Annotated in this window: 48 protein-coding genes; 30 read left to right on the top strand and 18 right to left on the bottom strand. The window is 72.5% G+C overall.

The window, feature by feature from the left end; translation table 11 throughout:
• Window positions 1–881 (bottom strand): sigma-70 family RNA polymerase sigma factor (locus BLA60_RS39930; RefSeq protein ID WP_154814943.1); only part of this gene is annotated, 881 nt, incomplete at its 3' end.
• 232 nt (window positions 882–1113) lie between these two features.
• On the opposite strand from BLA60_RS39930, the gene BLA60_RS39925 reads away from it, so the two are divergent.
• Genes BLA60_RS39925 through BLA60_RS39905 form a run of 5 tightly spaced genes read left to right on the top strand, consistent with a single transcriptional unit; the run spans window position 1114 to window position 6191 of the window.
• On the top strand, window positions 1114–1950 hold the full coding sequence (locus BLA60_RS39925; RefSeq protein WP_075138296.1) for a hypothetical protein: 837 nt from the start codon (window positions 1114–1116) through the stop codon (window positions 1948–1950).
• Window positions 1951–1982: 32 nt separating this feature from the next.
• Window positions 1983–3278: a glycosyltransferase 87 family protein gene (locus BLA60_RS39920; RefSeq protein ID WP_084736088.1), complete on the top strand. Its 1296-nt coding sequence runs from the start codon at window positions 1983–1985 to the stop codon at window positions 3276–3278.
• 9 nt (window positions 3279–3287) lie between these two features.
• Complete coding sequence (locus tag BLA60_RS39915; RefSeq protein ID WP_075138295.1) at window positions 3288–4487, top strand: 5-(carboxyamino)imidazole ribonucleotide synthase; 1200 nt, start codon at window positions 3288–3290, stop codon at window positions 4485–4487.
• Window positions 4484–4999 (top strand): 5-(carboxyamino)imidazole ribonucleotide mutase, encoded by a 516-nt coding sequence (gene purE, locus BLA60_RS39910; protein WP_075138294.1) that lies wholly within the window; start codon window positions 4484–4486, stop codon window positions 4997–4999. The genes BLA60_RS39915 and purE overlap by 4 nt, the downstream gene beginning before the upstream one ends.
• A gap of 46 nt (window positions 5000–5045) precedes the next feature.
• Window positions 5046–6191 carry an acyl-CoA dehydrogenase family protein gene (locus BLA60_RS39905; RefSeq protein ID WP_075138303.1) on the top strand — a complete coding sequence of 382 codons (1146 nt, stop codon included), beginning with the start codon at window positions 5046–5048 and terminating at the stop codon, window positions 6189–6191.
• A 591-nt stretch (window positions 6192–6782) separates the two neighbouring features.
• Here the strand turns inward: BLA60_RS39905 and BLA60_RS39895 are convergent.
• The 3 genes from BLA60_RS39895 to BLA60_RS39885 all read right to left on the bottom strand — a co-directional run bounded on the left by BLA60_RS39895 (window position 6783) and on the right by BLA60_RS39885 (window position 10431).
• Window positions 6783–7481: a TIGR03089 family protein gene (locus BLA60_RS39895; protein WP_075138292.1), complete on the bottom strand. Its 699-nt coding sequence runs from the start codon at window positions 7479–7481 to the stop codon at window positions 6783–6785.
• A 13-nt stretch (window positions 7482–7494) separates the two neighbouring features.
• Window positions 7495–8856: an LCP family protein gene (locus BLA60_RS39890; protein WP_154814941.1), complete on the bottom strand. Its 1362-nt coding sequence runs from the start codon at window positions 8854–8856 to the stop codon at window positions 7495–7497.
• A 78-nt stretch (window positions 8857–8934) separates the two neighbouring features.
• Window positions 8935–10431 carry an LCP family protein gene (locus BLA60_RS39885; protein WP_154814940.1) on the bottom strand — a complete coding sequence of 499 codons (1497 nt, stop codon included), beginning with the start codon at window positions 10429–10431 and terminating at the stop codon, window positions 8935–8937.
• A 238-nt stretch (window positions 10432–10669) separates the two neighbouring features.
• Between BLA60_RS39885 and rfbD the strand changes: the two genes are divergently transcribed.
• A complete protein-coding gene (rfbD, locus tag BLA60_RS39880) occupies window positions 10670–11560 on the top strand; it encodes a dTDP-4-dehydrorhamnose reductase (protein WP_211289016.1) in 891 nt (296 codons plus the stop codon).
• Entirely contained in the window at window positions 11557–11883 is a 327-nt protein-coding gene (locus tag BLA60_RS39875; protein WP_075138290.1) for a DUF1801 domain-containing protein, read from the top strand. Before rfbD ends, BLA60_RS39875 begins: the two co-directional genes overlap by 4 nt.
• Before the next feature lie 4 nt (window positions 11884–11887).
• On the opposite strand, the gene BLA60_RS39870 is transcribed toward BLA60_RS39875, so the two are convergent.
• The 3 genes from BLA60_RS39870 to BLA60_RS39860 are packed head-to-tail and all read right to left on the bottom strand — an operon-like array spanning window position 11888 to window position 16512.
• Complete coding sequence (locus BLA60_RS39870; RefSeq protein ID WP_075138289.1) at window positions 11888–12976, bottom strand: glycosyltransferase family 4 protein; 1089 nt, start codon at window positions 12974–12976, stop codon at window positions 11888–11890.
• Window positions 12969–15497 carry a glycosyltransferase gene (locus BLA60_RS39865; protein WP_075138288.1) on the bottom strand — a complete coding sequence of 843 codons (2529 nt, stop codon included), beginning with the start codon at window positions 15495–15497 and terminating at the stop codon, window positions 12969–12971. The genes BLA60_RS39870 and BLA60_RS39865 overlap by 8 nt, the downstream gene beginning before the upstream one ends.
• A gap of 55 nt (window positions 15498–15552) precedes the next feature.
• Entirely contained in the window at window positions 15553–16512 is a 960-nt protein-coding gene (locus tag BLA60_RS39860; protein WP_075138287.1) for a glycosyltransferase, read from the bottom strand.
• Between the two features lie 24 nt (window positions 16513–16536).
• Between BLA60_RS39860 and BLA60_RS39855 the strand changes: the two genes are divergently transcribed.
• The 3 genes from BLA60_RS39855 to BLA60_RS39845 all read left to right on the top strand — a co-directional run bounded on the left by BLA60_RS39855 (window position 16537) and on the right by BLA60_RS39845 (window position 19754).
• Window positions 16537–17667, top strand: coding sequence for a glycosyltransferase family 4 protein (locus BLA60_RS39855; RefSeq protein WP_075138286.1), 1131 nt, complete (start codon window positions 16537–16539; stop codon window positions 17665–17667).
• An 82-nt stretch (window positions 17668–17749) separates the two neighbouring features.
• Window positions 17750–18883 (top strand): glycosyltransferase family 4 protein, encoded by a 1134-nt coding sequence (locus tag BLA60_RS39850; RefSeq protein WP_075138300.1) that lies wholly within the window; start codon window positions 17750–17752, stop codon window positions 18881–18883.
• 13 nt (window positions 18884–18896) lie between these two features.
• Window positions 18897–19754, top strand: a complete 858-nt coding sequence (locus BLA60_RS39845; RefSeq protein WP_075138285.1) for a glycosyltransferase family 2 protein — start codon at window positions 18897–18899, stop codon at window positions 19752–19754.
• A gap of 19 nt (window positions 19755–19773) precedes the next feature.
• Here BLA60_RS39845 and BLA60_RS39840 read toward each other — a convergent pair whose 3' ends face one another.
• Window positions 19774–20307 carry a hypothetical protein gene (locus tag BLA60_RS39840; RefSeq protein ID WP_162293084.1) on the bottom strand — a complete coding sequence of 178 codons (534 nt, stop codon included), beginning with the start codon at window positions 20305–20307 and terminating at the stop codon, window positions 19774–19776.
• A 180-nt stretch (window positions 20308–20487) separates the two neighbouring features.
• On the bottom strand, window positions 20488–21594 hold the full coding sequence (locus BLA60_RS39835; protein WP_075138283.1) for a mannose-1-phosphate guanylyltransferase: 1107 nt from the start codon (window positions 21592–21594) through the stop codon (window positions 20488–20490).
• 34 nt (window positions 21595–21628) lie between these two features.
• Between BLA60_RS39835 and BLA60_RS39830 the strand changes: the two genes are divergently transcribed.
• On the top strand, window positions 21629–22543 hold the full coding sequence (locus tag BLA60_RS39830; protein WP_075138282.1) for a DNA-3-methyladenine glycosylase family protein: 915 nt from the start codon (window positions 21629–21631) through the stop codon (window positions 22541–22543).
• On the opposite strand, the gene BLA60_RS39825 is transcribed toward BLA60_RS39830, so the two are convergent.
• From BLA60_RS39825 to BLA60_RS39810, 4 genes are read right to left on the bottom strand one after another with little or no spacing between them, the layout of a single operon-like run.
• Window positions 22528–23064 carry an NUDIX hydrolase gene (locus BLA60_RS39825; RefSeq protein WP_075138281.1) on the bottom strand — a complete coding sequence of 179 codons (537 nt, stop codon included), beginning with the start codon at window positions 23062–23064 and terminating at the stop codon, window positions 22528–22530. The two genes, BLA60_RS39830 and BLA60_RS39825, sit on opposite strands and share 16 nt — an antisense overlap.
• Window positions 23061–24428 carry a coenzyme F420-0:L-glutamate ligase gene (locus BLA60_RS39820; RefSeq protein ID WP_245812487.1) on the bottom strand — a complete coding sequence of 456 codons (1368 nt, stop codon included), beginning with the start codon at window positions 24426–24428 and terminating at the stop codon, window positions 23061–23063. The genes BLA60_RS39825 and BLA60_RS39820 overlap by 4 nt, the downstream gene beginning before the upstream one ends.
• Complete coding sequence (gene cofD / locus BLA60_RS39815; protein WP_075138280.1) at window positions 24425–25393, bottom strand: 2-phospho-L-lactate transferase; 969 nt, start codon at window positions 25391–25393, stop codon at window positions 24425–24427. Before cofD ends, BLA60_RS39820 begins: the two co-directional genes overlap by 4 nt.
• Before the next feature lie 22 nt (window positions 25394–25415).
• Complete coding sequence (locus BLA60_RS39810) at window positions 25416–26192, bottom strand: site-2 protease family protein (protein WP_075138279.1); 777 nt, start codon at window positions 26190–26192, stop codon at window positions 25416–25418.
• Window positions 26193–26428: 236 nt separating this feature from the next.
• Between BLA60_RS39810 and BLA60_RS39805 the strand changes: the two genes are divergently transcribed.
• Entirely contained in the window at window positions 26429–26746 is a 318-nt protein-coding gene (locus BLA60_RS39805; protein ID WP_075138278.1) for a WhiB family transcriptional regulator, read from the top strand.
• A gap of 48 nt (window positions 26747–26794) precedes the next feature.
• On the top strand, window positions 26795–30766 hold the full coding sequence (locus tag BLA60_RS45170) for a glycosyltransferase (RefSeq protein ID WP_211289014.1): 3972 nt from the start codon (window positions 26795–26797) through the stop codon (window positions 30764–30766).
• Here the strand turns inward: BLA60_RS45170 and BLA60_RS39795 are convergent.
• A complete protein-coding gene (locus BLA60_RS39795; RefSeq protein WP_075138298.1) occupies window positions 30747–31199 on the bottom strand; it encodes a metallopeptidase family protein in 453 nt (150 codons plus the stop codon). The two genes, BLA60_RS45170 and BLA60_RS39795, sit on opposite strands and share 20 nt — an antisense overlap.
• Before the next feature lie 83 nt (window positions 31200–31282).
• Here BLA60_RS39795 and BLA60_RS39790 point away from each other — a divergent pair, with 83 nt between their 5' ends.
• The 8 genes from BLA60_RS39790 to BLA60_RS39755 all read left to right on the top strand — a co-directional run bounded on the left by BLA60_RS39790 (window position 31283) and on the right by BLA60_RS39755 (window position 39564).
• The gene (locus BLA60_RS39790) at window positions 31283–31642 is read left to right on the top strand and encodes a DUF3499 domain-containing protein (protein ID WP_075138276.1); all 360 of its coding nucleotides are present in this window, start codon (window positions 31283–31285) and stop codon (window positions 31640–31642) included.
• 76 nt (window positions 31643–31718) lie between these two features.
• Window positions 31719–33077, top strand: coding sequence for a phosphomannomutase/phosphoglucomutase (locus BLA60_RS39785; protein ID WP_075138275.1), 1359 nt, complete (start codon window positions 31719–31721; stop codon window positions 33075–33077).
• 19 nt (window positions 33078–33096) lie between these two features.
• A complete protein-coding gene (locus BLA60_RS39780) occupies window positions 33097–33303 on the top strand; it encodes a Trm112 family protein (RefSeq protein WP_075138274.1) in 207 nt (68 codons plus the stop codon).
• A 70-nt stretch (window positions 33304–33373) separates the two neighbouring features.
• A complete protein-coding gene (locus tag BLA60_RS39775; RefSeq protein WP_075138273.1) occupies window positions 33374–34474 on the top strand; it encodes a hypothetical protein in 1101 nt (366 codons plus the stop codon).
• Window positions 34474–35721 carry a mannose-6-phosphate isomerase, class I gene (manA, locus tag BLA60_RS39770; protein WP_075138272.1) on the top strand — a complete coding sequence of 416 codons (1248 nt, stop codon included), beginning with the start codon at window positions 34474–34476 and terminating at the stop codon, window positions 35719–35721. The genes BLA60_RS39775 and manA overlap by 1 nt, the downstream gene beginning before the upstream one ends.
• Before the next feature lie 49 nt (window positions 35722–35770).
• Window positions 35771–36721 (top strand): cation diffusion facilitator family transporter, encoded by a 951-nt coding sequence (locus BLA60_RS39765; protein WP_075138271.1) that lies wholly within the window; start codon window positions 35771–35773, stop codon window positions 36719–36721.
• 102 nt (window positions 36722–36823) lie between these two features.
• Complete coding sequence (locus BLA60_RS39760) at window positions 36824–38317, top strand: amino acid permease (RefSeq protein ID WP_075138270.1); 1494 nt, start codon at window positions 36824–36826, stop codon at window positions 38315–38317.
• Window positions 38314–39564, top strand: a complete 1251-nt coding sequence (locus tag BLA60_RS39755; RefSeq protein WP_075138269.1) for a glutamate mutase L — start codon at window positions 38314–38316, stop codon at window positions 39562–39564. The genes BLA60_RS39760 and BLA60_RS39755 overlap by 4 nt, the downstream gene beginning before the upstream one ends.
• Before the next feature lie 16 nt (window positions 39565–39580).
• On the opposite strand, the gene BLA60_RS44100 is transcribed toward BLA60_RS39755, so the two are convergent.
• The gene (locus BLA60_RS44100; RefSeq protein WP_154814938.1) at window positions 39581–41923 is read right to left on the bottom strand and encodes a hypothetical protein; all 2343 of its coding nucleotides are present in this window, start codon (window positions 41921–41923) and stop codon (window positions 39581–39583) included.
• Window positions 41924–42019: 96 nt separating this feature from the next.
• On the opposite strand from BLA60_RS44100, the gene ahcY reads away from it, so the two are divergent.
• On the top strand, window positions 42020–43510 hold the full coding sequence (gene ahcY, locus BLA60_RS39745; protein WP_075138267.1) for an adenosylhomocysteinase: 1491 nt from the start codon (window positions 42020–42022) through the stop codon (window positions 43508–43510).
• 61 nt (window positions 43511–43571) lie between these two features.
• Here ahcY and BLA60_RS39740 read toward each other — a convergent pair whose 3' ends face one another.
• Window positions 43572–44150 (bottom strand): YdeI/OmpD-associated family protein, encoded by a 579-nt coding sequence (locus BLA60_RS39740; RefSeq protein WP_075138266.1) that lies wholly within the window; start codon window positions 44148–44150, stop codon window positions 43572–43574.
• Complete coding sequence (locus BLA60_RS39735) at window positions 44140–44940, bottom strand: META domain-containing protein (protein ID WP_084736078.1); 801 nt, start codon at window positions 44938–44940, stop codon at window positions 44140–44142. Before BLA60_RS39735 ends, BLA60_RS39740 begins: the two co-directional genes overlap by 11 nt.
• Window positions 44941–44992: 52 nt before the next feature.
• Between BLA60_RS39735 and BLA60_RS39730 the strand changes: the two genes are divergently transcribed.
• Entirely contained in the window at window positions 44993–45736 is a 744-nt protein-coding gene (locus BLA60_RS39730; protein ID WP_075138264.1) for a DUF1266 domain-containing protein, read from the top strand.
• A 9-nt stretch (window positions 45737–45745) separates the two neighbouring features.
• Window positions 45746–46372, top strand: coding sequence for a dTMP kinase (locus BLA60_RS39725; RefSeq protein WP_075138263.1), 627 nt, complete (start codon window positions 45746–45748; stop codon window positions 46370–46372).
• On the opposite strand, the gene BLA60_RS39720 is transcribed toward BLA60_RS39725, so the two are convergent.
• The gene (locus BLA60_RS39720; protein ID WP_075138262.1) at window positions 46369–46851 is read right to left on the bottom strand and encodes a VOC family protein; all 483 of its coding nucleotides are present in this window, start codon (window positions 46849–46851) and stop codon (window positions 46369–46371) included. The genes BLA60_RS39725 and BLA60_RS39720 overlap by 4 nt on opposite strands.
• A 136-nt stretch (window positions 46852–46987) precedes the next feature.
• On the opposite strand from BLA60_RS39720, the gene mtrA reads away from it, so the two are divergent.
• From mtrA to secA, 6 genes are all read left to right on the top strand, one after another.
• Complete coding sequence (gene mtrA, locus BLA60_RS39715; protein ID WP_075123969.1) at window positions 46988–47665, top strand: MtrAB system response regulator MtrA; 678 nt, start codon at window positions 46988–46990, stop codon at window positions 47663–47665.
• Window positions 47666–47693: 28 nt separating this feature from the next.
• Complete coding sequence (gene mtrB / locus BLA60_RS39710; protein ID WP_075138261.1) at window positions 47694–49433, top strand: MtrAB system histidine kinase MtrB; 1740 nt, start codon at window positions 47694–47696, stop codon at window positions 49431–49433.
• A complete protein-coding gene (locus BLA60_RS39705) occupies window positions 49430–51163 on the top strand; it encodes an LpqB family beta-propeller domain-containing protein (RefSeq protein WP_084736070.1) in 1734 nt (577 codons plus the stop codon). The genes mtrB and BLA60_RS39705 overlap by 4 nt, the downstream gene beginning before the upstream one ends.
• 35 nt (window positions 51164–51198) lie before the next feature.
• Window positions 51199–51852, top strand: coding sequence for a ComF family protein (locus BLA60_RS39700; protein ID WP_075138260.1), 654 nt, complete (start codon window positions 51199–51201; stop codon window positions 51850–51852).
• 681 nt (window positions 51853–52533) lie between these two features.
• Window positions 52534–53208, top strand: coding sequence for a ribosome hibernation-promoting factor, HPF/YfiA family (gene hpf, locus BLA60_RS39695; protein WP_075138259.1), 675 nt, complete (start codon window positions 52534–52536; stop codon window positions 53206–53208).
• Between the two features lie 212 nt (window positions 53209–53420).
• Complete coding sequence (gene secA, locus BLA60_RS39690) at window positions 53421–56375, top strand: preprotein translocase subunit SecA (protein ID WP_075138258.1); 2955 nt, start codon at window positions 53421–53423, stop codon at window positions 56373–56375.
• Window positions 56376–56615 lie beyond the last annotated feature (240 nt).

Raw genomic sequence — 56615 nt, 5'->3', positions numbered from 1 at the left:
CCGGCCGCGGCGGCGCCCGCCGCCGCCCCGCCGGCACCGGCCGCGCCGACGGTGGTCGTGGCGACCACCGCGGTCGTGCCCTGCGCGACCGGGGACAGGTAGCCCAGCGCGCCGGCGCCGAGCACCAGCGGCGCGACGACCTCACGCATCGCCCCGTTGACGTAGGCGAGTTCGGCGGCCAGGCCACGGCACCGGTCGCACTCGTCCAGGTGCGCCTCGACCTGGGCCTTCTCCCGCTTGGCCAGTCCGGACCTGGTGAACGCGCCGAGCCGTTCGGCGGCCGCGCGGCAGCGGCTGTCGGTGATCTCGGAGAGGTGGACCTGCAGGTAGGCCTGCCGCAGGCCCTCGCGGGCGCGGTAGGCGAGCGCGGAGACACCGTTGGCGGTCAGGCCCAGGATGGGGGCGACCTCGGCCGGCGACTGGCGTTCGATCTCGGTGTGCCAGAGCACCGCCTGCCAGCGTTCGGGCAGGCGGGCGAAGGCCTGCGCGGCCAGGGAGCGTTCCAGCCCGGCGACCGCGGTGTCGGAGAACGGTTCGGCGACGGCCGCGCCACCGGCGGACTCCACGTCGTCGGACAGCTCGACCTTGCGGTCGCGGCGGGTCTTGTCGTAGGCGGTGTGCCGCAGCGCGGTCAGCAGGTAGGCGCGGAACGCCGAGTCGGGTCCTCGGCCGGCACGCAGCGTGTCGAGGACCTTGGCGAATGCCTCCGACACCAGGTCGTCGGCCTCGGCCGGGGATCTGGTCAGCTGGCGCGCCAGGTTGTACGCGGCGGCGACGTGCCGTTCGTAGAGCGAGCCGTAGGCCGACACCGTGCCCTTGCGCACCGCGTCGATCAGTTCCGCGTCGCTGGGCCCCTCGATGTCAGCGGGAACGGTGGCCACGATCCTCCTCAACTCGCACGTGTCTACCCCCGAGGGCAGGGCAAACCCGCCCGAACGCCCACTAGACACGCTCCCGCGCTCAGTGTGACGGATTCCACCGAACACAGCACCACCCGATCACCGGAATGGCCGTATGGGTCGCGCTGGGCAACTCGTCGGACGAATGGCGTCACGACGGTCGCGTCGACGCGTTACTCACTCAACAGCCCGTGACAGACCGGACGGAGCGAATGTGACGGTACGTGAGGCGGGGTCGCGATCTCACCGTGGCGATGCCGACGGTACCGCCAGGGCGCTGCGGCGGCTGCGGGCGCGGTGGCGCACGGCGAGCATCGCCGCCGGCTGGCGGTTCCCCAGCGACTGGGGGCTGCCCGAGGTGGACGCGGTGTGCTCGTCGGCGGTGCTGCGCTGCGACCTGAGCGACTCGCTGGCGGGTCTTGGCCGGGCGCGCGCGGCGTCCGGCGCCGGCCTGGAGGAGACCCTGACCGACCTGGCCGCGCTGCACGCGGTGCTCACCCACGACCAGGAGCACGGCGGCCTGATCGCCACCGATCCGGACGCCGCGCCGACGCCGATGGTGCGCGCGGCGGCGCTGGCCTGGGCGGACGAGTCCTGTGGGGAGCTGCGCAACGCGGAGACCGTCGAGAGCCTGACCAGCCTGTCGACCCACGCCTACCTGCGGACCCGCCTGGGCGAGGTGTACCGGCGTTCGCGGCGCGCCCAGGTGCCGGTGGCCCGCACGCACGCGCTGCTGGTGGTGACGCTGGACCTGTCGGCGGTGACCGGCTGGGCGCGGCTGATGGCGATGGTGCTGGTGGCCGACGTGCTGCGGGAGGTGTTCGACGGTGGGGAGAGCGTCGCGCTGCTCGGCCCGTCGGTGGCCGTGGTGCTCGCCGAGCGGGACCCGGCGTTCGGTGAGCGGGCGCTCAACGCCGGCTGGTTGATCACCGAGCGGCTGGCGGTCGACCCGCAGATGGCGACCGGCCGGCGGCCGTGGCTGCGGGTGGAGCAGCTGCCGGACACCGAGGACGGCGCGCGCACGCTGCTGCACGGGCTCAGCCGGGCGTAGCGGCGCCGGGCGGGCGTGGTTTCCTTGCGACCGTGAGTGAGGTCGTGAGTGCGGCGCCCGGCCTGGACACCGGCGGCGCGGGCTGGTTGGGCCAGTCGATCCGGCGCCTGTTCGCCAGACCGAGGCTGGCGGTGGCGTTGTTCGCGGTGCCGGCCGTGCTGCTCGCGGCAGGTGTGGTCAGTTGGCTGATCGACTGGCGGCTGGGGGTGGACAGCGCCGTCTACCGCTCGGGCGCGATCGCCCTGCTCACCGGCGAACCGTTGTACGACAACGACTTCCTCAGCTCCGAGCCGGCGTGGGCGAAGCTGCCGTTCACCTATCCGCCGACCGGCGCGCTGCTGTTCGTTCCGCTGGCGCTGTTCCCGACCCAGGTGTCGTGGGGGATCCTGGCCGCCGGTTCGGTCCTGGCGCTGGCGCTGGTCGTGCGGATCGCCGTGCGGAACCTGCCGAACCGTCCGGTGTGGATGACCCCGGCGACCACGACGATCGTGGTCACGGTCCTGGCGCTGGCGGTCGAGCCGGTGTGGCGCACGCTGTTCCTCGGGCAGATCAACCTGGTGCTGATGGCCCTGGTCGTGGTGGACGTGCTGGTCCTTGGCCGGGTGCGGCACGTCGGCGGGGTGCTGGTCGGGGTCGCGGCGGCGGTCAAGCTGACCCCGTTGATCTTCGTCCCGCACCTGTGGCTGACCGGCCGGCGGGCCGACGCGGTCCGCGCGCTGGTCACCTTCGCCGTGCTGCAGGCGGTGATCTTCCTGATCATCCCGCACGACTTCACCCGCTTCTGGACGGTCGCGGTCACCGACCCGGAGCGCACCGGCCCGACGTTCTGGGCGGGCAACCAGTCGCTGCACGCGCTGATCCTGCGGCTGAGCGACCTGGCCCCGTGGTCGCTGGGCGCCGCGATCGGTGTCGGCGCGCTGCTGGCGGTGCCGGCCGTGTGGCTGGTGCTGCGGTTCCACCGCCAGGGCCGGCCGCTGGAGGCGCTGCTGGTCACCGCGTTCTTCGGTCTGCTGCTCAGCCCGGTGTCCTGGTCGCACCACTACGTGTGGGTGATCCCGCTGCTGGTGTTGCTGGTCTCGCGGCTGCCGGTCCCGCTGCCGCGCGGCGCGGCCAGGGCGCGGGCGCTGGCCGGGGTCGGCGCGGTCGTCGCCGTCTACGCCAGCGGTGTGCTGCTGATCATGCGCAGTTCGGACCCGAACCGGCCGGCCGGCGAGCGCCCGGAGCTGGAGTGGACCCCGCCCGAGGTGGTCCTCGGCAGCGCCTACCTGCTCGTTCCGCTCGTGGCTGGGGTGGTGGTGCTCGCCAGGAGCCGGCGGGCGTCGGGATAGGTTCCCTTCGTGGACACACGCACCGGCTTGCCGATCGTCGGCATGGTTGGCGGGGGCCAGCTCGCCAGGATGACCCAGCAGGCGGCGATCGCGCTCGGCCAGTCGCTGCACGTACTGGCGACCTCGCCCGACGAGTCGGCCGCGCTGGTCACCCCCAACGTCACCCTCGGCTCGCACACCGACCTGGACGCGCTGACCGGTTTCGCCGCCGGCGTCGACGTGCTGACCTTCGACCACGAGCACGTGCCCAACGAGCACCTGAGGGCGCTGGTCGAGCGGGGGGTGGCGGTGCGCCCCGGACCGGAGGCGCTGCTGCACGCCCAGGACAAGCTGGTGATGCGTCACCGGCTGGACGCGCTGGGTCTGCCGGTGCCCCGGTTCACGGCGGTGCGCGAGGTCGCCGACGTGGTGAAGTTCGGCGACGAGCACGGCTGGCCGTGCATGCTCAAGGCGGCGCGCGGCGGTTACGACGGCCGGGGCGTGTGGCTGCTCAACGGCGCCGGGTCGGCCGGTGAGCTGGTGCCAAGGCTGGTGGAGTGGGGCACGCCGCTGCTGGTGGAGCAGCGGGTGGTGATGCGCCGCGAGCTGGCGGCGGTGGTCGCCCGCTCGCCGTTCGGCCAGGGCGGCTGCTGGCCGGTGGTGGAGACGGTGCAGTCCAACGGGATCTGTGTCGAGGTCCTGGCCCCGGCGCCGGGCCTGGACGAGCGGCTGGCCAGGCAGGCCCAGGAGCTGGCGCTGCGGATCGCCGCCGAGCTGGACGTGGTGGGGGTGCTGGCGGTCGAGCTGTTCGAGACCGACTCGGGGCTGGTGGTCAACGAGCTGGCGATGCGCCCGCACAACTCGGGCCACTGGACGATCGAGGGCGCGGGGACCTCGCAGTTCGAGCAGCACCTGCGGGCCGTGCTCGACTACCCACTGGGGGCGACGGACCTGCGGGCGCCGGCGGTGGTGATGGCCAACGTCCTGGGCGCGGCGCGGCCGCCGTCGATGAGCACCGACGAGCGCCTGCACCACCTGCTGGCGCGCTACCGGGACGCGCACGTGCACTACTACGGCAAGCAGGAGCGGCCGGGTCGCAAGATCGGCCATGTGACGCTGCTCGGCGAGGACCTGGCCGACGTGCGGGAACGCGCGCGGCTGGCGGCCCACTGGCTGTCCACGGCGCAGTGGCAGGACGGGTACGACATCCACACGGGGGGACGAGGATGACCGCGTTGGTCGGTGTGATCATGGGCAGCGACTCGGACTGGCCGGTGATGTCGGCGGCGACCGAGGCGCTGGCGGAGTTCGACGTGCCCCACGAGGTGGGGGTGGTGTCGGCGCACCGCACGCCGCAGCGGATGCTCGACTACGCGCGCGAGTCGGCCGGCCGGGGCGTGCGGGTGATCATCGCGGGCGCGGGTGGGGCCGCGCACCTGCCCGGCATGGTGGCCTCGGCGACCACGCTGCCGGTGATCGGTGTCCCGGTCCCGCTGAAGTACCTCGACGGTCTGGACTCGCTGCTCTCGATCGTCCAGATGCCGGCGGGGATCCCGGTGGCGACGGTGTCGGTGGGCGGCGCCCGCAACGCGGGCCTGCTGGCCGTGCGGATCCTGGGTGCGTCCGACGAGACGTTGCGCAAGCGTTTGCAGGCGTTCCACGACGACCTGGAACGCCTGGTTCTCGACAAGGACGCCGCTCTTCGCTCGAGGGCCGATGTGCCCCACGTGAACGAGCGCTAACATCGGGGTTGTTGACGCGATCGAGGAGGTGGCCACGGTGTCGGGCCTGTACCAGCTGAGCGATGAGCACGAGGCGCTGCGGGAGGCGGTACGCGCCCTGGCCGACAAGGAGATCGCCCCGCACGCCGCCGAGGTCGACGAGCGGGAACGCTACCCGTCGGAGGCCAGGGACGCGCTGGTCAAGGCGGGTTTCAACGCCGTGCACATCCCCGAGGAGTACGACGGCCAGGGCGCCGACGCGATCGCCGCGTGCATCGTGATCGAGGAGGTGGCCAGGGTCGACGCGTCGGCGTCGCTGATCCCGGCCGTGAACAAACTGGGCACCCAGCCGATCCTGCTGTCGGCGTCGGCGGAGGTGAAGAAGTTCGTCCTCCCGTCGATCGCCTCCGGCGAGGCCTCGGTGTCCTACGCCCTGTCCGAACGCGAAGCGGGCTCGGACACGGCGTCCATGCGCACCCGGGCCGTCCGGGACGGCGACACCTGGGTGCTGAACGGGACGAAGGCGTGGATCACCAACGCGGGCGAGTCGACGTGGTACACGGTGATGGCCGTCACCGATCCCGAGGCGGAGAAGAAGGCCAACGGCATCTCGGCGTTCGTCGTGCACAAGGACGATCCGGGTTTCTCGGTGGGTGCCAAGGAACGCAAGCTGGGGATCAAGGGCTCGCCGACCTGCGAGATCTACTTCGAGAACTGTGTCATCCCGGCGGACCGGATCATCGGTGAGCCGGGGACCGGGTTGAAGACCGCGCTGAAGACGCTGGACCACACGCGGCCGACGATCGGCGCGCAGGCCGTGGGGATCGCGCAGGGGGCGTTGGAGGCGTCGTTGGCGTATGTCAAGGAGCGCAAGCAGTTCGGGCAGCGGATCGCCGACTTCCAGGGCGTGCAGTTCATGCTGGCGGACATGGGGATGAAGATCGAGGCTGCCCGGCACCTGGTGTACACGTCCGCCGCCGCCTCCGAGCGCGGCGACTCCCGCGCGGGCTTCATCGCCTCCGCGGCGAAGACGTACGCGTCGGACATCGCCATGGAGGTGACCACCGACGCCGTTCAGTTGTTCGGCGGCGCCGGCTACACGAAGGACTTCCCGGTCGAACGCATGATGCGGGACGCGAAGATCACCCAGATCTACGAGGGCACCAACCAGATCCAGCGCATGGTGATGGCTCGGGCCCTGTTGAAGGGCTAGGTCACCCGCGAACCCAACCCTGAGCCACGTCCCGCAGGTTCCACCAGGCGACGAAGCCGGAATCCTCGCAGGCCGGTCGCCAGTCGACCACCGGTCCCACCGGATGCCACTGGTGTTCCGGGGGATCGGGGTCGTAGGCGGACACGGGAATCCCGGCGGCCGACAGCTGGGCGGCCCAGTACCCGCCGCCCGCACCCACCTCCTCGACGACGCCCCGGTCGGCGCAGAAGGACGCGATCCAGGCAACGGTCCTGGGCGACGGGATCCCTGTACGCGTACGCGTACAGGGACTGCAACATCATCTGGGCGTACGCCAGGCGCGGACTGCCGGCCGGGTTGCCGCCGTCGACCAGGCGTCGTCCGTCCTGTTCGGACACTGAGGGGCCGACGATGTCCCAGTAGGGATTGGCGCCGCCGGCCGTGGCGTAGTGGGCGAAACGGAGGTCGAACGCGGCGTCCGACCCGACGTTCCGGTACCGGGCAGGGTGCGGGCGGTGTCCAGGTAGTCCAGCAGCCGGGGATGCTCGCGGGCCAACCGTTGCTCGTCGTCCAGCAGGGCGGCGAGTTCGGCGCGGCGCCGTGGGCTCAGGTTCACAGGTCGGTCGTGGTGCGTTCGGATTCCCTGTGGCGCACCAGCAGGTTCGGGTCAGGGCTGGTGACCTGGACCAGGGACGCACCGGCCGCCAGGACCGTCACGAAGCCGGCCAGGATGCCGTCGGGGACCGTCCAGTCCAGTGTGGACAGCACGCGGGATTCGGGACCCAGGCCAAGGGATGCCGCTCGTTCACGGGAACTCGTCAGCACCTCGTCCACTGTGGAGTCACCGAGGCAGGGTGTGTCGCCGGGCACCGGTGAGCCGTAGAAGTCGTCGCCGTGGAGGCGGGCGTCGGCGACGAAGTCGACCATGCCGGGCGGCACGTCGTCACGCAGGTCGCGGCCCATGGGGTCCAGGGACACCGCCGCCACGACCTCGGCGCCGGACGACGCGCCAGAGCCGGAGGGTGGGACGAACGCGACGGCCGCCCCGTCCGGTGACGCCACCACCCGGGCGCCGCACCACCACGCGCCGAGCAGCACCCCGGCGGTCTGCCAGTGCGCGGGCAACGCCACCGACACCGGCGTCCCCGGCTCGACGTCGTGTTCCTGGACCAGCCAGTTCGCCGTTTTCGCCGCCCAGTTGGTCAGGGTCGCCACCGACAGTTCGACCCTCGTGCCGGCCGCGTCGTCGTAGTGGGTGACCAGGGGCCGCGCCGAGGACAGGGGGCGCAGCAGGTTCTCGGTGAGGCTCAACGGTTCGGACTCCTCAGTCGACGCACGGGACCGCCGGCTGCCGGGCCAACGCCGGCGCGCCGAGGTCCAGCATGCCCTTCGACGCGAAACCGGGCGGGGACGGGGGCGGTGACGCGGGCGGTGACGAGGGCGGTGACGAGGGCGGGGCCGCCGGTGCGGGTGGCGAGTCGGAGATCAGCGCCGCCACGTAGCGCCGCACCGCCGGCACGTCGACGGTGATGATGCTCTGCTTGCGCGCGTTGCGCGCCCCCACCCCGGTCACCGGGATCGTCACGAACGTGACCTCGCCGGAGGCCAGCGCCTGGGCCTGGTTGACCAGGTCCAGGAAGTGCAGGCCCTCGTCCATCACCACCGACTTGGACACCGCGTCGGACAGGGCGTTGAGCTTCGCGGTGTCGGTCAGCAGGTCACCGGACATGACCTTGCGCATCGCCGAGGACAGGAACGTCTGCTGGCGCACGATGCGGTCCAGGTCGCCCCGGGGCAGGCCGTTGCGCTGCCGGACGAACGACACCGCGTCACCACCGCGCACCGTCTGCGGGCCGGAGGCGAACGACGCGCCGGAGTCCGGGTCGCTGGTCGACCGGTTCAGGCACACGTCCACGCCGTCGATCACGTCCGTGAGCAGGTAGAACCCGTACAGGCTCACCTCCGCGTAGTGGTCGACCCGCACCCCGGTCAGCAGCTGCACGGCCTGGATCAGTGCCGTGCGGCCGGCGTCGTCGGACTCGCGTTCGATCTTGCGCCGGTCGGACTCGCCGGCGTCGACCATCCGCTGCGCGGTGCGGGCCTTCGTGATGCCGTACGCGCCGTTGATCTTCTCCTCGTTCTCCAGGCCGGGGACCGTCACCGACGTGTCACGCGGGATCGACACCGCCGAGGTCCGGCCGCCCGCACGCGGGATCCGCAGCAGGATCAACGTGTCCGTGTTCAACGTTTCCGTGGCCTCGGTGCGCAGTTCGCGCAGCAGCTCGGCCGACAGCGGGTTGCCCTGCATGTCGGTGCGGCTGTCGTTGCCGACGATCAGGATGTCGTTCGCGCCGTCGTCGGGCGGCGGGGCCTGCGCGGCCGGCCCGGTCTGCGCCTGGGCCACCGCGTCGGTGGTGTTCGTGCTCTCCTCCAGCTGCACCACCCGTAACCACAGCAGCGACATCGCCGCCAGCGCCGTCGCCGACACCAGCCCGACCACCACCCTGGTCACCACCAGCAGCGCCGTCACCCCGCGCCGGCGCCTGCGCGCCGACGGTAACGGGTCCGCCACCGTCTCCGGCTCGACGTCGGCCTCGGCCGGCGCCTGGACCACCTCGCCGACGGCCGGCGCGTAACCGGTCGGCTCGTCCGACGAATCCGACGACTCCCACACACCCTTGGACACCGGCACACCTCCCCCGTGACCACGCCCTTCGTCCAGATTAACGGCAATTCCGTCCGTGACGGATCCGTCGACCGGGCGTTAGTTCACGCAGGGCGTGCCACCGGCGTCCAACTGCGGCGGCGGCGTGGTGGAGCTGTCGGCCGGCGCCCCCGGCTCACCCGGCTCGGAGGACGGCTGCCCCTTGGCGATCGCCGCCCCGGAGCCGAAACCGGACGTCTCGCCGGGGTAGTTGGTGCCGAGCACCACCCGCAGCCGGTTCGGCTGCTGCGCGGAGTCCTCGGCCAGCTCGAACCGGCCCGGCAGCGACTCCGCCGCGTACTCGGCGAGGCTGCGTTCCCCGGGCGCGTACCAGATCGTCGACGACCCGCTGACCTGCGCGTCCCCGATGTCGCCCGGGTTGAAACCCTTCTCCGCCAACAGGTCACGCACCGACGCGGCCAGCCCGCCGGTGTTCGACCCGTTGCGCACGTCGACCGTGACCAGGCCCAGCGCCGGCCGTTCCCCCTCGCCGGACCGCTCGGTCGACCCCTCGCCCGGCGGTGGGGCCGGCGTGGAGTTCGGCTGGCCGTTGTCGTCGGTGGTCAGCGACCGAACGAAGTCCGACACCTGGTCCGGGTCGACCTCGAGCACGTCGGCGCCGCCGATGTTGGCCGGGCCCTGGGTGGGGATCGTGTAGAAGTCGATGCCGTCGCTGTTGAGCCCGGACATCTGCGCGGCGAACGTCGACAGCTCCCAGCCCTCGCTGAGCACCACCGACTTCTGTACCGCCGTGACCAGCTCCCGCACCTTCGACGGGCTGGTCAGCATGTCGGCGGAGAGCACCTTGTTCGCCAGCGCCGCCAGGAACGCCTGCTGGCGCACGATCCGGTCCAGGTCGTAGTTCGGCAGCCCGTAGCGCTGCCGGACGAACGCGAGCGCCTGCGCGCCCTGGATCGTCTGCACGCCCTTCTTGAAGTTCGCCCCCGACTTCGGCTCGCGCACCGCCCGGTTCAGGCACACCTCGACCCCGCCGATGGCCTTGGTGACCTCGTAGAAGCTGGCGAGGTTGACCTCCGCGTAGCGGTCGATGGTCACCGCGTCACCGATCAGCGACTGGATGGTGGCGATCAGGTTCTTGCGGCCCTCGACGACGGCCTGCTTCTCCAGTTCCTTCATGTTGGGCGCCGTGTTGCCCAACTCGGAACGGGCGTTGTTGTAGGCGTAGGCGAAAGCGGAGTTGAGCCGGTGCTCACCGTAGCCGCCGGCCAGCTCGACCCAGGAGTCCCGGGGGAAGGAGATGGCGATCGCGCGGGTCCCGTCGACCGGGATGTGCACGAGGATCATCGTGTCGGTGTTGCGTTCGCCCTCGTTGACCCCGGCGTGCAGGATGTCCATGACCTCGTCCGGCAACGGGTTGCCGTGCGCGTCGGTGCGGCTGTCGATGCCGACCAGCAGCAGATCGACCGCTCCGTCGAGCGGGACACGCTGGTCCTCGACTTCCTTGGCTATGACGTCAGTGGTGACGGTTCCCTCGTCCAGGTCACCGACCGCCCACTTTCCGTAACCCATGGCGGCCATGACGCTGATCGACGCCACTGCCGCCACCGTTCTACCGGTGTACGTGCCCGCCTTACGCCACCCTCTGAGTGGCCTTCGGCGGCCAGGTAACACCTGCGTACGTTCGTCCACGCACGCTCCTCCCCGTCCCCCGACGGAACTTGACCAGTACCATACCGACACGGTTGCGAGGGTGGGGATGCCTCGCACCTATTTAGGACGCGATACTGCCCCTCGTCGGTTTACCTCCGAGTGAAGGAATTTGGTGGGCCTGGAGATGCTTGCGTTGCTGGTCCCCGGCGGTACCGGCCAGCTCGGACGTGAGCTGGCCGCCAGAGCCCCCGGTGAGTACACGGTGCACGCGCCCGGATCGGCCGAGCTGGACATCACCAACCCCGGCGCGGTGAACGAGGCGGTCAAGACGCTGGTGGACGGCGCCGGCTCGCCGGTGGTGGTGAACGCGGCGGCGTACACCGCCGTCGACAACGCCGAGAGCGACTACACGCGGGCGTTCGCCCTCAACGCCGACGCCCCCCGGGTCCTCGCGGCCGTGTGCTCGGCCAACGGCGTGCCGCTGGTCCACGTGTCCACCGACTACGTCTTCGCCGGCGACGCCACCGAGCCCTACCGCGAGGACGAGCCCCCCGCGCCGCGCAGTGTCTACGGCACCACGAAGGCGGCCGGTGAGGCGGCGGTCCTCGGCTCGGGTGCGCGGGCGTGGATCGTGCGCACCGCGTGGGTCTACGGCGCCCACGGCGGCAACTTCGTGAAAACCATGGCCCGCCTGGCCGAAACCCACGACACACTGTCCGTTGTGGACGATCAGCGGGGCTCTCCGACGTGGACCGGTGACCTGGCCGACGGCCTGCTCGAACTGGCCGCCCGGGTGGCCGGCGACGACCCGCCCACGGCGAAGGTCCTGCACGCCACCGGCGGCGGCGAGACCACCTGGTTCGGCTTCGCCCAGGCCGTGTTCACCGAGCTGGGTCTCGACCCGGCGCGGGTCCGCCCGTGCGGCAGCGACGAGTTCCCCCGCCCCGCGCCGCGCCCCAGCTACTCGGTGCTCTCCGACCAGGCCTGGCGTGGGTCCGGCCTGACTCCCCTGCGCCCGTGGCGTGAGGCCCTGACGGCGGCGTTCGCCCAGGACGCGTCCGCGTACCGGCCGTGAACGACCTGGTCGAGCGGGTGGACGCGGTGCTGCGTTCACTGCTGCCCGACGCGGTCGTGACGGTCGACGGCAAGGACACGGGGTACGGGTTCGGATCCGGGTACACCGGGCTGGTCTTCACGCTCACGGCGGCGTCCCGGCACGTGACCCTCGGACTGAGCCACGGGGCCCGACTGGCCGATCCGGGCGGGCTGCTGGAGGGGGCGGGGCGGGTGCACCGACACGTCAAACTCCGGACGGTCGCTGACCTGGACCGCCCCGAACTGCGCCAACTCCTGCTCGACACGATCGAACTCCGCCGGGCGATGGTCGAGGCCGGTTGAGGGATCAGCCGGCCATGGCCCGTCGGTAGGCGGCGACGGTCAGTTCGGCGGTGTGCCGCCACGTGTACTCGGCGGCGTGCGCGCGCCGCTGGGCCAAGGTCGCCGGTGACGGCGGGGTGGCGAGGGCGGCCGTCAGGGCGGTGCCCATGGCCTCGATGTCCCCGAACGGGACCAGGCTCGCGTGCCCGCCCGAGACCTCCCGCAGCGCCGGAACGTCCGAGCACACCACGGGAACGTCGCACGCCAGGCCCTCCAGTACCGGCAGGCCGAAACCCTCGTCGCGGGAGGGCAGGACCAGGGCCGACGCGCCGGCGACCACCGACCGAAGGTCCACATCGGACAGGTAGCCGAGGGCCATCGTGCGGTCGTCGCGTTGGTGGTGGCCGGGGCCGGCGAGGACCAGGGGCGGCAGTTGGGGGGTGGCTTCGTGGGCCTTGAGCAGCCAGCCCAGCGACTTGCGGGGGCCGGCGGCGCCCACGAACAGCAGGTACTGCTTGGGCAGACCGATCCGCCGGCGTAGGGCGTCGCTGGGGGGCCGGGCGGTGAACCAGGCGGGGTCGACGCCCAGGGGCGTGACCATGATCTTGTCGGGGGAGATGCCCAGGCGATCGGCGGTCACGTCGGCGACGGACTGGGTGGGGGTGAGGACGACCGCGGCCCGTTCGGCCGATCGGGCGACCAGTTGGGGGAGGCTTTCGTCGCTGGGTGGCAGTTCGTCGGGGGCGTCGAGGAAGGCCAGGTCGTGGATGGTGACCACACCGGCGGCGCGCATCGCCGCGGGGAGGACGAAGTTGGTGCCGTGGACGACGTCGGTGAAGCCGGCGAACAGTTCCACGGGCGGGAACGGGGCCCGCAGCCAGCAGCGGCGCAGCAGGCGCGCCGAGACCGGCATGCCGCGTGCCCGGGAACCGTGGGGCAGGACCTTGCGCAGTTTTCGCCAGCCGCGCAGGGTGAAGGCCACCGCTCGGGTGTCCACTTCGGACATCGAGGCCAGTTCCTCGGCGAGGGCGGCGGTGTAGCGGCCGACCCCGGTCCGGTTGCCCAGCAGCGGTGTGCCGTCCAGCAGTACGCGTATCGGGCCGCCCTTAGCCATCCTGCTGGCCCTTCCTGCCCAACCGCTGGGTGGCGACCCGGCGCACCCGGCCGGCCGCCCTCTTCGTCAACTCCGCCGGACCGCCGGCGTCCAGATAGGACTTCACCAGGTCCAGGTCGCGGCGCAGGACCTCGCCCATCCGCAACGGACGGTTGGGGACCAGCGGCTGCGCGCCGGGCAGCCGGTCGGTCGCCGGGACCGGGTTGCGGCAGAACGACACCAGCGGCGCCAACGCCGTCTCCCAGGTGAAACGTTCCCGCACCACCGCGATCCGTTCGCGCGCCGCCCGGGCGAACTCCTCGTCGTAGAGCACCCGCTCCAGCGCGTCGGCCAGTGCCGTCGGGTCCTCGGCGGGGACCACGACGCCCAGCCGCTCGGTGCGGACCAGGTCGGCGAAGGAGTCGCCGTCGGTGGTGACGATCGGGAGGCCGGCCCACAGGTAGTCCAGCACCCTGGTGCGGAACGCGAAGGTCGTCTCGACGTGCTCGTAGTGCGTGGTCACCCCGCAGTCCGAGTCCAGCAGCCAGTTCTGCCGCTCGGCGTAGGGCACCCAGGTCTCGTTGAAGAACACGTGCCGGTCGGTCAGGCCAAGCCGCCCGGCCAGTTGCCTGGTCCGTGCGCCGATGTCCATCTCCGGGACCTCGGGGTTGGGGTGACGCATCCCGAGGAACACCAGCCGCACGTCGTCGTGGGTGGTGGCGACGCGGTCGACGGCACGCAGCAGGGTCAGCGGGTCGAACCAGCTGTACACCCCGCCCGCCCAGAGCACGACCTTGTCCTCGCGCCGCACGCCGGGCAGGCCGCCCTTGATCGGTGACGCGGTCTGCTGCGGCGGCTTGCCGGACAGCCCGAACGGCGCCACCGCGAGCAGTGAACGCACCGTCGGGTCGTTGTCGTAGAGCGAGGGTGTCAGCCGGCCCAGCGCGGTCAGGTGCCCGAGCCAGAAGTGCCGCTGCCGCTCGGAGGCGCACAGGAAGAAGTCGCCGCGTTCCAGCTGGGTGTTGAGGACCTTCGTGACGCCGATCAGGTCGAGCGCGCGCTGCTCGTCGGTGTCGTCCTTGCCCTGTTCGAGCAGCTCCAGGTGCATCGGGTCGTACATGTCGCAGACCACGATCTTGGTGGAGTCGGCGCGTTTGAGCGCCGGCACCAGCTCCAGCGCGTGCCCCTGCAACACCACCACGTCGGCCCAGTCGACGTGCGGGGCCAGGTCGCGCTGGCGGGCGTGGTGCACCGCGAACGGCGCCTCCGGCGGGGCGCAGCGCGGGTTGACCGTGACCAGCCGCACGTCGTGCTCGGCGCAGAGCTGGTCGGCCATGTTCCACGCGCGGATCGCCGGGCCGGCCATCTGCTCGCTGAGCGCGTCGCCGGTGATCACCAGGATCCGCCGGCGGCCGCCGAACGCCTCCTCCAGGCCGAACACCTCGACCAGCACGTCGTGGGCGGCCAGGTAGCGGGGCAGCGGGTAGGCGGGCTCCATGGCGTTGCGCATCAACGGGAGCAGGTCGGTGTCCGAGCGGACCCTGGCGGCCTGCTCGGTCTCCCGCGAGCGCGCCAGCGACGGCAGGAACTCGACGAACTGGTCGATGGCCAGCAGCCCGGCCAGCGTGGTCCTCGGAACCTCCACAGTGGACTTCCCGGCGGGCGTGCCGGTGTCCGGGCGGCCGATCTCCAGCTGGGTGGGGTCGACCTCGCCGCGCGCGGTCGCCCGGCGCACGGCCAGCGCGAGCGCCGCCGGCAGCGCCTTGGCCAGCGTGGCGTCCGAGAGGTTCTTGTACAGGGCGGCCAACGCGTTGCGTTCCAGCAGGAACAGCTCACGCGCGTTGTCCTCGGTGTCCACTTTGGACATCGAGGCGTGGTGGCGGTGGTAGGTCAGCGAGGCCGGCTCGTAGCGCACCCGCCAGCCGCGCAGGTTCAACCGCCAGCCGAGGTCGACGTCCTCGTAGAACATGAAGAACCGCTCGTCGAACCCGCCGAGCTCGGCGAACACCCCGGCCCGCACGAACATCGCCGACCCGGTCGCGAACAGCACGTCACGCGGCACGTCGTGGGACCCGTCGTCGGGCTGGCCGGCGTGGCGCTTGTAGCCCATGCCGAACCAGGTCAGCCCACCGTCGACGAAGTCGATCAGCTCGCCGTCCCAGTCCAGGACCTTGCTGGCCACCGCGCCGACCGCCGGCTGGGTCACCAGCACCTCGACGGCCGCGTCCACCCACGCCGGGTGCGGGCGGGCGTCGTTGTTGAGGAACGCCAGGACCGTGCCGGACGCGTGCCGCGCGCCCAGGTTGCAGCCGCCGGCGAAACCGAGGTTGGCACCGGCCTCGATCACCTCGACGCCGGTCTCGGCTCTGATCCGCTCCGCGCTGCCGTCGCCCGAGTCGTTGTCGACGCAGACGATCTCGAGCAGCTCGGTGGGATAGGCCAGGTCAGCGCGCAGCGCGCGCAGACAGGCGATGGTGTCCTCGGCGCCGCGGTAGTTCACCACGATCACCGAGACGGCCGGACGTCGTGCCGAGTCGGGCAACTGGCGCGCTCCTCAGGTGTCTCAAAAGGGGTGCTGCCTAGACTGCCCTATCACATCACGTTACGGGCGGTTGACCGGCTGAGTTCGCCGAACGCCACACCGCGGCGCGGGGAACGGTCGCGCGCCGGGTGATCGCCCGCCGCTCACCGACCAGCGACAACACCCTGCCGAGCACCTCTGCGAGGACCCGCAGACGCAGTGGTAAACGGTAGTTCCAGGCGTCCGGAACGGCCCGGCCGGCCAGCCGCCGCACCGGCAGCAGCGCGGTGATCGCCGCGAACCGGGCCAGCTCGCGCACCGCCACCCCGGCCGGCGCGCAGCGCAGCAGCATCCACAGCCGGTTGCGCTCGTTCCACCGGTGGAAGGTCGCCGACCCCGGCCGCGTGCTCGCTCCGTGCAGGTGGCGCACCCGCGCCGAGGGCACCGACCGGACCGTCCAGCCCGCCAGCCGCAGCCGCCACGACGTGTCGGTGTCCTCGTAGTAGCAGAAGAACGCCGCCGGCACCCCGCCCGCCAGCGCGACCGCCCTGGTCCGCAGCAGCGCCGCGCCGCCGCAGAAGCCGAACACCTCGCCGCCGGTCGCGTCCCGGCCGTAGCCGTCCGGCGTGAGCACCACGCCCACCGACTGCGTGTCCCCGCCGGTGGTCTCCAGCCGGGCGCTCGCCGCGCCGACCGCCGGGTCGGCGTCCAGGACGGCCTCCAGCTCGGCGAGCCAGTCCGGGGCGGGGGCCGCGTCGTCGTTGAGCCAGGCGACGTACTCGGTCGCCACCCCCGGCAGGACCCGCGCCAGCGCGCCGGCGTAGCCCAGGTTCGCACGGGTGCGGTGCACGGCCGGCCGCGACGGGTGCGCGGCGATGATCGCGGCGGTGCCGTCGTCGGAGGCGTTGTCCACGACCAGCACCCGGTGCCCGGCGGTCTGCGCGGCGAGCGCGTCCAGACAGGCGGCCAGGTGCTCGCGCCCGCGCCAGGTCACCACCACAACGGTGGTCTTGCCCGTGTCGTCACCCGAGGTCACGGCGCCCGACCGTACTCTGTTGAGGTGCCGGAGCTCGTCGTGCTCACCGAGCAGCTGTTGGCGCCCGTCCCCGGCGGGACCGGGCGCTACACCCGCGAGCTGGTCACGGCGCTGGCCGCGACCGCCCCGCACGACTGGACCGTCGCCGGGGTGACCGCCACCCACAAGGACCTCTCGCCGGCCGTGGTGACCGGCGTCGCCGGGCCGCGCGCCCTGCCGCTGGGCCGGCGCGGGCTGACCGCCCTGTGGGAGCGCGGCGTGCACCTGTGGCCCGGCGGTGACGCGGTGCACGCGCCGACCCCGCTGGCCCCGCCGTCGCCGCGCCGGGGCCGCAGCCTGATCGTCACCGTGCACGACCTGGTGCCCTTCACCCACCCCGAGACCCTCACTCGCCGGGGCGCGGCCTGGCACCAGGGCGCGATCCAGCGGGCCGCGGCCAGGGCCAACGCGATCGTCGTGCCGACCGTCGCGGTCGCCGAGGACCTGCACCGGTACGCGCCGGGCCCGGCCACCGTCGCGGTCGTCGGCCACGGCGTGCCGGACGCGCTGCTCGCCGACGTCGCCCCCGCCCAGCTGCACGCCACCGCCGTCGGCCTCGGCCTGCCCGACACCTACGTGCTGGCCGTGGGCACCGTCGAGCCGCGCAAGGGCCTGGACGTGCTGGTCGAGGCGATGGCCCTGCCCTACGCGCCGGACCTGCCGCTGGTGGTGGTCGGCCCGCGCGGCTGGGGCGAGGTCGACCTGGCCGCGCTGGCCAAACGGCACGGCCTGGCCGACGGGCGGCTGCACCTGCTCGGGCGGATCTCCGACGCCGACCTGAACGTCGTCCTGCGTCGCGCCGCGGTGCTGGCCGCGCCCAGCCGCGCCGAGGGCTTCGGCCTGCCGGTGCTGGAGGCGATGGCCGTCGGCGTGCCGGTGGTGCACTCCGACGTGCCGGCGCTGGTCGAGGTGGCCGGCGGGGCCGGGGTGGGGGTGCGCGCCGGGGACGCCAAGGCGCTGGCCGCCGGGCTGCGGGCGGTGCTGGACGACCCGGCGAGCACCGCGCGGCGGGTCGTCGACGGGCGCTCGCGGGCCGAGGCGTTCACCTGGAGCCACGCCGCCACCGAGCTGTGGCGCCTGCACACCCGGTTCTTCGAGATGGCCAGTGTGAAGTAGCGGCTATTCGTAGGTTTTTCACCCGGTCGGGACTGCTGGCCACCCCGGCGGTCGTACGCTGCTCTACGTGTCCGAACCGCGCGTGCTCATCGACGCGACCGCCGTACCCGCGGATCGTGGCGGCGTCGGCCGGTACGTCGACTCGCTGGTGTTCGCACTCGACTCCGACGGCGCGGCGATCTCGGTCGTGTGCCAGCCACGGGACGTCGAGCTCTACGGCCGGCTCGCGCCGAACTCCCGCATCGTGCCGACCGCCGAGTCCAACGCCACCCGCACCGCCCGGCTGACCTGGGAGCAGACCACGCTGCCCCGGCTGGTGCGCCGCCTCGGGGTCGACGTGCTGCACTCGCCGCACTACACGACCGCCCTGGCCAACCCGGCGGCGTCGGTGGTGACCCTGCACGACGCGACGTTCTTCACCGACGCCGCGCTGCACCACTCCATCAAGGCCAGGTTCTTCCGGGCGTGGACCCGCGCGGCGCTGGCCCGCGCCTCGCTGTGCGTGGTGCCCAGCGCGGCCACCGCCACCGAGCTGGCCAGGGTGGCCCGCGCCGACCCGAGGCGCCTGGAGGTCATCCAGCACGGGGTCGACGCCGAGCGGTTCCACCTGCCGACCCCCGACGAGATCGCCACCGCGCGCCGGCTCGTCGGCCTGACCGAGCGGGACCCCTACGTCGCGTTCCTGGGCGCGCTGGAGCCGCGCAAGAACGTTCCGGCGCTGATCAGGGGCTTCGCCGCCGCCTGCCGGGGCCGGTCACGGCCGCCGGCGCTGGTGCTCGCCGGCCAGCCGGGCTGGGACCGCCAGGTGGAGCGCGCGCTGGACGACGTGCCGCACCGGCTGCGGGTGATCCGCGCCGGCTACCTGCCCTTCGACAACCTGGCGGGGTTCCTCGGCGGGGCGGAGCTGGTGGCCTACCCGTCGCTGGGCGAGGGTTTCGGGCTGCCGGTGCTGGAGGCGATGGCCTGCGGGGCGTGCGTGCTGACCACCCGCCGGCTGGCGTTGCCCGAGGTCGGCGGGGACGCCGTGGCCTACTGCGGGGTCGGCGCCGGGGACATCGCCGCGGCGCTGGCCGAGCTGCTCGACGCGCCGGCGCGCCGGTCCCAGCTGGCCGAGGCGGCGTTACGCCGGGCCAAGGAGTTCTCCTGGCTGACCAGCGCCGAGGGGCACCGGGCGGCCTACGAGCGGGCCCACCGGGTGCATCGCCGGGGACGGTGACCCGGCACAATACGTGGCCGTGCCTGTCGAATACGGTTCTGAGCTGGCTGTCGTCATCGTGACCTACTCCCCGGGCGAGACCCTCGACCGGTGCCTGGACACGCTGGCCACCGCGACCACCCGCCCGGTGCGGGTCGTGCTGGCCGACAACGGGTCCACCGACGGTGCGCCGGAGCGGGCGTTGGCGCGGCCGAACGTGGAGCTGCTGTCGACCGGCGGGAACCTCGGGTACGGGACGGCCGCCAACCGGGGCGTGGCGACGCTGCCGGCGGACTACGGCTGGGTCGTGGTGGCCAACCCCGACCTGGAGTGGGGCGACGGGTCGCTGGACACCATGATCGAGGCGGCCGGGCGGTGGCCGCGCGGCGGCGTGTTCGGGCCGCTGATCCGCGAGCCGTCCGGGGCGGTGTACCCGTCGGCCCGGTCGGTGCCGTCGCTGGGGCGGGGGGTCGGGCACGCCGTGCTGGGGAAGGTGTGGCGGACCAACCCGTGGACCACGGCCTACAAGCAGTCCTCGACCGAGGTCGTCGAGCGGGTCGCCGGGTGGCTTTCCGGATCGTGTCTGCTGATTCGGCGGGAGGCGTTCGATTCGGTCGACGGTTTCGATCCCCGGTACTTCATGTACTTCGAGGACGTGGATTTCGGGGACCGGATGGGCCGGGCCGGCTGGCAGAACGTGTACGTGCCGTCGGCGGAGGTGATGCACGTGCAGGGACACGCGGCGTCGCGGGCGGCCGAGGCGATGACCCGCGCGCACCACGAGAGCGCCTACCGGTTCGTCGCCGACCGGCATCAGGGCGTGCTGTGGGCCCCGGTGCGGTTGACGGTGAAGGCCGGTCTGAAGGCGCGTTCCTCGCTGGAGACCCGCTGAGCGCTCACCCGTCGGGGCGTTATCCGTCGAGACGCTGGGACAGGGTGGACCGGGTGGTCGGCGGTTCCTTGGTCGTGGGGATCAGGCCGTCCAGTTCCTCCGGCGCCGGCGGCGCGGGTGGCGGCACGGGCTGCGGCGGCGCGGGCTGCGGTGACGGCGGGGCGACCGGCTGGGTCACCTGGGTCAACGGCATCGTGGGCTGCTGAGTGGGCTGCTGGGCGGGCGGCTGAGTCGGCTGCTGGGGCACCTGCACCGGCTTCGGCGACGGTGTCGGCACCGGTTTCGGCGTGGGCGACGGCTTCTGCTGCTGACGGTGGATCGCCTGGCGGGTGTCCTCCAGCCGGCGCTGCCGGGAGCGGATCCCCGGCGGCGCGCTCACCACGTCGGTCAGCGCCTCCTGGGCGATGGCCGGGATGTTGTCCTCCGGCGCGCCCTCGCCCCGGCCCCGGGCCACCGATCCGGGTACCACCATCGTGGCGTCCGGGTCGCTCTGTCGCTCATCGTTGGCGGCGACGACGGTGCGCGGGATCTGCAGCGTGCTCGCGGCGTCCATGGGTGAGATCGCGCTCTCTGGTGTCACCACGAAGGCGCCTCGCGCCCGAGCCCGCGCCAGCGTGGCGTCAGCCCGTTCACGGGGGTCCATGCGTCGCCCACTCCCTGCGCCAGGTGGATGTTTGCACCCCAGCGTATTCCTTTCTTCGCCCCGCGTCAGCGAACACCGGAAATAGATCACTCACACGTGCGCCGCGTACCCGCGATCACGCAACAGCTCGGTCAGCTTCTTGATGTCCTGCGCGCGGTCGCGTCGGCACACCAGTACCGCGTCCGCCGTGTCTACCACGATCAGGTCTCGCACGCCCAGGGTCGCGATCACCCTCGGTGCGCACGGGACGGCGATCACGCCGTCCCCGTCGACGACCAGGACCGGGGCCTGGTCCGGGGAGACGTCGACCACGCGGGCGCCGTCGACGTCGCGGCCGAGCAGGGCGCCGAGGGTCTCGAAGTCGCCGATGTCGTGCCAGCCGAAGTCGCCGGGGACGGTGGCCACCTTGCCCTGCGCGGCGGCCGGTTCCATGACCGCGTACTCGACGGCGACCTTCGGGACGGTCGGCCACAGGTCGGCCAGCACGGTCTCCCGCCGGTCGGAGTCCCAGGCGGCGGCGATGGCCGTGACCGGCTCGTGGACGTCCGGGCGGCGGGCGGCCAACTCGGCGAGGAACACGTCGGTGCGCCACAGGAACATGCTGGCGTTCCACAGATAACTGCCCGACGCCACGTACTCGGCGGCCACCTCGGCGGTCGGCTTCTCGCGGAACTCCAGCACCGTCTGGCGCACGCCGGGGCGCGCCGGCTCGCTGCACCGCAGGTAGCCGTAGCCGGTCTCCGGGCGGGTCGGCGTGATGCCGATGGTCATCAGCCGCCCGTCGGCGGCGCCGTCGACGGCGTGCCCGACGACCTCGTGGAAGGCCGGCACGTCGGTGATCAGGTGGTCGGCGGCGAACGAGGCCATCACCGCGCCGGGGCTGCGCCGCTGGATCACCGCCGCCGCCAGTGCGATCGCCGCGCACGAGTCCCGCGCGAACGGCTCGACGAGAATGTTGCGTTCGGGAAGCTCCGGCAGCTGCCTGGCCACCGACGTCGCGTGCGCTGTCCCGGTCACCAGCAGCAGCCGCTGCGCCGAGCACAGCGGCACCAGCCGGTCGAACGTCGCCTGCAGCAGCGACCGGTCGGTGCCGGTCAGCGCGTGCAGGAACTTGGGGTTCGCCGCGCGGGACAGTGGCCACAGCCGGGTGCCGCTGCCGCCGGCGGGCACCACCATGTGCAAGTCGGTCGGGCTCATTGGGCTGACGATATCCGGGGTAGCGTCGGGCCCCATGAGGGCATCAGCGGCACGGCGCGACCACACGCCGGGACACGCCCTCGACCTCGCCGCCGTGCTCGGCCCGCTGCGCCGGGGCCACGCCGACCCGGCCTTCCGCCGCGACGACCACGGCGTGACCTGGCTCGCGGCCAACACCGCCGCCGGGCCGGGGACCCTGGCCGTGCACCGCGCCGGCACCGAGGTCGTCGGCCGGGCGTGGGGGCCGGGCGCCGACGCGCTGCTCGACGGCCTGCCGGCCCTGGTCGGCAGCGAGGACGACGACTCCGGGTTCACCGCCCACCACCCGCTGATCGCCGACCTGCGTCGCCGCCGGCCGACGCTGCGGCTGTGCTCCACCGGGCGGGTGTGGGATCTGCTCGTGCCGTCGGTCCTGGAACAGAAGGTCACCGGCTACGAGGCCCGCCGCTCGTGGCGGGAGCTGTGCCGCCGCTTCGGCGAACCGGCGCCGGGCCCCGCGCCCGAGGGCATGCGGGTCCCGCCGACACCGAGGGCCGTGCTGGACATCCCGGACTGGGAGTGGCACCGCGCCGGGGTCGACCTGGCCCGCCGCCGGGCGATCCTGGCCGCCGCCCGGGTCGCCCACCGTCTGGAGGCCGCCGCCACCCTGCGTGGCCGGCCCGGCCGTGACCTGCTGCGGACCGTCCCCGGGATCGGGTTCTGGACCGCCGCCGAGGTGGCCCAACGCGCCTGGGGCGACGCCGACGCGGTCAGCGTCGGCGACTTCCACATCCCCTCGATCGTCGGCCACGCCCTGCTGGGCCGCGCCCTGGACGACGCCGGGATGCTCGAGGTCCTCAGGCCCTACGCGCCGCACCGCCACCGGGTGATCCGCTACCTCGAAGGCGCCGGCATCTCCCGCCCGCGTTTCGGCCCCCGGTTCTCCCCCCGCGACTACCGGGCGATCTGAGCGGCCGCCAGCAGGTCGTCGAGCTCGTGGTCGGGCGGGGCGTCCAGCGGCCACCAGCGCAGGTCGAGGGACTCCTCGCTGCGGGTCTCGCGGGCGCCGGCCGGGGCGCGCACCAGGAACCGGACGTCGAAGTGTCGGGTCGGCACGCCCAGCGAGCAGGTGATCGGGTGCACGTCGACGTGCAGCGGGACCGGGTCGATGGTCAGGCCCTCGATGCCGGACTCCTCGGTCGCCTCGCGCAGCGCGGCGCCGGCCAGGGTCGCGTCGGTGCTCTCGCAGTGGCCGCCCAGCTGGAGCCAGGCGCCGACCCGGGGGTGCAGGGTCAGCAGGACCTGGTCCCCGGTGGCGTCCAGGACCAGCGCGGACGCGGTGAGATGACCTGGCTCGCAGGACCGGGCGCAGGAGTCGGGGCGGGCGGCGAGGAACCCGAGGAACGCCTCGCGCAGCGCCCGTTGTCCCGGGTCGGCCGGCCGCCAGGCCGTGAGCGTGGCCAGCGCGTCGGCGCGCACGGGCGCGCTCACCGGCGGACGAACCGTTCGTCGGGTTCGGTGACCTGGCGCGGGGTGAGCGGGCCCTCCAGCGGGTGACCGACGGCGACCGCGCCCAGCGGCTCCCAGTCGGCCGGCAGGTCCAGGACCTCGCGGACCAGGTCGGCGCAGAACATCGTCGAGGACACCCAGCACGAGCCGATGCCCTCGGCGGCCAGCGCCACCAGCAGACCCTGCACGGCCCCGCCGGAGGCGACGGTGAACATGGTGCGTTCGGCGGCGCCACGTCGGGCGTCGGGGTAGTCGTGGGCGCCGTCGAGGACCATGAACGGCACGACGATCTCGGTGGCGCCGTAGAGCAGGTCGCCCCGGCGGACGCGGCGGTCGATGCGGTCGGGGGTGAAGCCGTCGGCGGCCAGGTCGGCGCGCCACTGGGCCCGCATCTCGTCGAGCAGCCGCTTGCGCAGGCCCCGGTCGGCCAGGTGGACGAAGCGCACCGGCCGGGTGTGGTGCGGGGCGGGCGCGGTCAGCGCGGCGGCCACCGCCCGGCGCAGCGCCTGCTCGTCGACCGGGGTGTCGTCGAAGAACCGCACCGAGCGGCGCAGCAGCACGGCCTCGCGGCGGCCCTCGGCGAGCGCCTCCTCGGTGCCCAGCCGGAACAGGTCCTCGTCCACCGCGCGGACCAGGTCACGGGCGGTGGCCTCGGTGTCGGGCACGGCGGCGAACCCGCGGACGACCGCCACCGGCAGTGAGCCGAGTTTGCCCTTCACCAGGTCGGCCGCGCCGGCCAGTTCGTCGGCGACGGCGATCGAGGTGACGGCCAGTTCGTTGCCCTGGCGGTCGACCTTGCCGTGGTAGCCGTGCAGCACCCGCAGCCCGGACGCGCCGATCGCCACGTCGGTCTGCCCGACCCGCCAGGCGCGGCCCATGGTGTCGGTGATGACCACCGCGACCTCGACGCCCAGGCGTTCGCGCAGCCCGTGGCGCAGGGCGGTCGCCGAGGCGTCCGGGTCGCCGGGCAGCAGCGCCAGCTCGTCACCGGCCACATTGGACGAGTCGACCCCGGACGCGGCCTGCACGATGCCCAGCCGGTTCTCGGTGATCAGGGTGCGTTCGCGCCGGGCGAGGATGCGCACCGACTCGTCGAACACCAGTCGCCGGCGGATCCGGTCGCGTTCCTCGGGGTCGGCCGGCACCCTGACCAGCTGACCCTCCACTTTGGACACGACCTTGCTGGTGACCACCACGACGTCACCCGAGCGCAGCCACGGCGCCGCCGCGGCGATCGCGCCGGTCAGGTCGTCGCCCGGCCGGAACTCCGGCAGGCCGTCGACCGGCCGGATCTCGATCCGGCCGCCCACCGCGTGGTCGGCCCCGAGGTCCACGTCATCGCTCACTTGGTCACCCCCGCCAGGTCGAACGCCGCCAGCACCATGCCGGCCGTGGCGTCCACATCGGACATCAACAACGGCACCGCCCGAACCTCCACGCCCGGCACGGTCGCCGGGTCACCGGTCTGCACCAGCCAGCCGTCCAGCAGGCCGTCCTCCCGGCGGGAGCCGTAGTGGCGGCCGACCGCCTCGGCGGTGGTCGCCACCCCGATCGCGCTCAGGCACGCGTCGGCCATCCCGCGCACCGGCCGGTCGTCGATGATCGGCGAGACCCCGACGACCTTCGCCTCGGTCTTGGCCAGCGCGTCGCGCACCCCGGGCACGGTGAGCACCGTGCCCACGCTGACCACCGGGTTCGACGGCGCGAGCAACACCACGTCGGCTTCGGCGACCGCGTCCAGCACGCCCGGCGCCGGCGTCGCCTCCTCCGCGCCGACCGGCACGATCGAGTGCGCCGGCAGCGCCGCGTGGTGGCGGATCCACCACTCCTGGAAGTGGATCGCCCGCCGCTCGCCGGTGTCCGGGTCGTCCACCACGACGTGCGTCTCGACCCGGTCGTCGGACATCGGCAGCAGCGTGACCCCCGGCTGCCAGCGCGCGCACAGCGCCTCGGTCACCGCCGAGAGCGGATAGCCGGCGCGCAGCATCCGGGTGCGGATCAGGTGGGTGGCGATGTCCTTGTCACCGAGACCGAACCACTCCGAGCCGGCGCCGTAGGCGGCCAACTCGTCCTTGACCGTCCAGGTCTCCTCGGTACGGCCCCACCCGCGCTCGGTGTCGATGCCCTCGCCCAGGGTGTACATACAGGTGTCCAGGTCCGGACAGATGCGCAGCCCGTGCAGCCAGACGTCGTCACCGGTGTTCACGATCGCGGTGACCTCGTGTTCCGGGCCGGGTAGCCCGAGTGCGCGTTTCACCCCCTGCAGGAAACGTGCCCCACCGACCCCACCGACCACGACGACAACCTTCACGCCGCGATCCTCGCACGGGCGCTCAGCGCCAGAAGAAGAAGGCGATGTTGCCGACCGCGCCCAGGTACTCGTCCCCGCCGAACAGGCCGAAGGTCGAGTCGGCGACGCTCCAGAACGCCGTGCCGGCGGCCGGGATGCCGATCAGCACCGCGAACAGGACCAGCGGCGCCCACGGCCGCGCCTTGGCGCCGAAGCGCTGCGCGTCGTGGGACAGGTACGGCTCGATCGCGCCCCAGCCGTCGAGGCCGGGGATCGGCAGGATGTTCAGGACGAACGCCATGATCTGGAACAGCGCCAGGAACGACAGCGCCCCGCCGAGGGCCATCGACGGCTCGAAGACGTCGATCGAAATGATCAACAGGATGCCCATGGCGAGGTTCGACAGCGGCCCGGCGAGCGAGACCATCGAGTCGATTCCCCTGGAGCGCAACGCGTGGTGGTTGATCCACACCGCGCCGCCGGGCAGCGGGATGCCACCGATCGCGAGCAGCACCAGCGGGAACACCAGGCTGAAGATCGGATCGGTGTACCGGCGGGGGTCCAGGGTCAGGTAGCCCTTGAAGTAGACCTCTCGGTCGCCGCCCCGGTAGGCCACGATCGCGTGACCGAACTCGTGCAGACACAGTGACACGCCCCAGCCGGCGAGCACCAGCAGGAACGTTCCGGCCTGCACGGCGAACCCCGGGTCGCCGGGGAAGTAGTCGTCGCCCTGGCCGAACGCGACGATCACCCCGCCGATGATCGCGAGGGCGAGGATGGCGAGGAACACCGGCGAGGGCCGGACCGCTGATCGCTGCACACCCCGAGTGTGCCAGGGACGGCCGGCGGGCCCCCTGCTCGGACCCCGATTTCACCGGGTGCCGGCCCTTCGGGTGGACCGTTTTCCATTCGCCCCTTAGGGCATCACCCTCCCGGGTACTTCGCTTGACGCGCCGCCACTACACGGGTGTAATCACATCGATGTCATTCGTCGGTGAGAGGGCGAGTGGTGTCCGCCAACACGGGGAGCGCGAAAGGCGAGGAGGCGGACGGGCAATGACACTGGAAATCAGCGATGGGAGTCGCGTCGTGGAGTGGGGGGAGCACCCGCACGAGGAGCTGGGTGTTCTGGCCGAGCTTTTCGATGAGTCGGAGGAGCAGGAGTGGCAGGAGCGCGCACTGTGCGCGCAGACCGATCCCGAGGCGTTCTTCCCGGAGAAGGGCGGCTCGACCAGGGAGGCCAAGCGCATCTGTCAGGGGTGCGAGGTGCGCGGGGAGTGCCTGGAGTACGCGTTGGCTCATGACGAGCGGTTCGGCATCTGGGGAGGGCTGTCGGAGCGCGAGCGGCGCAAGTTGAAGAAGCGCGTGATCTGAACGCGACTTTCCTGATGCCCCAGGGCCGGTTCATGGCATCTTGTGCGAATGCCACGCTACGGCTCCCGGGGTAGGACGCCGGTACTGCGTACCGCTCCGGTACTCGCGGTGCTCGTGTGCCATGACGGCGAGGCGTGGCTGCCGGACGCCCTGGCGGCCCTGCGCGCGTCCACGCCCAGGCCACGGCACGTGCTCGCGGTCGACAACGGATCCCTCGACGCCACGGCGCGCCTGCTCGGCGACGCCGCCAGCGGCGAGAACCGTGTGGTCGACGGCGTGCTCACCCGCGACCGGCGAACCGGGTTCGCCACCGCCGTGCGGGACGCGGTGTCGGCCGCCGTCGAGCGCTGGGGAGACCCCGGCGGCTGGATCTGGGTGCTGCACGACGACTGCGCGCCCGAGCCCGACTGCCTGGCGACCCTGCTCAGGGCGGCCGAGGCCTCGCCGTCGGCCGGTGTCCTCGGTCCACTCGCGCTCGACTGGGACGACCCTCGACTCGTGGTCGAGGCCGGCCTGTCGACCGACGCCGCCGGCCACCGGCAAACCGGCCTCGGACCGTCCGAATTGGACTGGAGTCGGCTCGGGCGGCAGTACGGGCAGAGCACCGAGGTCCTCGCCGTCCCGTCGGCCGGCATGCTGGTACGCCGCGCCCTGTGGGACCGGCTGGGCGGCTTCGACCCGGCGATTCCGTTGCTGCGTGAGGACATCGACTTCGGCTGGCGGGCCAACCACGCCGGCGAGGTGGTGCTGTGCGTGCCCGCCGCGCGGCTGCGGCACGTGCGCGCGGTCCCGTCCGGACTGCGCCACACCGGGGCCGGTCCACACGGGTCGGTGGCGGCACTGGACCGGGTGTACGGCCTGCGGACGTTCCTGCTCAACTGCTCGCTGGTGTCGTTCCTGGTGGGAATTCCCCGGCTGACGGCGCTGAGTCTGGTGCGCGCGTTGGGTTTCGCCGCCGGGCGCAGGCTCGACGAGTGCCGCGCGGAACTGCTCGCGGTGCGCCACCTCCTCGGCGGCGGCCTGCTCGCCGGCCGCCGAGCCCGCCGCCCGACGATCGAGGTGCGGTCGGTCAGAGGCCTGTTCACCAGCCGCCTCACCAGGATCCGCAACGCCGTCCACGCCGGCATCGCCCACCTGGTCCGCCGCCGCCTCCAGGCCGACGCCGCCCTGGGCCACTTACCCAACCCCACCGCCGGCGACGCCCTGTGGCTACCGGCCGACGCCACCGGCCCCCAGGGCCTGCCGGCGGGGTTGGTCGGTGAGTCCGGGTCGCGGGGTTGGCCCGGCTCGCCGGGTGGGTCGGTGGGTGAGCGCGGTGCGGCGGGAACCGGGGTCGCCGGGGGTCGTCCGGCGGGGGTGGGCGAGCCCGACTCCGCGGGTTTGGGTGAGTCCGGTCTGCCGTCGGGGTTGGCTGGTGACTCCGGTCCGTGGGGCCGGGTGGGTGAGTTCGGCGTGCCGGATGGGGTGGCTGGGTCGGGCCTGTCGGGTGGGTTGGTTGGTGAGCCTGGCTCGCGGGATGTGTTGGGTGGGTCCGGTTCGCCGGTGGGAGGGGTGGGTGACCCTGACTCGCCGGACCGGTCGGCGGGTGCGCGGAGCCCGATCGACGAGACCGGGCCGTCGGCCGAGTCGGCGGGTGAGCAGCTGGGTGGCGGCGGTTCTCAGAGCTGGGCCGGTGAACCCGGGCTGGACGACACCCGGGCTCGGTCGACGGGTGATTCGCCGGGAGGGTCGGGCACGCCCGCCCTGTCGGCGGGGCTGGCGGACGAGCCGGGTTCGCGGGGGCCAGGGCGGCTGGCCGCTGGGGCGGAGCGGCCGGTGGCGGGGCCGGAGGCGCTGCCCGACGGTGTCGGGGGCCGGCGGCCACGGCGGCCGGCCGGGTTGCGGCGGCCGGCGACGGCGGTGGCCGTGTCGCTGACCTTGCCCGACCTTCCCCGGGGGCTGCGGCCCTCGCCGACCCGCCGGCCCTCGCCGGTGCCCAGGGACGGGTCGCGGCCCGCCCGGCCGGATCTGGTGGTCGTGCGGGTCGACCGGGCGCGGCTGGCGCGCCAGGTGCTCCTGGCGCCACCGGTACTGCTGGTGGTCACGCTGCTGGCCGTGGGGATCGCGGTGAACGCGGGGCGGCTCGGCTGGCCGGTGGCGGGCGGGCGGCTGTTGCCGGTGCCCGATCTGGGGGAGCTGTGGTCCACCTACCTCGCCACCTGGCACCCGGTGGCCGGGGGGACGGCGGCGCCCGCACCGGCCGCGTTGGCGGTGGTGGGGGTGTTCGGGGCGTTGCTCGCGCCGTTCGGGGGCGGGCCGGCCGAGGTCGTGTCCTGGTTGCTGTTCGGGAGTGTGCCGTTGGCGGGGCTGGCCGCCTACGTCGCCACCCGGCGGATGCCGGTCGCCCGCTGGGGGCGGGCGCTGGCGGCGGCCGGGTACGCGTTGCTGCCGCCGGGGATCACCGCCGTGGCGCAGGGACGGCTGGACGTGGTCGTGGCGCACGTCCTGTTGCCGGTGGTGACCGCGGGGATCGTGGCGTTGCTCGGGCGGGCGCGCACCGACTCCTCGCGGTGGTTGTCGATCGCGGCGGCGTCGGCGTTCGGACTGGCCGTTCTGGGAGCGTTCGCGCCGCTGGTGCACCTGCTGCTGGTGGCCTTCGCCCTGGCCGGGTTCGTCGTGGTGCCAGGGCTTCGGGGAGACGGGCGGCGGCGGGTGGTGGCGCTGTTCGTGGTGGTGCTGCTGCCCGTGGCGCTGCTGGCGCCGTGGCCGGCCGTGCTGATCCAGCACCCGGGGGTCGTGCCGCACGGCACGGGGGCGTTCCTGCCGGGCGAACCCGTCACGGTGATGGACCTGGTCGCGTTGTGGCCGGGCGGAGGCGGCGCGCTGTGGTGGGTCGGAGCCCTGGTCGTGGTGGCGGCGCTGGCCGGGCTGGCGCTGCGGCCCCGGCGGGCGGCGTTGCCGGGTCTCGGGCTGGCACTGCTGGGGGTGCTCGCGGTCGTGGTGGTGCTGCGGTTCCCGGCCGTGCCGCTGACCGGCGGCCCGGCCAGCACGGGCTGGCCCGGCGCCGGACTGCTGGTCGTGGGCTGGGGGTTGCTGCTCGCCCTGCTCGGCACCTGTCAGGCCGGCGCGCCGGAACGGGACACCGCCCGGGGCGTCGCGGCGCTGGTGCGCGGGCCCGCTCGGGACACCGTGCGGCGGGTCGCGGCACTGGCGGGCGTCGTCGGGATCGTGGTGATGGCGGTCGGGGCGTTCACCGGGCGTGGCGGCGGGCCGGGCGGCGGGCTGGGCGGTGGGCTGGGCGGTGGGCTGGAGCTGGCGCACACGCTGGAGCGGGAGCTCACCGAGACCGGGCGGTCGGTACTGGTCCTGCCGCACGGGCACGAGCCAGCCCGGATGACCGCCGGTCGGCTGCCGGCGTTCGGGGACGACGACCTGCCGCCCGTTGGCGACGGCGCCCAGCTCGCGCGGATCGCCAGCGGGTTCGGGACGGCCGACGGTGTGCGCCACGCCGTGGCCGAGGCGGCGGCGGCCGGGGTGCTGTTCGTCGTGCCCGGCAGTGAACGGGCCGGGGACCTCATCGAGGACGCGGCCGGCGACCTCGTCGCCGGGGCGCCGGCCACCGGGGACGGGCGGCCGGTCCTGCGGCTGCAACTTGCCGCCGGGCAGGTCACGTTGCTCTCGCCGGAACAGGCCCGGCGGGCGGTCACCGGCAGCACACCGCCGGCCGAACTGGGAGCCCCGGGGATCGTCGCCGTGGAGGCGGCGCCGCCGGGGGTCGCGGTGCGGGTGTCCGACGGCCCGGCCGGGCGGCTGCTGGTGATCGCCGCCGAGGACGAACCCGGCTGGGTGGCCACCGTCGACGGGCGGGCCGTGCCGGTGGTGCGGGCCTGGGGACACCTGGTGGCCGTGCCGCTGGGAACCACCGCCGCCGACGTCCGGGTCGAACAGTCGACCGGGTTACGCGGCGTGCTGCTGCTCGTGCAGGCCGCGACCGTGCTGTTCGTGGTGCTGACCGCGATCCCTAGCCGTCGCCCTCAATGACGCCCGGGTCAAGGTCCAGGTAGTTCGCCACCTGCTCCACCAGCACGTGGTGCACCAGATCCGCCAGGTCACCGCCGTCGCGGGCGCGGGCCTCCAGCGGCCGCCGGAACAGCACGATCCTGGCCTTCGTCGGCTGGCCCCGGCGGTCGACACCGGCCGGCACCAGCCGGGCCAGCGGGACACCGCCGTCGGCCAGCACACCCTCCGGGGGACGGTCGGTGCCGCGCACGTCCGGCACGTCGTCCACCGCGATGTCCAGCTCCGTCAGCTCCGTGCGCCAGCGCGCCTCGATCGGCTCCAACGCGGCGAGCACCAGCGCGTCGAAGCGCTCCGCGCGGGTCGAGGCCGCCGGCAGCGTCGAGGGGTACAGCGAGCCGCGCAGCCCCCGACCGTGGCGGTCGCGGTTGGGCCGGTAGCCGCGAGTGGTGGACACCACCCCGAGGGTACTGGGACACGAACCCGCCAGCACCGGTGTGGCTACCTGCCGGACGCGCCGCGAAGCGCTATCGTCCTCGCGTGCGAAGCGTGCGGAAGTGTTCCCGGACCGGGTGCGCCAACCCGGCGGTGGCGACGCTCACCTACGCCTACGCCGACTCGACCGCCGTCGTCGGCCCGCTCGCCACCTACTCCGAACCCCACAGCTACGACCTGTGCGAGGAACACGCGCTGCGCCTGACCGTCCCCCGGGGCTGGGAGGTCGTGCGGCACGACGGCGAGTTCGCCGCCCCGGAACCCAGCGTCGACGACCTCACCGCGCTCGCCGAGGCCGTCCGCGAGGCCGGCCGGCCCGACCGGCCGATCGACCAGCCCGAACCCGCCTCGGGCACCGGACGCCGCGGTCACCTGCGGGTACTGCCCAACCCTGTCGTCGAGTAGTACCCCGACTTCGCAGGGTGGGACCGGCCCGCCGGTAGGCTCGAAGCAAATCCGTTGACCTCATCGGGGAGCACTGGTGCGTGACCTGTCCGGCGTCTTCAAGGCCTACGACATCCGCGGGATCGTCGGTGAGCAGCTCGACGCCGACGTCGTGCGGGACATCGGCGCGGCGTTCGCCCGCCAGGTGCTGGGCGAGCGCGGCGCGATCGTCATCGGCCACGACATGCGGGCCTCCTCGCCCGAACTGGCCAGCGCCTTCGCCGACGGCGCGCTGCGTGAGGGCGCCGACGTCGTGATGATCGGGCTGGCCAGCACCGACATGCTCTACTACGCCTCGGGCAGCCTCGACCTGCCGGGCGCCATGTTCACCGCCAGCCACAACCCGGCCAAGTACAACGGCATCAAGCTCTGCCGCGCCGGGGCCGCGCCGGTCGGCCAGGACACCGGGCTCACCGACATCCAGCGCGAGGTCGAGGCCGGCACCGAGCCGACCCCCGGGGCCCGGCCGGGCACGCTGTCCACCCGCGACCTGCTGCACGACTACGTCGCCTACCTGCGCGGACTGGTCGACCTGTCCGGCTCGCGGCCGCTGAGGGTCGTCGTCGACGCCGGCAACGGCATGGGCGGGCACACCGTGCCGGCCGTGTTCGACGGGCTGCCGATCGACGTCGTGCCGATGTACTTCGAGCTGGACGGCACGTTCCCCAACCACGAGGCCAACCCGCTGGACCCGAAGAACATCGTCGACCTGCGGGCGAAGGTGCTCGAGGTCGGCGCGGACGCCGGCCTGGCCTTCGACGGCGACGCCGACCGCTGCTTCGTGGTCGACGAGCGCGGCGAGCCGGTGCCGCCCAGCGCGATCACCGCGCTGGTCGCCACGCGGGAGCTGGCCAAGGACCCCGGCGGCACGATCATCCACAACCTGATCACGTCCAAGGCCGTCCCGGAGATCGTCGCCGAGCACGGCGGCAAGCCCGTGCGCACCCGCGTCGGGCACTCGTTCATCAAGGCCGAGATGGCCACCACCGGCGCCATCTTCGGCGGCGAACACTCCGCGCACTACTACTTCCGCGACTTCTGGAAGGCCGACACCGGCATGCTGGCCGCGATGCACGTGCTCGCGGCGCTCGGCGAGCAGGACGGCCCGCTGTCGACCCTGACCTCGGCCTACAGCCGCTACGCCGCCTCCGGCGAGATCAACTCGACGGTCGGCGACCAGGCGGGGCGGATGGCCGCGGTGAAGGACGCCTTCGCCGCCCGCGACGGGGTGCGCGCCGACGAGTTGGACGGGCTGACGGTGGAACTGCCCGGCGGCGGCTGGTTCAATCTCAGGCCGTCGAACACCGAGCCGCTGCTGCGCCTGAACGTCGAGGCCGCGGACGACTCGGCGGTGGCCGCCCTGCGCGACGAGGTGCTCGCCATCGTCCGCGCCTGAGAAACTGGAGGAGCACGCCATGGCCGTTGCCCTGGACCCCAAGTTGCTGGAGATCCTGGCCTGCCCGTCGGAGGACCACGCGCCGCTGACCGTGGGCACCCCGACCGACCCGGACGCCGACGCGCTGACCTGCACCTCGTGCGGGCGGCAGTACCCGGTCCAGGACGGGATCCCCGTCCTGCTGCTCGACGAGGCCATCGAGCCGGGCGCCTCCGGGTCGTCGTGAGCGAGCTTGCGAGCGAACCAATGTCACAGGGCGACCGCGAGCGGCGGCACCGAGCCTGCGAGGGGGCGTCGTGAGCACCGTCGACGACACCCTTCTCGACGATCTCGACCGGATCGCCGAGGTGGACGTCGACGGCTTACTGCGTGCCAGCGCCATGGCCGGCGCCCAGCTGCGGGCGACCGTCGAGGGCGCCCGCGAGGCCGGTCTCGACCGCTACGCCGGCGCCACGCCCCGCGCGCTCGTGCTGATCACCCGTCCCGGCCTGAGCCCCGTGGTCGCCCGGTTGCTGCGGGCACTGCTCGGCCGGGCCTGCCCGGTTCCGGTCGTGCTGGCCGACACCGCGCCGCCGTGGCTGGGGCCGCTGGACATGGTCGTCGCGCACACCGACGACGCCGGGGACACCGAACTGGCCGAGTCGGTCGACCGGGCCTGCCGCTACGGCGCCGGGGTGGTGCTGACCGCGCCGGAGGACGGTCCGGTGGCCGCCGCCGCGGCCGGGCGGGCCGTGCTGGTCACCCCGCGCGTGCACGTGCCGCCGGGGCTCGGGTTCACCCGCGCGCTGGCCGGTGGGCTGATCACCGCGACCACGCTCAACCTGCTGCGCACCGACCTCGACCTGGTCGCCGACGAGCTGGACCGGGAGGCCGAGCGCGGCCACCGCCAGCACGAGACGTTCGTCAACCCGGCCAAGTCGCTGGCGCTGCGGCTGGCCGAGCGCACCCCGCTGCTGTGGGGCCTGGACGACGTGGCCACCGCCGTCGGCGGGGTCGCCGCGCAGGCCATCGCCACGCACACCGACCTGGTGTGTGACGTCGCCGCCTACCCGCAGGCCGCGAGCCGCACCGCGCTGCACCGGGCGGCGACCCGCGCGTCGGCCGGCGCGGACATCTTCGCCGACCCCGACGACCTCGACCCCGCGCAGGTCTCGCCGCTGCGGGTGTTCCTGATCGCCGTGCGGGCCGCCGCGCCCGACCCGGTGCGCCGGCTGGCCGTGGACACCTTCCCGGCCGCCGACCTGCTGTCGGTGTCCGACGAGATCACCGCCGACGAGACGACCTGCGCGGCGGTGCTGGCGCTGCGCCTGCAACTCGCGGCGCTGTACCTCGGCCTGGCCGCCGGCACCACCGGTGGCTCGACCTTCTACGCGCCGGCACGGCCCAGGGAGCACTAGTGCACCTGCTGCGGAATCGCGTTCGGCCCTACGCCTGGGGTTCGCGCACCACCATCGCCGCGCTGCTCGGCCGGGAGGTCCCGGCCCCGCACCCGGAGGCGGAGCTATGGCTGGGCGCGCATCCCGGCGACTCGTCGACGGTGCTGCACACCGACGGCACCGAGCGGTCGCTGGTCGACGTGCTCACCGAGGACCCCGCCGGCCAGCTGGGGCCGTCGGTGGCCGGGCGCTGGGGCGAGCGGCTGCCGTTCCTGCTCAAGGTGCTGGCGGCCGAGGAGCCGCTGTCGTTGCAGGCCCACCCGTCGGCCGGGCAGGCCGCCGAGGGCTGGGCGCGTGAGGAGCAGGCCGGGATCCCGCGCGAGGCCGGCAACCGCAACTATCCCGACCCGACGGCCAAGCCGGAACTGCTGTGCGCGCTCACCGAGTTCCACGCGCTGGCCGGTTTCCGCTCGCCGGACCGCACGGTGGAGCTGCTGCGCGCCATCCAGACCCCGGCGCTGGCCCCGTACGTCGACCTGCTGGCCGGCGAGCCGAACCAGGAGGGGCTGCGGGCGCTGTTCACCACGTGGATCACGCTGCCGCAGCCCTCGATCGACGCGCTGCTGCCCGACCTGCTGGACACCTGTGTGCAGCACGTCAAGGAGCACGGCGCGTTCGAGCTGGAGTGCCGCACGGCGCTGGAGCTGGCCGAGCGCTACCCCGGCGACTCCGGGGTGCTGGCGGCGTTGCTGCTCAACCGGCTGGTGCTGGAGCCGGGCGAGGCGATCTACCTGCCGGCCGGCAACCTGCACACCTACCTGCACGGCACGGCCGTCGAGGTGCTGGCCAACTCGGACAACGTGCTGCGCGGCGGCCTGACCCCCAAGCACGTCGACGTGCCGGAACTGTTGCGGGTACTGGACTTCGGCTACGGCGACATGGATGTCACCACCGGCGAGCCGGTCGGCCCCCGGCGGGTGTACCGGACCTCGGCGCCGGAGTTCGAGCTGTCCCGGATCGAGTGGGCGCGCGACGAGCCGAGGGCCGAGGTGAAGCTGGAGGGCGGCCTGCCGCGCATCATGATCTGCGTCGACGGCGCGGTGCGGGCGGCGTCGGTCAGCGGCCAGACGGTGGAGTTCGCCAGGGGCGAGTCGCTGTGGTTACCGGCGGCGGACCCCGACGTCGTGTTGACTCCCACCGACGGGCGGCACGTCCGGGTGTTCGCCGCGACGGTGGGTACCGAAACGGCCCGGGTGGCGACTCTTTAAGCTCTCGCTCGTTGTAAGCGACAAATCAGACTCTGGTAGGGGAGTTGCCGTGGCTGCAGGGGGCGGAACCAAAGCGATCTTGGCGGCGCTTTTCGCGAACGCCGGGATCGCGGTGTCCAAGTTCGTCGGCTTCCTGATCACCGGGTCGTCGTCGATGCTGGCCGAGTCGGTGCACTCGGTGGCCGACACGTCCAACCAGGGCCTGCTGCTGCTCGGCCAGAAGACCGCCAAGCGCGCGGCGACCCGCGAGCACCCGTTCGGCTTCGGCCGCGACCGGTACTTCTACTCGTTCATCGTCGCGCTGATGCTGTTCACCCTTGGCTCGGCGTTCGCGATCTACGAGGGCGTCCACAAGCTCCAGGCGCCGGAGGAGCTCAACGCCCCGATGGTGGCGGTGGTCATCCTGGTGGTGGCGATCGTGCTGGAGTCGTTCAGCTTCCGGACCGCGATCGTCGAGTCCCGCAAGATCAAGGGCGACGTGAGCTGGTGGGGCTTCATCCGCCAGTCCCGCACCCCGGAGCTGCCGGTGGTGCTGCTGGAGGACGCCGGCGCCCTGTTCGGCCTGGTGTTCGCGCTGTTCGGCGTGGGCCTCGCGGTGATCACCGGCGACCCGGTCTGGGACGGTGTCGGCACCCTGATGATCGGCATCCTGCTGGGCATCATCGCCATCATCCTGATCATCGAGATGAAGAGCCTGCTGATCGGCGAGGGCGCCACCCCCAAGGAGTTCGACGCCATCAACGCGGCCGTCGTCGGCGGCAAGGTCACCCGGCTGATCCACATCCGCACCCAGTACGTCGGCCCGGACGAGCTGCTGGTGGCCGCCAAGATCGCGCTCGAGCCCGGCCTGTCGCTCGCGGAGGTGGCCGGTGAGATCGACCGCGCCGAGTCGCGAATCCGCTCGACGGTCGCCTCGGCCAGGTTGATCTACCTGGAGCCCGACCTGGAACGCAGCACCGCCGAGCGCGCCCCGGAGTCGATCGCCCCCGACCGCGCCTGACCATCGCCTGACCATCGCGGTCTGGTCATCGCGGCCTGATCGGCTCACCGTGCGGGCACCGCCTCCCCGTCCGACCATGGACGGACACCAGAGGAGGTCGCGGTGCCCGGAACCGGACTGTGGCGGACGAAGTCGGTCGACCAGAGCATCAAGGACACCGACGAACCAGGGTCGCGCCTGCGCAGGGACCTGAGCGCGTGGGACCTGACCGTGTTCGGCGTCGCGGTCGTCATCGGCGCCGGTATCTTCACGCTGACCGCGCGCACCGCCGGTGACCTGGCCGGACCGTCGGTGTCGGTGGCGTTCGTGCTGGCCGCGACCGCCTGCGGGCTGGCGGCGTTGTGCTACGCCGAGTTCGCCTCCACGGTGCCGGTGGCCGGCAGCGCCTACACGTTCTCCTACGCCACGTTCGGCGAGTTCGCGGCGTGGATCATCGGCTGGGACCTGGTGCTGGAGTTCGCGGTCGGCGCGGCGGCGGTGGCGACCGGCTGGTCGGAGTACCTGCGCACGGTCCTGGGCTATCTCTTCGGCGACGGGGTGACCAGCAGTGTCGCCGTCGGCGGACTGACGGTGAACTGGGGGGCGCTGCTGCTGATCGTGGTACTGACGGTGGTGCTGGCGGTCGGCACGAAGGTGTCCTCGCGGGTCAGCATGGTGATCACGGCGATCAAGGTCGGCATCGTGCTGTTCGTGATCTTCTTCGGCCTGACGTTCGTCCGCGGCGAGAACTACAGCCCGTTCCTGCCGCCGGCCGAGTCCGGCACGACGGGCGCGAGCGGTGTCGACCAGACGGTGTTCTCGTGGCTGGCCGGCGGCCAGAGCAGTGCGTTCGGCGTGTTCGGGCTGCTGGCGGCGGCGTCGCTGGTGTTCTTCGCGTTCATCGGTTTCGACGTGGTCGCCACCACCGCCGAGGAGACCAGGAACCCGCGCAAGGCCGTGCCGAGGGGCATCCTGGGTTCGCTGGTGATCGTGACCGTGCTCTACGTCGCGGTGTCGCTGGTGGTGACCGGCATGGTCCCCTACACCGACCTGGCCACGACCGGCGGCGAGAGCAGGACGCTGGCCACCGCGTTCGCCCTCAACGACGTCGACTGGGCGGCGAACGTGATCTCGGTCGGGGCGCTGGCCGGCCTGACGACCGTGGTGATGGTGTTGATGCTCGGCCAGGTCCGGGTGCTGTTCGCCATGTCCCGCGACGGGCTGCTGCCCCGCGCGCTGGCCAGGACCGGCACGCGCGGCACCCCCGTGCGGGCCACGATCCTGGTCGGCGGCCTGGTCGCGGCGGCGGCCACGTTCTTCCCGGCCGGGAAGCTGGAGGAGATGGTGAACGTGGGCACGCTGTTCGCGTTCATCCTGGTCTCCGGGGGTGTGATGATCCTGCGGCGGACCCATCCCGACCTGCCGCGCGGGTTCCGGGTGCCGGCGCTGCCGGTGATCGGGGTGGCGGCGATCGTGGCCTGCCTGTGGCTGATGCTGAACCTGGCGGTGCTGACCTGGATCCGGTTCGCGGTGTGGATGGTGCTGGGGGTGGTGGTCTACTTCGCCTACGGGCGTCGGCACTCGCTGGTGGGGCGGCGTGTTACCAATGACCGGTGACCTTCCTGTGCCTCGACGTCGGTTCCACCTGGACGAAAGGTGTGCTGGTCTCGCCCGGCGGTGACGTCCTCGGCACGGCCCAGCACCGCACGACGCCGCCCGAGGTGCTCGACGGGGTCTCGTCGGTCACGGACGCGCTCGGCGAGGGTCGGGTGCTGGCGTGTTCGTCGGCCGGTGGGGGTTTGCGGCTGGCGGTGGTGGGGCAGGAACGGCTGATCAGCGCGGAGGCGGGCTACCGGGTGGCGCTCTCGGCCGGGGCGAAGGTGGTGCACGTGTTCGCCGGGATGCTGACGCCGGCCGACGTGCGGGCCGTGCGGGCCTCGGCGCCCGACGTGGTGCTGCTGGTCGGTGGGACCGACGGTGGGGACGAGCGGGTGCTGGCGCACAACGCGGGGCGGTTGGGGGCGGCGCGGGTGGCCGTGCCGATCGTGCTGGCCGGCAACTCCGCTGTCCGCGAGGCCGCGCTCGGGTCGTTGGCCGGGCGACGGGTGGTGGCCACGGCGAACGTTCTGCCCGACGTGGGCGAACTGGCGCCGGAGCCCGCCCGCGGGGCCATTCGCGAGGTTTTCCTGCGGCACGTGATCGGGGGGAAGGGGCTGTCCCGAGGCCCTCGGTTTCGGCGGATGGTTCGGACGGTCACTCCGGATGCCGTGTTGTCGGGGGTCGCTCGGTTGTCCGGGGTCTTCTCCGGGTCCGTGCTGGTGGTCGACGTCGGCGGGGCCACCACGGATGTGTACTCGGCGGTCGCCGACGGGGACAGGCCGGTGTCGGCCGTCGGGTTGCCGGCGGGGCGGCGGACGGTGGAAGGCGATCTGGGGATGCGGGTGGGGGCGCCGTCACTGGTCGAGGCGGCGGTGGCTGAGCGGCTCGACGGGGCTGGCGAGCTGAGGGCGGCCGCTGGTGAGCGGGCGTCCACGGTGTCGTTCGTTCCTGATTCCGTGGCTGAGCGGGAGACCGACCTTCGGTTGGCGGCACTGGCTGTCGTGGTGGGGGTTCGGCGGCATGTCGCGATGGTGTCGGGGCATCTGGGGGCGCGGGGGGCCGAGCTGGTGGTGTTGTCCGGCGGGGTTTTTCGGCACGCCGGTGACCTGGCGGTGTTCGAGGGGTTCGTTCGGGCGGCGTTGGGGGCCCATGTCCGGGGGGCCTCGTTCGTCGTTGACCGGGACGGGGTTCTGGCGCCCGCTGGATTGCTTGTCCAGGGAGGGTTTTCCGGGGTCGGGGATGGGTTGCTGTCGCGGTTCGCCTGATGCGTTTCGTCGTGTGTCAGCGAGGGGAGGGGAGCAGGGCCTCGAAGGCGCCCACGGTGGGTTCTGCCGGGTCCAGGCCGGCGGCCAGGGCCACCGCGCGGTCCCATTCGGGATCCGCCGTGTAGTTGGCGTGGCGTTGGAGGCCGGGGGTCCAGCGGCGGCCGGCCAGGGGGCTGGGGGCCGGGTCGGGGAGCCAGTGGTCCAGGCCAAGGACCAGGGCGCCGTGGGGAGCCCGGGTCGCCTCGGGGAGGGGGCCGGTGGTTCCGTCGGGGCGCAGGCCAAGGCCGAGGAGGGTGCGGTCGTAGACGCCCTGCTCCCAGGTGGTGACGGCGCCGCCCAACGGATCCGTGCCCCGGCACAGTGCTCGCCAGCGGGTGCCGAGTTCGCCGGCGAGGGTGGCGAGGGCGGTGTGCGGGAGGACCGCCGGGAACGCCCTGGCATAGGCCCATTGGAGTTGGGAGCCGACGGTGACCACACCCACCCGGCGGCGTTCGGGTTCGTTGAGGGAGTTCAGGATTCTGGCGGCCGCGACGGTCACCAGCAGACTGCCGTGGCTCTCGCCGGTCAGCACGACTCGGGTGCCGGGGTCGCGGAGGTGCTCGGCGGTGCGGGCGGCCAGTTCCGGGGCGACCTTCATGGCATAGCACGGGGGGACGATGGGGTGGGCCTCGCGCGGCCAGAAGGACGCCAGGTCGGCGAGGATTCCCAGTTGGCGGCCGGCTTCCGGCGCCCGTGCCGCGTTGTGGACGGCGCGGAGCAGGGCACCGGCCAGCACACCCAGGGTCAGGACGCCGAGGGCCGACAACGGCTCGGTCCAGGCGGGGAGGTGGCCGCCGGTGAGGCGGTTGACGATCGACACCGTGGCGCCGGCGGCCAGCACGGCGGCCGTGGCGAGGAGGGCGTGGTGGGTGTGCCGGCGGCGCCACGTCGCCGACCGCCAGGCCCTCGCGGCCCTCGGGAGGTCGGTGGGGTTGTCCTGGTGCAGCAGGGTCAGGACGGCTTCGTCGTCGGTGAGGGTTCCCGTTCGGAGTCTGGTCATCGCGACGGCGACGGCGACGACGGCGACCACCAGGGCGAGGATGGCGGCGGCGCCCCACAACAACGTCACCGACTCGTAGCCGGCGGGAACTTCGAAGCCGATGAGGCGTTGGACGGCGATCGCCAGGCCGGCGCCGAAACCACCGCCCAACAGCGCCGCCAGGGCCAGGACGGGGGCCGACATCCAGCCGCCGGCCCACGGGCGCAGCGACCGGGGCAGGGTGCGCCAGTCGGCTCGGGCGATCCGTGCCGCGGGGATGAGCAGGAGCCCGAGGACCACGACGATGACCACCAGCGCGGCGGCCACGGCCTCGACCGTGGCGTCGGTACCGGGGAGGGCGGCGGGCAGCGGCTGTTGCACGGCCGCCGAGGCGGCGACCAGCGCCACCCCGACAGCCAGCATCGCGCGGCGGGTTCGGCGGCCGAGGACCACGCGCAGCCGGTGCCCGGCCCGGGCGGGCTCGGCGCCGGCGGGGTCGTCCAGGAGCAGCACGCCGGTCAGGGCGACCACCAGCAGCGCCAGCGACACCGCCCACAGCGCGGCCGGCACGCCGGACGTCGAGGCGAACGGGCCACCCAGGGGGAGCAGGGCGACGGTGGCCAGGGCGGCGACCAGGTGCAGGGCGCGCAACGTCGGAGTGTCCGGGTCGGCCGCCAGGTTGGTGCCGGGAAGCTGGACGCGGGTGTTCGGCGGGGTCGGCGGCGGGTTGTCGGCCGACCGTGCCGTGTCCCAGGCCACACAGGACACGCGGTGCAGGACCAGGATCGTCGCCAGGACCGGGAGCAGGCCGACCACCGGTCGCACCAGGTACGCCGACCGCAGCCAGTCCGGCACCGCCGTCAGACACCGCGCGCCGGGCGCCAGGCACTGGGCGGCGATCAGGTCCAGGCTCACCACCGCCACCTGGGTGACCAGCAACATCGTCAGCAGCGCCCCGGCCAGGCGCAGCAGCGTGCGGTTCGCCGCCGCCAGGCGTGCCGCCAGACGGTGGCCGCTGGGCGCCGGCGGCAGCATCCAGTGCGCGACGTTGGCCAGGGAGAACGGGAACAGCAACGCCCACGTCGCCTTCGCCGCCCCGCCCGAGGTCATGCCGCCCCAGACGTAGCCCTCCACGACCCTCGGGATCGACTGGCCCTCCGCGCGCAGCATCGGGCCGGGTGCGGGGCGCAGCAACCGGTCCGCCGGGCGGACGAACCGGCCCACCCCGTCCCCGGCGACGTCCACGGCCGCGACGGCCGAGACGAGCGACTCGGGGGTGGTGCCCATCGCCCCGTGGACGCGTAGTTCGACGACACGGGTGTCGGGACCGGGAGTCAACAAGAGAATGCCTCCACTGCTCCATAGCCACTCGAGTCGATCAAATTCGAGTAACGGTACTGTCCTGCCGATGGCTTTTTAGTTTGGAGGATGCACGGGATGACCGCAGGCAACAGCCAGGATGCGACCACGGCACGCTACGCCAGGAAGGTCGGTGAGCTGGACTTCGCGGTGGCCGACCTCGCAGAGGCCGAGTTCGGCCGCAAGGAGATCCGTCTCGCCGAGCACGAGATGCCCGGCCTGATGGCGCTGCGCCGCGAGTACGCGGAGGTCTACCCCCTGCGTGGGGCTCGGATCTCCGGTTCCCTGCACATGACCGTGCAGACCGCGGTGCTGATCGAGACCCTCGTCGCGCTGGGCGCCGAGGTTCGCTGGGCGTCGTGCAACATCTTCTCCACCCAGGACCACGCGGCCGCGGCCGTCGTCGTGGGTCCGCACGGCACCCCCGAGGAGCCCAAGGGCGTCCCGGTTTTCGCCTGGAAGGGCGAGACCCTGGAGGAGTACTGGTGGTGCACCGAGCAGATGCTCACCTGGCCGGGCGGCGGGGCGCCGAACATGCTCCTCGACGACGGCGGTGACGCGACCCTGCTGGTGCACAAGGGCACCCAGTACGAGGCCGCCGGAGTCGTGCCGCAGCCCGAGGCGGACGACCCCGAGGAGTGGAAGATCATCCTCGAGACGCTGCGCAACTCGCTGGTCGCCGACGCCAAGAAGTGGACGCGGACCGGCGTGGAGATCAAGGGCGTCACCGAGGAGACCACCACCGGCGTGCTGCGCCTGTACCAGCTGGCCGCCGCGGGCGAGCTGCTGTTCCCGGCGATCAACGTCAACGACTCGGTCACGAAGTCCAAGTTCGACAACAAGTACGGCATCCGCCACTCGTTGGTCGACGGGATCAACCGGGGCACCGACGTGCTCATCGGCGGCAAGGTCGCGGTCGTCTGCGGCTACGGCGACGTCGGCAAGGGCTCGGCGGAGTCGCTGCGCGGCCAGGGCGCGCGGGTGATCATCACCGAGATCGACCCGATCTGCGCGCTGCAGGCCGCGATGGACGGCTACGACGTGCAGCGCCTGGAGGACGTGCTGGACAAGGCCGACATCGTCATCACCACCACCGGCAACAAGGACGTGGTGATGGTCGAGCACATGGCGCGGATGAAGCACCAGGCGATCCTCGGCAACGTCGGCCACTTCGACAACGAGCTCGACATGACCGGCCTCGCCCGCTACCCGGGCATCCAGCGGATCAACATCAAGCCGCAGGTCGACGAGTGGGTGTTCCCCGACGGGCACTCGATCCTCGTGCTGTCCGAGGGCCGGCTGATGAACCTGGGCAACGCGACCGGCCACCCGTCGTTCGTGATGTCGAACTCCTTCTCCAACCAGGTGATCGCGCAGGTCGAGCTGTTCACCAAGAACGAGGAGTACGACAAGGAGGTGTACCGCCTGCCCAAGAAGCTCGACGAGAAGGTCGCGCGCATCCACGTGGAGGCGCTGGGCGGCCAGCTCACCAAGCTGACCAAGGAGCAGGCCGAGTACATCGACGTCGACGTCGAGGGCCCCTACAAGTCCGAGCACTACCGCTACTGAGTCGGACACCGCGGCCGGCCACGCCCCTCGGGGCGTGGCCGGCTGTCGTTTCAGTGCTGTTTCAGTGCAGGGTCCGGCCCTCGGCCAGCATCTCGACGAACGTCGCGATCCGCCGTGCCCTGGTCTCGGCCCGCTTGGCGTCCTCGACCCGGTGCAGGATCGAGTACCGGTTCTGGCCGGTGAGCGTCGCGAAGAACGCCGAGGCCGCCGGGTTCGCGTCCAGCGCCGCGCGCAGGTCGTCGGGCACCGTCGCGTTCTTCGGGCTGGCGTAGGCGGCGTCCCACCGGCCGTCGGCCTTCGCCGCCTCGACCTCACGCAGGCCGCGTTCGGTCATCTCCCCGGCGGCGATCATCCGCTCGGCGGACTCCCGGTTGATCCTCGACCAGCGGCTGCGTCGGGTCCGCGGGGTGAAACGCTGCTGGTAGTAGGTGTCGTCGACGCGCTTGACCTGCCCGTCGATCCATCCGTGCGCCAGCGCCACCGCCAGCGCCTGCGCGTAGTTCACCGAGGCGATCCCGGTGTCCTTCTTCGCGAACCGCAGCCACAGGCCGCGGGTCTCCACGTTGCGCTCCAGCCAGCGCGCGAACTCCGCCTGGGAGGCGAAGGTCAGCGCGGGCAGGTCACTCTGGTCACTCGGCACTCAGTCGTAGTCCCTTGCCTGACGGGTTGTCCAGGGCCAGTGTCGACGACGTGATGTCGTAGCTGACCGGTTCGGTGAGCACCGCGACCATCGCCGACTCCACTGTCATGATGCCACCGTCGCAGGCCTTCCTGGTCAGCAGCAGCGGCTCCACGGTGATGGTCTTGCCGGCGAGCGTGTAGGCCGCCGAGCCGCTGTTGCAGCCGGTGAACACGTCGACACGCCCGTCACCGAACTCCATGGTCGCCGGCCGCGCGCCGGCCGGGGCGCTGCTGGCGGTCTGGCCGTCGACCAGCGAGCCGACCGTCCACACGGTACCCACCAGCGGCCGGTCGGGGTCGGCGACCGACTGCTCGGTCAGCTCCAGGACGACGCCGTCCTGGCCGGTCAGCGTGAGCCGTTCGGCGGTCACCGTCACCGCCGGTTCGGCGCCGAGGAACGTCACGATCCACTTGTCCTGGTCGTGGCGGACGTCGTCGCAGCCCATCTCGGTCATCGACATGCCGTTGTCGAGGCGGAGCCGGTTGTCCTCGCCCAGGCTCGCCGGGCCGGACATCGAGTTGCAGCTGGCGCGCGCCTGGACCTCGTGCTTGTCGGTGAACCGCAGCGACAGGTCCGTGCCCTCCAGGGCGGTGCCGGCGGTGTCCGCCTCGGCGAGCAGGAAGGTGTGACCCCATAACAGGTCGCCCTCGACCGGCTCCTTGAACGACCCGCCGGGCGTGTCCTTCGGCTGTTCGCCGCAGCCCGCTACGGCGAACAGCACCAGCATCGCCAACACAGCACGTTTCATACCTCTGGGACGTACCCACCAGCCGTGCCCGTTGCACGTAAACTTTCCTGCCGTGGTGGTCTGCGATCATGTCGAGGGCCTGGTGGCCACCCCGGCCGGCCCGTTCTACGGTCCGCTCGCGCACGGTTTCGCCTGCGGTGCCCATCTCCCGGTCCACGTGTCCAGCCCGTGGAACGCGCTGGGCGACCCGGTCCGCGACTTCGACGACGACCGCCTGGCGCTGGCCGACAGCTGGGGGATCACCACCCCGCAGGGCTGGCGCCGCCAGGCCGACCACCTGCTCGCCGGCCTGGACGTCGGCCCCGAGATCGACGCGGTGCTCGGCCTGCGCCGCCGGCTGCGCCAGCGCACCGGCACCGTCGACCCGACCGCCTGGCGCGCCGCCGTGCGCGACTGGGCCGTCGGCCAGCCGGGCGACCCGAGGGAGCTGGTCGACCTGGTCGGCGTGATCACCCGCTACGAGGCGCGGTTCCGCGCCGACGGCGTGCTGCCGCCGGGCGGCGTGGTCAACTCGGTGCTCGGCTACGACTACGGCCGCGCGGTCAGCCTGGCCCGCCGGGGCCACGGCGGCGGGTTCTGCGACCACACCGCCGCCGAGGCGGTGGTGCTGGCGGCCGGGGCGCTGTGCCGGCGCGCCTACACCTCGTGGGCGGACTTCTCCGCCGGCTACGCGCTGGGCCGGGTGATCCGCTTCGACCGCGAGGAGTACGGGCACATGTACGTCTCGGTGCGCGGCCCGCACCGGCTGCTGATGACCGAACGGTCCAGTCCCTGGGTGCACCTCCCGTTCTCCTAGGCTCAGCGCGTGGGAAGACTCATCGCGATCGAGGGCCTCGACGGCGCCGGCAAACGCACCCTGTCCGACAAGCTCACCGCCGAACTCGGCGGGCGGGTCGCCCGGCTGGCGTTCCCGCGCTACGGCCAGGACATCCACGCCGACCTGGTACGCGAGGGCCTGCACGGGCGCCTCGGCGGCTTCGGCGACGAGGTGTACGGCATGGCCATGCTCTACGCGCTTGACCGCCGCGCCGCCGCCGACGACCTGCGCGATGCCCTGCGGCACAACGACGTCGTCCTGCTGGACCGCTACGTCGCGTCCAACGCGGCGTTCGGCGCGGCCCGGCTGCACCAGGACGCGCGCGGCGAGTTCGTCGACTGGGTGCGCCGGATCGAGATCGACCGGTTCGGCCTGCCGGTGCCCGACGCCCACCTGCTGCTGCGGGTGCCGGCCGACGTCGCCGCCGCCCGCTCGGCGCACCGGGAGCGGACAGAGGCCCGCGACCGGGACACCTGGGAGGCCGACCAGCCGCTGCAGACCAGGGTCGCCGCGGTCTACGACGGCCTGGCCGGCGACGACTGGCTGTGCCCGTGGCACGTCCTGGACGGCACCGCCACGACGGACTTCGCCGCGCTGCTCGACCGGTTGCGCTAGGGCGCGCCGACCAGGTCCGGGCCCCAGCGCTCGATCTCCGCGTCGATGTCCAGGCGGCCGATCAGCGGCGACCCGCTCATCTCCGGGGTGACCCGGTCGCGCGGCACCAGCCAGGAGATCTCGAACTCCAGCCCGTCGGGATCCTTGCCGTACAAGGACTTCGACACCATGTGGTCCGACGACCCGACCAGCGCGCCGGCCGTGGCCAGCCGCTGCGCGAAGGTCGCCAGCTCCGGCAGCGTGCTCACCGACCAGGCCAGGTGGTAGAGCCCGACGACCGTCCCGTCGCTGGCCGGGGGTCCGCCGCGCACGGCGAACAGACCGAGGTCGTGGTCGTTGTCGGACTCCGCCGCGCGCAGGAACGCCGCCGTCGGCCGCTGGTCCACGACGACGAACCCGAGCACGTCCCGGTAGAAGGCCGCGCTCCTGTCGACGTCGCGTACGTACAGCACGGCGTGGTTGAGCCGGCGGATGCCCATGCGTTGCCCTCCATGGCCCCCCATCGTTGAACCGTCATCTGGTAAAACGTTTGTATAACGGCCGGCGTTACACCTCGGCCGGGCAAGGTGGGCGGGTCCCCCACGGGCGACACTCGCGAAGTGCGACGATGTATGCATGAAGGCACGTGTGCTGGTAGTTGACGATGACCCGGCTCTCGCCGAGATGCTGACCATCGTGCTTCGGGGTGAGGGATTCGACACCGCGGTGGTCGCGGAGGGCAACCGGGCGCTGCCCGCGTTGCGTGAGCTGCGCCCCGACCTGGTGCTGCTCGACCTGATGCTGCCCGGCATCAACGGGATCGACGTGTGCAAGGCCATCCGCGCGGAGTCGGGTGTGCCGATCGTGATGCTGACGGCCAAGAGCGACACCGTCGACATCGTGCTCGGCCTCGAGTCCGGCGCGGACGACTACGTGGTCAAGCCGTTCAAGCCCAAGGAACTGGTGGCACGGGTCCGTGCCCGCCTGCGCCGGACGGACTCCGAGCCGGCCGAGATGCTCAGCATCGGCGACCTCACCATCGACGTGCCGGGGCACGAGGTGACCAGGGACGGTGTCGCGATCCAGCTGACGCCCCTGGAGTTCGACCTGCTGGTCGCGCTGGCCCGCAAGCCACGGCAGGTGTTCACCCGCGAGGTGCTGCTGGAGCAGGTCTGGGGCTACCGGCACGCCGCGGACACCAGGCTGGTGAACGTGCACGTCCAGCGCCTGCGCTCGAAGGTCGAGACCGACCCGGAGCACCCCGAGGTGGTGTTGACCGTGCGTGGCGTCGGATACAAGGCCGGCCCGCCGTGACCGAACCGGTCGGGACCGAGAGGTCCGGGTGAAGCGTTTCCTGCGGACCGTGGCCGCGCTGACCGCGCGGGCCGTGGACCTCGGTCGCCAGCGGGTGACCTACTTCGGCGAACTGTGGCGTCGGTCACTGCAGATCCGGGTCGTGGTCAGCACGCTGGCGCTCTCGGCCGCCGTGGTGTCGGTGCTGGGCATGGTCCTGCAGAACCAGATCACCGACCGGCTGCTCGACACCAAGGAGCAGGCGGCGATCGCGGCCACCCGCGACGCGGTCCAGGTGGTCGAGGCCCAGCTCGTCGGGGTCAACCCGTCCGACGCCGTCAGCGGCCGGCTGACCAGCGCGATCACCGAGCTGACCAGCTCATCGCCCGGCGAGGGCACCGCCAACTCGGCGGCCGGCGCGTTCGAGCCGGTGCTGGTCAGCGACTCGCGGGCGATGTCGGAGGCCGGCGACACGATCGCCATCGGCCGCTACGGCGACGTGCCGGAGAGCCTGCGGCACTTCGTGCAGGGCGGCCAGCTGTCCGTGCAGATCCACACCGTGGACCGGGTGGCCGGGCGGACCACGTTCCTCATCGTCGGCGCGCCGTTCGGCACGGCCAGCCAGCCGATGCAGCTGTACATGATGTTCCCGCTGGCCGCCGAGCAGCGCACGGTCAGCGTCGTCCAGTCGACCCTGATGGTCGGCGGGCTGGTGCTGTTGCTGCTGCTGGCCGGGATCGCGAACCTGGTGACCCGCCAGGTCGTGCGCCCGGTGCGCACCGCCGCCCAGGCCGCCGAGCGTTTCGCCAGCGGTGACCTCGACGAACGCATGGTCGTGGTCGGCGAGGACGACGTAGCCAAGCTGGCCGAGTCCTACAACGAGATGGCCGAGAGCATCGAGCGGCAGATCCGCCAGCTCGAGGAGTTCGGCACCCTGCAACGCCGGTTCACCTCCGACGTCTCCCACGAGCTGCGCACCCCGCTGACCACCGTGCGGATGGCCGCCGACGTGCTGCACGCCTCCCGCGAGCAGTTCCCGCCCGGCCTGTCCCGCTCCACCGAGCTGCTGGTCGACGAGCTGGACCGGTTCGAGGCGCTGCTGGCCGACCTGCTGGAGATCAGCCGCCTGGACGCCGGGGTCGAGGAGCTGGTGGCCGAGTACGTCGACGTGCGGCCGATCGCCGTGCGCGCGGCGCGGGCCGTGGGCACCATCGCGCGCACCGCCGGCAGTGAGATCGTGCTCGACCTGCCCGACGAGGAGGCGCTGGCCGAGGTCGACTCCCGGCGCATCGAACGCGTGCTGCGCAACCTGCTGGCCAACGCCGTGGACCACGGCGAGGGCCGCCCGGTGCGGCTGCGGATGGCCTTCGACGCCGACGCCATCGCGGTCACCGTCCGCGACTACGGCATCGGGCTGCGTCAGGGCGAGGCCGACCTGGTGTTCAACCGCTTCTGGCGGGCGGACCCGTCCCGCAACCGGCACACCGGCGGCACCGGCCTTGGCCTGGCGATCAGCGTCGAGGACGCCCGGCTGCACGGCGGCGGCCTGGACGCGTGGGGCGAGCCGCGCAAGGGCGCGTGCTTCCGGCTCACCCTGCCGCGCCGCCAGGGCGACCCGTTCGAGCGCAGCCCGCTGGTGCTGCCGCCGCCGGACGCCGACCTGGAGGCCGGCGAGGTGGTGGAGACCGACCCGGTGGCCCAGGACGCCATCCGGGTCACGGTGCCCGCCGAGTCCGACGACCCGCCGCAGGTGCCGCCGCAGTCCCCGGAGTGGGAGGAGGTCCGGTGACCCGCCGCCGGTTGATGCTCGTGGTGCTGTCGGTGCTGTTGTTCGCCGGCTGCGGCACCATCCCCGAAGGCACCACCCCGCACGCGGTGCGCGACGACGTCAAGCAGCAGCCGCCGGCCTCGGTCGCCGAGCCCGACCCCGACCTGGACGCGTTCGACCTGGTCCGGGAGTTCATCCAGAAGTCCGGCAACCGTGAGGCGGCCTCGGCGTACCTGACCGAGGAGGCTGACCGCGAGTGGGGCAACGACACCTCGTTGACGGTCATCCTGGACACCTTCGCGACGGTGCCGGTGAACGACCGGCAGGCCAGCGACGCCGACGCCCCGCCGGACGGCATCGAGACCGTCGTGCTGCAGATGAACCTGTTCGGCCGGATGCACCAGGACCACTCGTTCACCCCGGCGATCGGGGACGAGCAGTACGACGTGACCGTGGTGAAGCAACCCAACGGCACCTGGCGGATCGCCAACCCGCCGGACACGGTGTTCGTGCCGCTGGAGGCGTTCAAGGCGAGCTACCGGGCCGTCACCGTGTACTACTTCGACCCTGACCGCCGGGTGACCGTGCCCGACCTGCGTTACGTGGCCGCCGAGCCGGTCAGCGGGCTGCCATCGCGGGTGCTCACGGTGCTGCTGTCGGGCCCGTCGGACACCATGCGCCGGTCGGTGGTCTCACCGCTGGAGGGCATCACGCTGCGCACCAACGCGGTGGTGGACGAGAACGGGTCGCTGGTGGTGGACCTGAGCTCCGTGGGCGACAGACCCATCGAGCAGCGCGAGCAGATGGCCGCGCAGGTGGTGCTCTCGCTGCTGACGGTGACCTCCGACCGGCTGCGGCTGCTGGCCGACGGCCAGGACCTGATCTCCGGGCACCGCGACTGGCGGATGCGTGACCTGAAGTCCTACGACGCCCCGACCAGGCCGGACTCCGACCAGCTCGGCATGGTCGTGGCCGACGGGCGGGTGCGGTCGCTGCGCGACGGCAAACCGATCGACGGCCCGGCGGGCAGCGGCGAGTACGACGTGCTCAGCGCGGCGCAGTCGATCGACGGCTCGCACCTGGCGGTGGTGGTGCGCACCCCGTCTGGCCCGAAGCTGCGGCTGGGCAAGCTCGGCGAGCAGCTGCGCGAGATCAACCGCGACGCGCGGACGATGACCAGGCCGACCTGGCTGGTCAGCACCTCGGAGGAGGCCGACCCGACCGAGGTGTGGACGGTGGCCGACGGCGAGGTCATCCGGGTGGTGCGCACCGGCGGCGACGACTGGCGGGCGCTGCAGGTCAGCTCCTCGGAGCTGACGAACTTCGGCACCATCACCGACCTGCGGCTGTCCCGGGACGGCACCCGCGCGGCGATCGTGTCGAACAACCGGGTGGCGGTGGCGTCGGTGGTGCGGGAGAAGGGCTCGGTCATCCTGCGCTACCCGCGCCGGTTGCAGCCCTCGAACATCCAGGAGGCCGTCGGCGTCGACTGGTACAGCCAGGACACGCTGGTGGTGGCGACCGAGCTGGGCCAGGCGCCGGTGGTCAGCCTGTCGGTGGACGGGTTGAAGGCCGACGTGTTCGACCGCAACAACCTGCAGCTGCCGATCACGGCGATCGCGGCGGCGCCGGACCGGGACGTGCTGGTCACCGACAGTGCGGCGGTGTCCTCGGTGCCCGGCGTCGGCCAGCTCTGGCGCCAGCACGCGCACGGCCAGAGCCCGGACGCGATCCCCTTCTACCCTGGCTGACGTTTTCTGTCGGTGGCCCGTGCCAGCATTCGACCATGCGTTCTTTTCGATCCGTGGTCGACCTGGTCCTGCCCTCGCGCTGTGCGGGGTGCGCGGCGCCGGGCGGCCCGTGGTGCCGCCGGTGCGCCGCGTCGTTCGGTCCGCCGTTCGCCGTGGCCCGCCCGTCCCTGCCGCCGGCCTACGCCCTGGCCGACTATGCCGGTGCGCCGCGCCGGGCGGTGCTGGCCTACAAGGAGCGGTCGCGCCGTGAGCTGGCCGTTCATCTGGCGCGACCGGTCGCGGCGGCCGTCAGACTGATCGGCGCGACGCCCCGGGCCGGTCCGCTGGTGCTGGTTCCGGCCCCGTCGCGGCCGGCGGCCGCCCGCCGGCGCGGGGGCCAGCACATGGCCGGTCTCGCCCGGCGCTGCGCGGCGTCGCTGCGCGGCCGCGGCCTGCCGGTCACGGTGGCGTGCGCGGTGCGCCTGGACGGCCGTGCGCTGGACTCGGTGGGCCTGGACGCGGTGGCGCGGGCGGCGAACCTGGCGGGGTCCGTGCACGCCGTGGCGGGCCGGCTGCCCTCCCGGGGGGCCAGGGTGATCCTGCTGGACGACGTGATCACCACCGGGGCGACGGCGGCGGCCTGCGTGGCGGCGCTGGCGGGGGCGGGGGTGACGGTCAGTGCCGTCCTGGCGCTCACGGTGACCGGCTGAATCGTGACGGTACGAAACGTGATCACCGGATACGGGGACAGCCGAGCGTGTTCGGGCGACCACTCCTGGCCACCATTCCGCAATACTCGCCGGTAAGTCGCCGAACCCGTCTTTTTCCGCCGACGGCAAGCATTTTTGTCGACTTCCCGTGAGGGTGACGCGGCTCGTTGTGACAGTTCGGAACACGTCGCGGGAGAACCTGTTTCACCATTCGGATACCTCCGTTTGGGTGAAATAATCCCGGGAACTCCCGGGTCATGCTGATCGTTGTTCGGGCATGAGCCACCGGCACACCACCCCACCGTCACCGCCGCGCGCGGTGCGGAACACCGAGGGTGTGCCTGGTACGGCTGGGCGAATCCGTTTCCGCCCGGCCGGTGGGACGATCACGCGTACCCGGCCGCGGCCCCCCGCGGCGGGGTTGCTCTGCGTAAGCGACGCCGGCGAGCCAAGTTCCCCCGCCGAGGGGGCTTTTGCGGACGCACAAGCCAAGCTAACGTGCCCGCTATCAGCTTTCCCGGTTCGCAGGGAGGAGGCGAGAAGCCCATGACCCTGGCGCCGGAGGAGCTCTGAGGAACGAGTCCTCTGGCCCTATCACGATCTGGCCGTCCACCAATCCTGGAGCCCAGATTCCGGCGCCCAAGTTCGCTCTCTAGCTCGCTCACGCGAGGGAGGTCGTGTATGGACATCGTCGTTAAAGGCCGCAACGTCGAGGTGCCCGAGCACTACCGGGTGCACGTCGAGGAAAAAGTGGCTCGTCTCGAGCGCTACGACCGCAAGGTCATCCGCTTCGACGTCGAGTTGTTCCACGAACCGAACCGTCGACAGGCCAAGAACTGCCAGCGCGTCGAGATCACCGGCATGGGCCGAGGGCCCGCCGTCCGCGCCGAGGCATCCGCCGGCGACTTCTACGCGGCCCTGGACGCCGCGGTGACCAAGCTCGAGAACCGGCTCCGCCGACTGCACGACCGCAGGCGCGTCCACTACGGGCGCCGCAGCCCGTCGTCGGTCGCCGAGGCCACCTCCAGCACACCCGTCGACGCACCCGCCGTCGCCGAGACCAACGGCCGGCGGACCCAGACCGCCGTACTCCCCGCGCCGACCGAGACCGAGGACTTCCTCGGCACCGGCGACGGCGCCGTACCCGAGCAACGCTGGGACACCGACGACAACCTCCCGGGTCGGATCGTGCGCGAGAAGGAGCACCCGGCGGACCCGATGACCGTCGACCAGGCCCTCTACCAGATGGAACTGGTGGGCCACGACTTCTACCTGTTCCACGACGAGAGCTGCGGACGGCCCTCCGTCGTGTACCGCCGCCGTGGTTTCGACTACGGCGTCATCCGGCTGGTCTGACCGCCCGCCGAACCCCGACCACCGGACGCCCCCGGGTCGCCAGCCCGGGGGCTTCCGCACGCCCCGCGAGCTGACCGAGGTCAAGTCCGAGGAAACCCGTCGAAACATCGAGCGGGCAAGCGACGACGCCGCCTCTGCGTTACCGCCTACGATGGCAGTGACGAGGCGCCCGCCGGCGGGCGCGTGACGATTCAGCTAGCGAGGTTGACCTGATGGTGCTGTCCCGGATACTCCGCGCAGGCGAGGGTAGGACGCTCAAGCACGTACGCAAAATCGCGGACAGGGTCAACGATCTCGAGGACTCGGTCATCGACCTGACCGACGCCCAGCTGAGGGCCAAGACGGACGAGTTCCGCAAGCGCTACGAGGACCTGCGCGAGGTCGACGACGACGACCCGGAGGCCACCGACTTCGACGCGCTCGACGAGCTGATGCCCGAGGCGTTCGCGGTCGTGCGCGAGGCCGCCAAGCGCGTGCTGCGCCAGCGCCACTTCGACGTGCAGATCATGGGCGGCGCGTCACTGCACCTGGGCAACGTCTCGGAGATGAAGACCGGTGAGGGCAAGACCCTGACCGCGGTCCTGCCGGCCTACCTCAACGCCATCTCCGGCAACGGCGTGCACGTCGTCACCGTCAACGACTACCTGGCCAAACGTGACGCCGAGTGGATGGGCCGGGTGCACCGCTTCCTCGGCCTGCGGGTCGGCGTGATCCTCTCGGAGATGTCCACCGACCAGCGCCGCGCCTCCTACGAGGCCGACGTCACCTACGGCACGAACAACGAGTTCGGCTTCGACTACCTGCGCGACAACATGGCCGCCAGCCTCGGCCAGATGGTCCAGCGCGGCCACAACTTCGCCATCGTCGACGAGGTCGACTCGATCCTCATCGACGAGGCCCGCACCCCGCTGATCATCTCCGGCCCGGCCGACCAGTCCTCCCGCTGGTACACCGAGTTCGCCAGGATCGTCGACCGGATGCAGGGCATCGACGTCACCGCGATGGCCCCCCGCGAGAAGGACTCCCGCGCGAACGAGATCGCCAGCAAGCACTACGAGGTCGACCGCAAGCGGCGCACGATCGGCGTCAGCGAGAAGGGCGTGGCCTACGTCGAGGACCAGCTGGGCATCGACAACCTCTACGACGCGGCGAACACCCCGCTGGTCGGCTACCTGAACAACGCCATCAAGGCCAAGGAGCTGTACCAGAACGACAAGGACTACCTGATCCGCGACGGCGAGGTCCTGATCGTCGACGAGTTCACCGGCCGGGTGCTCTCCGGCCGGCGCTACAGCGAGGGCATGCACCAGGCCATCGAGGCCAAGGAGAAGGTGGAGATCAAGGCCGAGAACCAGACTCTCGCCACGATCACCCTGCAGAACTACTTCCGGCTCTACAACAGGCTTTCCGGCATGACCGGTACCGCCGAGACCGAGGCCGCCGAGTTCTGGAACACCTACAAGCTGCACGTGGTGCCGATCCCGACGAACCGGGCGATGATCCGCGACGACCGCACCGACCTGATCTACAAGACCGAACAGGGCAAGTTCGAGGCGGTCGCCGACGACATCGCCGAGCGCAACGAGAAGGGCCAGCCGGTCCTGGTCGGCACGACCAGCGTCGAGCGCTCGGAGTACCTGTCGAAGCTGCTGGTCAAGCGCGGTATCCCGCACAACGTGCTGAACGCCAAGCACCACGAGAAGGAGTCGTCGATCGTCGCCTCCGCCGGCCACGCCGGCGCGGTCACCGTCGCCACCAACATGGCCGGTCGAGGCACCGACATCATGCTCGGCGGCAACCCCGACCACCTGGCCGAGAGCGCCCTGCGCGACAAGGGCCTCGACCCGGTCGAGACCCCCGAGGAGTGGACCGCGGCGCTGCCCGACGCCCTCGAACAGGCCCGCGAGGACGTGCGTGCCGAGGCCGAGGAGGTCCGCCAGGCCGGCGGCCTGTACGTGCTGGGCACCGAGCGGCACGAGTCGCGGCGCATCGACAACCAGCTGCGCGGCCGGTCCGGCCGTCAGGGCGACCCCGGCGAGTCGCGGTTCTACCTGTCGCTGGGTGACGAGCTGATGCGCCGGTTCAACGCGGCGTTCGTCGAGCGGGTGATGACCACCATGCGCGTCCCCGAGGACCAGCCGATCGAGGCGAAGATGGTCTCCCGGGCGATCAAGAGCGCGCAGTCCCAGGTCGAGCAGCAGAACTTCGAGGCCCGCAAGAACCTCCTCAAGTACGACGAGGTGATGAACCAGCAGCGCAAGGAGATCTACGCCAACCGCATGCGCGTGCTGGCCGGCGAGGACCTCCGCGAGCAGATCGACCGGATGATCGAGGAGGTCATCGGCGACTACATCAAGAAGGCGACGTCCGACGGCTACGCCGAGGACTGGGACCACGTGAAGCTGTGGTCGGCCCTCAAGGAGCTGTACCCGATCTCCCTCAAGTGGGACACCCTCGTCGACGACATGGAGGAGCGCGGCGACGACCTGACCGCCGAGAACCTCCTCGCCGCCATCCTCGCCGACGTCCGCCGCTCCTACGACGAACGCGAGCAGGACATCAACAGCCGCGTCCCCGGCGACGACGGCCAACTGCCCAGCACGGACGGCATGCGCCGCCTGGAGCGCCTGGTGATGCTCGACGTCCTGGACCGCAAGTGGCGCGAGCACCTGTACGAGATGGACTACCTCAAGGACGGCATCGGCCTGCGAGCCATGGCGCAGCGCGACCCGCTGATCGAGTACCAGCGCGAAGGCTTCGACATGTTCAACACGATGCTCGACGGGTTGAAGGAGGAGTGCATCACGCTGCTGTTCAAGGCGCAGGTGGCCGACCCGCAGCAGCAGACCGCCGCCGAGCCGGTGCCGGCCGGTGACCGCACCGCCCGAGCCCAACAGGCAGCGGCGCGCGCGTCCCAGGCAGCCGCCGCGGCCGAAGCAGCCGCCGCGGCACGCCAGGAGGACAAGATCCCGCCCGCACTGCGAGGCGGCACCCGCCCACCGGAGCAGTACACCTACTCCGGCCCGTCCGAAGGCGGCGGCGTCCAGTCCCGAGGCGGCCAGTCCGGCAACGGCCAGAAGCCCGGCACCCCCGGCAACTCCCGCCGCGACCGCCGAGCCGCCGCCCGCGACGCGGCGAAGAAGGGCAAGAAGGGCCCCCGCCGCTGACCGGTTCACGTTCGTGCTCAGGGCCGCCGACGGAATGTCGTCGGCCCTGAGCATTTTTCGTGGCATCAGTCCCGCCCGCCCAACGCCTCCCGCCGTGCTCCCGCTGGCCACGCCCCAACTCCCCAACCGCACCCCGAGTTGTCCACAACCCCCACCGGCAAAGCCCCGTTGCCTCATGTCAAGATGCCCGCGTGGGTGGGTTCGTTGCCTCACGGGATGTGCCCGTGTGGGTGAGGCCGG

It is taken from the genome of Actinophytocola xinjiangensis (assembly GCF_001921215.1).
Taxonomy (GTDB): Bacteria; Actinomycetota; Actinomycetes; order Mycobacteriales; family Pseudonocardiaceae; genus Actinophytocola; species Actinophytocola xinjiangensis.
This window is presented reverse-complemented; position numbering and strand designations above follow the sequence as displayed.

Coding starts and splice junctions, on each gene's coding strand:
- BLA60_RS39835 (WP_075138283.1), bottom strand. CDS start 21,594: ATGAGCCCGACCGACTTGCACATGGTGGTGCCCGCCGGCGGCAGCGGC.
- BLA60_RS39840 (WP_162293084.1), bottom strand. CDS start 20,307: ATGGACGCCGCGAGCACGCTGCAGATCCCGCGCACCGTCGTCGCCGCC.
- hpf (WP_075138259.1), top strand. CDS start 52,534: ATGGACATCGTCGTTAAAGGCCGCAACGTCGAGGTGCCCGAGCACTAC.
- BLA60_RS39870 (WP_075138289.1), bottom strand. CDS start 12,976: ATGGCTAAGGGCGGCCCGATACGCGTACTGCTGGACGGCACACCGCTG.
- mtrA (WP_075123969.1), top strand. CDS start 46,988: ATGAAGGCACGTGTGCTGGTAGTTGACGATGACCCGGCTCTCGCCGAG.
- secA (WP_075138258.1), top strand. CDS start 53,421: ATGGTGCTGTCCCGGATACTCCGCGCAGGCGAGGGTAGGACGCTCAAG.
- ahcY (WP_075138267.1), top strand. CDS start 42,020: ATGACCGCAGGCAACAGCCAGGATGCGACCACGGCACGCTACGCCAGG.
- BLA60_RS39830 (WP_075138282.1), top strand. CDS start 21,629: ATGAGGGCATCAGCGGCACGGCGCGACCACACGCCGGGACACGCCCTC.
- rfbD (WP_211289016.1), top strand. CDS start 10,670: ATGCTTGCGTTGCTGGTCCCCGGCGGTACCGGCCAGCTCGGACGTGAG.
- purE (WP_075138294.1), top strand. CDS start 4,484: ATGACCGCGTTGGTCGGTGTGATCATGGGCAGCGACTCGGACTGGCCG.
- BLA60_RS39700 (WP_075138260.1), top strand. CDS start 51,199: ATGCGTTCTTTTCGATCCGTGGTCGACCTGGTCCTGCCCTCGCGCTGT.
- BLA60_RS39720 (WP_075138262.1), bottom strand. CDS start 46,851: ATGGGCATCCGCCGGCTCAACCACGCCGTGCTGTACGTACGCGACGTC.
- BLA60_RS39805 (WP_075138278.1), top strand. CDS start 26,429: ATGACACTGGAAATCAGCGATGGGAGTCGCGTCGTGGAGTGGGGGGAG.
- BLA60_RS45170 (WP_211289014.1), top strand. CDS start 26,795: ATGCCACGCTACGGCTCCCGGGGTAGGACGCCGGTACTGCGTACCGCT.
- BLA60_RS39735 (WP_084736078.1), bottom strand. CDS start 44,940: ATGAAACGTGCTGTGTTGGCGATGCTGGTGCTGTTCGCCGTAGCGGGC.
- BLA60_RS39780 (WP_075138274.1), top strand. CDS start 33,097: ATGGCCGTTGCCCTGGACCCCAAGTTGCTGGAGATCCTGGCCTGCCCG.